Below are 57,671 nucleotides of genomic sequence, written 5' to 3' on the forward strand. Positions count from 1 at the left end.
AGGCGGCCGTTGCCGTCGTAGGTGTAGCTGGTGTTGCCCTGGCTTTGCAGCTGGTCACCCAGGTTGTAGCTGGCGGAAACACCCGAGACGCCTCGCTCGGTGCTGGTGGCCAGGGTGCGGTTGCCGTTAGCGTCGTACTGGTACTGCTCCACCAGTTGGCTGTTCTTGGTCACCTTGGTCAGGCGGTAACGGTTATCGTACTCATAGCCGTACTGGTTGACGGTGCCATCCGGCAGGGTTTCGGTCTTGCCAACGATCTGGCCAACGCTGTTGTAGGTCAGGTCGTAGTCGAAGGCTGCGGTTTGATTCAGCTCAGTGCCGACGTCGGTGACTTCCCCATGGCCGTTATAGCCAAATGTTTTGGTCAGGGTGCCGTCGTCCAGGCTTACCGGCAGGCCATTCCCCGCATGGCGGCCGATGGTGAAGCCGTGGATGCCGGTTAAGAGGCCGTCCCGGTCATAGGTCAGGTTGGTGCTGTCACCGGCATAGGTGATCTGGCTGACCTGGAAGTTGGTGTTGTGCTCGTACTGGATACCTTCGTTGAGCTCACCCTGGTACCAGGTTTCCTTCAGCAGGCTGCCATCCCAGGTGTAGGAGAGGGTTTCACTGCCTTCACTGACCTGGCTGAGCTGGTCGCCATGGTGGTAGTCGTAGAGGATCGGCCCTTCCGGCGTGTCGGTCCGGGTCAGACGGTTCTGTGTGTAAGTGTGTTCCAGACGTTCGCCGGATGGCAGTTCAACGGCGGTCAGGCGACGATCACGGTCGTACTCGTATTGGGTCGACTCACCCAGCGGGGTGGTTTCCGAGGTAACCCGGTTGATGCCGTTATACGTGTTGTCGTGATCGGTCGGTGTTGGCACAACGAGTGTGGTTCGGTTGCCATTCTCATCGTACTCACTAAGCGTGGCATGGCCATCCGGATAGGTGACCTTGGTTACACGGCCAAGCAGGTCGTACTCGTAAAGCGTTTGCTTACCATCAGCGGCCGTGATCGCCGTTACCTGGCCGCGGCCTTCGCTCGCGTAGCTGTAGGCCGTGCTCCGGTCGCCCACCGCCTGTTCAACAAGGCGGCCACGCTGATCGTATTCAAACACGGTGTCCAGCATTCCGGCCACGGAGATGCCCTGGGTGAGCAGGGTGTCCGGGTCCACCACTTCGGCAACCACCCGGCCTTCGGCCGAGGTCTGGGTCAGGGTGCCGGCACGGGCATCCACCTCTGTGGTGCTGACATCACCGTTTACATCCGTGGTGATGGTATAGCGGGTGGTATCGGCACCGTTCTGCCCATACATCTTCGTCATGGTGGTGGTGCTGGAAAGACCACTGGGCTGGGTTATGGTGATAACGTTGGGTATTTCCTGCAACGTCTTGGAATCCAACACCTTGTCCACAACCGTGGTTACGCCGCCGTACGATGTCGTCTGCTGAAGTTGATCCGCCCGCAGAATATCCACCAGCGTGGAGCCATTCTTGTAGGTGATTTCCTTGCGAACATCCCCGTTTTCCAGCACTCGGCGCACCGTCTGGTACTGATTACCCTCGGCCGTGGTGTAGCCGTATTCATTGTGCCCGATACCCACCCTGGTATCGAAGAAATCCCACTGGCCGCCTTCCGGATCCCGCGTCTGATAGACGCGGCCATGTTCATCGAATTCATGGGGGTAGCTGTAGCCGTTGGGGTCAACCTTCTCGGTCAGCAGGCCGCCAGCCTGATAGAAGAACTGGTAGTCGCTACCGTCTTCGTAGGCCAGGGCACTGAGGTTATTCTGCTCATTGACAGTCAGTTCGGTCACCTGGCCATCCGGTGCCACAATCCGCTGCGGCTTGCCTTCGGCATTTCGCTCAATGGATATGACGTTGCCGAAACGATCGGTAATTTCGTTGAGCTTTCCGTTTTCATTGTAGGCGAACTCAACTAGGGTTTTACCGCTATCCAGGTCTATGGTGGCAATGTGCTTACCGTCGCTGTCGAAGCGATAGGGCATGCGGGATGCGTTCGCTGCGTCCCGAACGCAGCGAACGCTGTATTCATCGGTTTTGCTGAACCGCTCGCTGTTGAAGCTCGCGCTTTCGATTGCCCAGGCCTGGTCGTCATCCTGGAAGTTGGTTGTGGAGCTCCAGTAGGGCTTGCGAAAGCTTGCGCCGGGACTCCAATACTCTCCATCCGGGATGACCATGTCGGTCTGATGCGCAAAGATGTCATTTGGCAGAACATAGAGCAGTTCATTGATGTTCGGCAGGCGCCAGTCCTCGAATCCTGCGAAGCTGGAGGCCTCACAATGCTGGATGCTGGCCTCCCAACCCAACTTGAGGCTGGTATTTTCCGGCGCGTCCTGCCACATCAACCCATTTTCCTGGTCAACCACCACATTCTGACTGGCATCGCGTTGTAACCCCTGGACATAACGCTCATCGATTGGCTCACCACGCACGCACATAACCGGCTTCAGATATTCATCCGGATTGGCCGAATTCTGGTGCCAGAGGTTGGTGGCGCGGTTCAGGCTGTAGATAGCTGGCCCGACGTTAGCGCCGGACTTTTCGATGTTGTAGCCAACTTCCTTAGCCGTGGGCAGACGCCAGCCCGACCCCGGCCCCACTTCCACTTCCACTTCGCAGTACGCTTGAGCGTCTGCTTTGGTGCGGGTTTCATACGGCTGGTCAACAAATTCCCATTCCAGTCCCGTTACCTTGTCCACCAGAATGCCCTGGTCATTGACGGTGTAATCAATGCTACTGCCACCGCTCTGGTAATAGCCGTCATCGCCGTCGACCAGACTGTAGGTGAGTCCCGTCTTGAGGATCAGGGACTGGGTTTCAACATCAACCACGCCACCATTGCCAAGGTAGACTTGCCCGGCCGGGTCGAATTCGTGAACGTTGGAGAGCGACCAGCCATTGGCCAGTTGCCGATCAAAACTGTTCTTGAATGACACACCCCGGGTTTGCCAACTGGTGTAGTTCTGCCTGCCCGGTACCTGGGTCACGCTGTCGCCCGTGGTGGCCCATGCCACCGGGAACTCGGAGAGTTCACGGTCTTCTTCCGCCGCATTGCCGGAGCTCAGGTACAGCGCAGGGTATTCGTACCCGATGGAAACACGGCCACTGACCATGCCCTCCGGGCGCACACCATCAATCCGCGTGCCGTCCCAGATAAATTCCACCTCGGTATTTTCCGCCGGTGCCAACTCGCGCTCAAATACATGGCCGGCCACTTCGAGCTTCACGAACATTCGTTCCAGGGTGGAGGGAATGCTATCGCCACTGACCTTGATGCGGGCTTTGTGTTTATAGCCTTCCGTTCTCTGGCTGGAGTAGTGCAGGGTCAGGTTAGTGCCCGCAATGGAGATGTCCTCATGGAAAGTTTGCTGATAAGGCTTAACATAGGAACCGGTGCATTCGGTCTCTTCATTCTGCTCATCTTCTTGCTCCAGGTCCGTATCCAACTCAGTAGGCGCTTCGTCTTCGCTGGAGCCCCAGTTGTAGTCTTTGGTAGAGAAGTGGTTAAAGCTACCCCACCAAAACGTCTCACCCGGCTCATAGCCGCCCAGCCCCAGTGCGTCGTCTTCTGTATTTCCGTTACCATTGAGATCATCCGCAACACCATCTCCGGTGTAGTCCACGCCGTCGATGCTTCCATCACCGCTCTGATCCAGTGCCTGAACCACAACGCCGTTCGATGAGGCTACCCACTCGTTTCCAAGCCGGTCGAAGGAACCGATCGGTACGATCTCACCCACCTGGAAACCAAGGAAGTTGTCGACGAACATCACAACGTCGTTGTCGAATACAACGCTGTCGCTGTAGTGAACGCCAGCCACGTGCAAATCCGTGGCATAGGTGAAGGCTGTTTCTCTGGGCAGCTCACCCGACATGGAGGCCGGGGTTTCAAATTCGGTGGCGCTCAGCAGGAAGTCTTCCAACTCCCGGGTGCTTCCATCCGCGGAATGAACCGTCGCGGAAGTAATATCGTTGAAGACCACCGTGGCCCGGCGCTCACCGAACTCATCGCTGATGATTGTGGATTGATGTACCTGGGGTTCAGCGGAGGCAATATCGATCAATGTTTGCTTGCTGTCGCGCTGCAGTAGCATTACGCCTTCAAGGTTTGACCACCCACCTGACGCTCCAATCGTTGTGCGCTGAACCACCAGGTATCCAGGCTTTTCGTACACTACGGTCTGCTCGCCGGCAGGCCCAGCAATAATAAATCGACCGTCGTTGCCGGTTGTTGTCGTCCCGAGCTCTGGCCGATTCAGGAACGAAGCCTGTACGCCCTCGACCGGCTGGCCCTCCCGATCCCGAACCAAACCGGTGTAAACCGCCATGGCCATCGGGTCATACCCAGCTACCGATGCGTTCTCCGGTACATATTCAGAGATGGCCTCAGCGTCGGTACCCTCAAGATTGCTTGTATCCGTTGCTTCTCCCACCCGCACGAAGAGACGATTGGATTCCAAACCATTGATGCGCGCAAAAACCTGCGCCTGGCCGGATTGTTCGGCCGTAATCGAACCGCCGTTCACCGAGATGATGGAGCGGCTATCCGCAATAAAGCTGGAATACGGCGTGAAATCGCTTTGATTACCATTGTCATAGACACCTGTAACCTGAAGCGAACGGGACTCTCCTGGCACCATCATTAGCGTACTGGGTTCTACCCTGATCTCGCTCAGACCGTTTGTCTCTATCAGGGACTCGTCGATGTCCAGAATATGGGCGGTATTACAACCCTGGGCTGCCGAAATGTCCGTGGTAGTCGTGGCTCCCAGATCCCACTGGTCGTTCTGATCCACAGTGTGGAAAACGGTCACGTAACCATGGGTTTCGGGGGATGGTTGGCCCGGCCCATAGTTGCCCCGGGCGATTCCGAACCCGATCAGACCTTCTTCAGTCTGCAGCCCACTGTTTTCGTTAAGGCGAGTCTGTAGGACATGATCCCGGTGACCCCAGGCCGGACCTGTTGCCCAGTCAAAGTCTTCAAACCAGTCCTTGTCCTGATACACCCACCCGAAGATGGCAAGCACCAAGGCTTGATCTACCGTGTACGCCTCAGTACTTTCAGCCCCTGAGGCCACGGACTCGTTCCTCACATGACTATCGCGATGGCCGGCAATATAGGCGTTCACGTCCAATCGGTCACTGGGACTTAACCCATCATTGTAGTGACCAATAATCTCGTTACGGCTCTGGATATAATCTGCGTAACCTTGGGCTACAGAGGCAACTTCATCGGCCACACCTTCATACGGTTTGATGCCACGAGCTGTCCGCTCAGCATTGATCAGGTAAAGCCCCTTTTCCTGAACCGTCATACCGTCCCAGGTTTCCTGAGCCGGCATGATCAGGTATTGGAAGACCGAAGGGTCTTGAGAGCGGGCGAAGTTAAAAGCGCGCTGGATGTCCTCAACCGTTGCGGCATCATTGCCCAACCAGTCCAGGTCACTCGCGGGATACAACTTATCGTAACCACGATCATCAGTAACCGTCTGTAGAGGGCACTGAGCCAGCTCGCGTGTTTCCAGGACTTCAATAGTCACCGTTGTGGAATCAGTAATCCCCAAATCGGTGGTAACAACCAATTCAGCCGTGTAAGTGCCTGGCTCAAGGGAGTCAACAGGAGCATATGCCGTTTCCGAAACCAGCTCACCATCGATGTACCACTGATAGCTCAATGTCCCTGACGCAACAGAACTGCCGCTGCCATCAAGGTGAATCCGGGTATCGGTATAACCGGAAACCGTCTCCGGCGCTGCAGCAACCGGCTGATGCCCGACGTTCACTGAAACAAGCTTATGCCCCAACAGACCAGAATCGTCCTCAACTTCAAGCCGGTATACCCAAGCACCGACAGCAAGATCGCTAAGCTGGAGACTTGGATCCTCCCCCAGCAACTGGCCACTGTCATTGTCGAACCACCGGTACGCCACTATCTGGCCGTCGGCATCGGAACTCCCTGAACCGTCGAGCGTAACCGTGCCTCCCTCGACAACCGTATGGCTATCCTCGGCCACGGCGACAGGAGGAACCTCATTGATGGTGACCTCCACAGGTGTCGTCATCACCTGGCCATTGGCGTCGGTCACCTCCAGGGTGTACATCCAGGTTCCTGTGCTCAAGCCACTCAGAACAAGAATTTCCTCGGTTCCGATCACATCACCGGTTGTCTGGTCGATCCACTTGTAGGATGTGATGCCGCCATTGGCAATGCTCTCGCTTGCGTCAAGAATCACGTCCTGACCGAGCCGCACCGTCGATTCGCCGTTGATAATGATTTCCGGTGGAGGATTAACCGTGATGATGATTGGCTCCGGATAATCCTGTGACAAGCCGTTGTTGTCTGTCACTGTCAAACGAAGTTCAAGCTGGCCCGGGTCCAGACTATCCAGTTCCAACACAGGAGTGTTGCCAAGCTCAATGCCGTCCGCCCGGTTATGCCACTGGAAGGAAACGATAGAGCCGTCCGCGTCGAAACTGCCCGTCGCATCCAGTGTAAGCACTTCGCCGAAATTGACTGAATCAGGGATGTTTTCAACCCTGGCTACGGGTTCAGCATAACTGCGCACACATCGAAAGGGGGAGCTGCTTTGCTGATTGTAGTCTTCTTGGTGCACATGATTGACCACCAGACCAGACGCAATTTCGCTTTGGTACTCGAAGCGCCAGAACCTCGTCAGATCCTCCAGAAGATACGGATAACGCCCCCATACCGTTGGCGTAGATGAGCTCCAATAACGAACATCGGGCACATTCAGGAAAACATCGGAAGGATTGTCTTCCGTGACAAAATGATCAAACTCCTGCATCACTGTCTGAGATTCATTGAAGTTCGGCAAACGCCAGTCCGAATGCCCGCCCAACTGAAGCGCCTCACAACTCTCTAACGCTGCTGTCCAGGTTGCACTATTCACCAGAACCTGGGCATCATCTTGCCACATCAACCCATTGGCACGGTCGACAGTGATGTCATGCCCCGAAGGTTTGAAAAAGTCGGTCTCAAAGCGCTGGTCTCCACTCACACAGCGAACACTGGCCCCCATGGTCCCTTCCGCCCAAAGCTCGCCCGTATCGAAGTTAACTGTGCTGTTGTAGTGGGTTAAGCGACCATAACTATTTCCGTCGTCGGCAAAAAATTCATAGCCCGTATGTTGGAAAGCCGGGTTGATAAGATTGGTGCCATAGCCGGAGCGATGGTGTTCCAGCAAAAACACCAGCTCGAGTCGGTTCGGTAAACGCCAGTTATCAATACCTCCATGCACAAGATTGCGGCAGTACCCCGCAGCCGTCCCCAGGCGATCAATATCTACGTCAACATGATCCGTATCTTCCCAAACGAGCCCGTTCACCCGATCCAGGACGATGTTTTGCGAATCGTCTCTCTCGAAAACCCTCGGAGTTCCTGCTTGAATTGTCGCATCGTCCAGAGGGTGCACCGGAATACGATAGCCGGTCATCGGCAACCGAGACATTCCTTCAGGCAGGCTTTCTACATCGGTAAAAGGCAAAACGGTTAACTGAAACGATTGCGTAACGCCTGCTCCATAGATATCAGATGCTTTAATCACCACATCGTGAGTGCCTACTTTATCGGCCCCTGGGGTCCACACTACGGCACCATCGTTGGCAGACATTTCCGGTGGTCCGTCTACTATTTCCAGTGTTAGATCTCCGCCATCAGGGTCGGACACCAACACCTCATAACGATATGCCAACCCTTCAAATGCTCGTTTGAGCGGCGCACCCAGAAACACGGGTGGCCGGTTCGGATCCTTTACTTCTATATCGAACGTCTGTGAGACAAGTGCACCTCGCTCATCTGAGACAGTCACTTCAACCTGGTGAACGCCCAGATGAGAACGACTGGGGTTCCACCAAAGAAAGCCCACGGAAACATCTATTGTCATTCCTTCCGGCGCTTCAGTGAGGCCGAAACACAGCTCATCGTTATTCGCATCTACAACGCGAACAGGGTACTCATAGCTTTGAAGAGCCCAAGCCTCTACTACTGGACTTGAAGTGATAACCGGGATCTGATTGGTCTCATTCATTTGACTCGCAGTCAGTCCATACCCTTCTGCACCGTCCATCTTCGGATTTGGCGAGCAGCTATCGAAGGAAGCACCCGCAACGACCATATTAAACGGATCGTCTGGCGTAACAGGTTCTGGGGAATCGTGCGGAACAGGCGGCTCAGCATTAAACATCTCGAACAGTTGGTAGTAGCCAATCTCCCCGCCGTCTGCGAACTGAATGGAATCGATCGTATTCTGTCTGATGAAAAACTGGTAGACACGGACTTCACTGTCGTTCTGGCTATTACCGAGGATCAGGTCATCAGCAATCCGCGAAAACGTTACATCGGAGGAAGCTATTCCTTCCGAGTAGTACAGTGTATTTTCGCCTTCGTAGGCGATAATGAATTTTTTGCCTGAGTCGGGCCCAATCTCGAAAGTGACGCCTTCAACCGCGTGTTCCCCGGTGAAGCCCGTACCGCTGTACCCGTACCCTATCCGACCTATTAAGTAGTCATCCCCGCTCAGTCCCTGAAGCACCTGAGTGCCCATCCTTGGTATCAGAATATCTGCATCTGCGGTGCCCACCAAAGGGCCACCATCTGCTTTTCCGGCTGCCAGGTTAAGGGACTGGGCTATAGTCGTTGGAGACGCGACACCAAATGCCTGGAACAACTGAGCACTGGTGAGTTGGCTGCCACTCTGAAACTCAAGTACCGAAACGGTATTCTTGACGGTAAAAAAGCGTTTAATGGTCAGGGCTTGGCCGTTTGAACCAATATTCAGAACGAGATCATCTCCCGCCTTCATCAAACCGCTGGCAACGTCTGAGTACGAGATACCATCAAGGAATTCAACGACGTTTTGGCCTTCCACATCATGGATTACATCGCGTCCTTCATCTACATCAATCCAATAACGGTCACTTGCTGGCCCACCAATCAGGAAGTCGTCGCCCGCACCTCCAGTAATTAATGTGGCTTCGGCGCTTGCAACGAGCACATCCGCATAGTCCGTACCGGTCAGCTGAATGAGCTCTGGCCACTCGCTACCTGGATCCCCTCCGTCGCCTGTACCACCACCGCCTGTTCCATCACAGTTTTCAGTCGCTGGATCGCACTCACCATCCGGTGGTGGAGTATCACCGCTACCATCATCACAGTTATCGGGGTCAGCATCTGGTTCGGAACAGAGAGGCAAGTCTCCCTCACCCCCGCCATCTCCCGGCTCGCTCCCATCGCCACCCAGGTGCGTTCCGTCAACAATCATCTGAAAAGGTGGCGCCTGTGCTGGTTCAGGCACACCAAAAAGATTAATGACCTGATCAGCGGTTATCTCCCCACCATTTTCGAAACGGATAGCTGATACCGTATTTTGACGTGCGAAGAATTTATAGATTCGAACTTTGTTGCCTTCCTCACCGTTGCTGAGGATTAAATCGTCCCCGGCTTTCGTCAGGTTTGAAGCAACGTCGTTAAAGGAGATTCCATCAACAAACAAGACAACGTTCTGGCCTTCATAAGCGATAATAAAGTCTTCACCGTTGTTACTACCGATTTCAAAGGTGACACCATTTGCACGACCTATCAGAAAGTCGTCACCCTCTTGCCCCTGTAGTGTTTCAGTGTCCTCAATGGGTACCAGGATGTCTCCAACCAAAGACCCCGTTAATAAAGGAACACCCTCTTCTCCCATGTAGGGCACTTTGGACGGCTCTGTCTCTGTCGGTGCACTTAGTCCGAATACCTGGAACAACAAGGAACCGGGAATCGTTTCACCGGTTGAGAACTGAAATTCGTTGATCGTTCCCGCAATGGAGAAGAAACTTTTTACCGTCAGGCTCTGGCCGTTCTGACCTATGTTCATGATCAGGTCATTGCCAGACTTCGTTAGGCCACTGGAAACATCTCCGTAGGCGATTGAGCTGGCGAACTCAACATCATTTGTGCCTTCCACGGCGTATAACGTGTCCTGACCGTCCCCGGCTGAAATCACGTACTGATTATTGCCAGGACCTCCCACCAAAAAGTCGTCTCCGGTGCCAGGTACAACTCTTGAGTCCGAACCGCCAACAATTATGAAATCGTCGCCCGCAGTTCCCTCAATGACATTGTTTGAATCAGCAGTAACGAAAGCACTGAACCAAATAGCTGGAGTAATGACGAGAAGCGCAGGAATGGCAAATCGGAGCAGAAGTTTCATGACGGGAATCTCTGACTACAGTGACTGGGAACATAAAAACGCAATGCTGATTCACTTCATGTAGTCAAAGAGATGTTCTCTCCGAAACAGGAAGTAGCGGCATCTAGCCTGACGAAAGGGTCAGGCTTTCCCGAAAAGTCGGGACGACAAACATTGCCGAGAACTGAAATTTCCCCGATGCTTGCGGTTCAGGTAGTTCAGGAATGGGAGAGGTACATTTGCTGTGAGGCAGCACGAAGACACTTCGAAGAGGCATAAAACTAGCTCCAAATCCTTCTGGCGTATTTCCCTGGACATTAACGAATGTCCATATCCAACTTAGAACACGAACTCCTATCCCGCAATGATTTTACAAAGACCTTTTATTGAGGCGCCCGGAAACGTGAACCGCGTCACAAATTCAGAGCCCGCGCCATACAAACCGGGCCACCCTCACCTCCACCGTTACCGTCAGCGTGATCAGGGCTTCAGCTTTGCTCCGGCCTTCCGCCGACGCCCGATAAAGATGCGGCGTCATCGCCAGCAGGTCGGCAATGGCGCCCTGGTTGTCCAGGGTCAGTGAGTAGCGAACCGTTTCCGTATCCACTATCGAAAAGCCATCCGGAGCCTCTGCCGCCACTGGCTTCTCCGGCTTGAGTGACGGATAGATAATCTCCCGCAGTTCCCGCAGGTGATTAGGGCCCGGGTCTGCCTGGATCAATACGCCGCCGGGTTTCAGCACGCGGGCAAACTCAGGGTACACGGGAAAGCCGAACAGGCAGAGCACGCGATCCAGGGTGCCGGGTAACACCGGCAGGTTGGCGTTACTGCCCACTACCCAGCGCGGGCGTTTGTCCTGTTTCGCGGCCGCCAGGGTTGCCCATTTGGAGATATCCAACCCTATCAGCGAGAGTGGCGTGTCCGTGTTTGCAGCCGCCAGTTCCCGCAGGTAATAGCCTTCACCGCAGCCCGCATCGAGGCAGGCCAATGTTGTGGTTTCAGCGGTCGCACCTTGCAGGACAGCGGTGCTCACGGCCTGCGCGATGGGCTGGTAGTAACCGGCATTCAGGAAGCGTTGACGAGCGGCCACCATCGCCTTGCTGTCGCCGGGGTCGAGCGAGCGCTTCTTCTGTACCGGTAGCAAATGCAGGTAGCCCTGGCGAGCCACATCAAAACTGTGGCCGGCCGGGCAACGCCAGCAGGTTCCGGTTTGGGTCAGAGTGTCGCCATCCAGCGGGCAGGCGAGGGCGTCGAACGCTTCGGTGCTCATGGGCTGGTGATCTCCGGCGTCATTGTCCGGCTTGAGAACCAGCGGGCAAATGCCCAGAATAGCGACGCAACGATCATACGAGGAAGGCCATCGTGAAGGGCGAGATTATCCATTATACCCGGGACGCACTCGGTGGCATTCTGGTGGTCGACTATCGCAAACATCGGGTGATGACCTTTGATTCGGTGTTCGAACAGAGCAAGATAGACCGTCGCAGACCCCATCTTCCCGTCCATGAATACAGCCGCGCGATGCTGTTACCCGTAGCCTTTACGCAGCCAACCCACGTCACCGTCCTGGGCCTGGGTGGCGGCGTAATGGCCAGCGCGCTGCTGCACCTGCTACCCGACTGCCAGGTTCATGCCGTGGAACTGCGCCCCAGGGTGCTGGAAGTGGCCCGTGAATATTTCAGCCTGCCGCACTCGACCAACCTGACGGTGACCATCGGTGATGCCCGGGATGCCCTCGGCAAGGCGGCGAACGAGAGCACTGACCTGATCTTTGCCGACATGTACAACTCCGATCGCATGAGCCCCACGCAGGCCCAGCGGGAGTTTATCAGACAATGCAGCCGGGTTCTCAGCAGCGCCGGCTGGCTTGCCATCAACTATCACCGCACGCCGGACATCAATGGGCCGCTGTTTCGCCAGCTCCGTGGTGAGTTTGCGGCACTGCTGCTGTTCAAGAGCAAAACCAATAATACGGTGATCTTCGCCAGCAAACGCCCCTTCGAGGCCCTGCATACCAAAGACCCTGCACTGGCGGTTCTGGAGAACACCCTGCCCATTGACTGGCGCCGCCTGATGGCGAGGGTAATCCGCCTGACCTGAAGGCGCATCGGCCATTCCCTTATCCCTGTCTACTCACAAAGTACCACTTCCCCGGCCCTCAGGTAGCATTGTGCCCGGCCCGTAAATCCCTAGCATTGAGGTGACAAACAACAAGAAAACTCTGGAGAAACACCATGCCCGGGCGGCTGTTGCTGCTGTTGTTGATTGTCTGCTTCTTACCCGCCGCCCATGGCGCGCTGGACGACGACAAGCGGGCGTTGATCCAGGAGCTTTTCCCCAAGGCCACGGACATCCGTGACAAGGTACCGGGTTATCCTGTGTACCCGGTTTACCAGCTGCAGGAGTTGATCGGCTACGCCTACGAGTCCGTGGACCTAAGCCCACTGCAGGGTTTTGCCGGGAAGCCCGTCAGCATGCTGATCGGGCTCGACACTCGCGGCCGCTTCACCGGCGTTCGTATCCTCAATCATCACGAACCGGTTTTTCTCCACGGGCTGGGCGAGGAACCGCTGCTCAGTTTCATCGATCAGTATGAGGGCCGTTCACTCACCGAGCAGATAATTATCAACACCTCCAATTCCCGCACGGGCAAAGACACGGACGGCAATGTGGTGCGCTTTGATGGTGTCAGTAAGGCCACGGTATCGGTACTGATCATCAACGACACCATCCTCTCGTCGGCTCTCAAGGTGGCCCGGGAAAAACTCGACGGGTTTACCCAGGCGCCCCCCACCCGGGCCAGAACCGACTTGTATCAACCCCTTTCCTGGCAGCAACTGCTTGACCGTGGCTACATCGGCCACTGGCAAATCAGCCCGGAGGCCATTGAGGAAAAGCTGGGCAGCCCGCTGGCGGACTATCCCGATGCACCCAAGCCGGAGCCGGGCGAACCTTTCACCGAGCTTTACTTCGGTTACATCAATGCGCCGATGGTGGGCCGCAACCTGCTGGGCGATGAAGGTTTCAACCGGCTGCAGGAAAAGACAGGGCCAGAGGCCCAGGTACTGGCGGTGATGTCCCGCGGCCTATACCCACACCTCTCCGATGATTTTACGCCGGGAAGCTCTCCCGAGCGGCTGGGGCTGCAGCAAAACAACCTGTCATTGGACATGCGGGACCTCAACATGTTCGACCAGACCATCCGCATCAATGCCGATGGCATACCGGATATGGCCACCGCGACCCTGTTCCGGGTTGGTGGCAACGCCGGCTTCAATCCCGGCGCGGACGCCACTCTGAAGTTGGGCGTCACACTGCGCAAGAATCATCTGGTGGCAGACAGTACCAATCTCGACATTCCAGTGGCCTTTGCAGGCGAGCTGTTCGAGACCGTGGAGGTCGCTCCCCGGCCGGAAGACAACCGCCAGCCGGTATGGATCGGGCTCTGGAAAGAACGCTGGCTGACGATTTCCATACTGGTCCTCAGCCTCACAATTCTCACGGTGTTTTTTGCCCGTCAACGTACCCTGAGCCGATACCCGAAACTGGTGCACCGTTTCCGCTGGGGCTTTCTGTTCTTTACCCTGTTCTTTATCGGCTTCTATGCCCAGGGACAGTTGTCGGTGGTGAATATCTACACCCTGTTGCTGGCCATCTGGGATGGCTTTTCCCTGAATGTGTTTCTGCTGGACCCGGTGTTATTCATTCTCTGGACCTACACCTTCGTAAGTCTGTTTGTCTGGGGCCGTGGTCTTTTCTGTGGCTGGCTGTGTCCCTTTGGCGCGCTTCAGGAAATGGCGGCCTGGCTGGGTGAAAAGCTGAAGTTCCGGCAATTGAAGGTGCCGGAGAACTGGCACCGCCGGCTGATTCTGCTGAAATACCCGATTCTCCTGGTGCTGCTGGGTACCGCGTTTTATTCACTGGCCCTGGCGGAAAAACTGGTGGAGGTGGAACCCTTCAAAACCGGCATCACACTCTTCTTCGTGCGCTATTGGCCCTTCGTGGTCTACGCCGTTGGCCTGCTGGTGATTGGCATGTTCATCCACAAATTCTACTGTCGCTACCTATGCCCGCTGGGGGCCGGGCTGGCGGTGCTGGGCAAGCTGCGACTGTTCAGCTGGCTGGACCGGGTGGAACTGTGCGGCAAGCCCTGCCAGCACTGTAAGAACAGTTGCGGCATCAATGCCATCCATAAGGACGGGCGGATCGATTACGATGAATGCATCCAGTGTCTCGAGTGTGTGGTGATACTGGCGGACGAAAACCAGTGTGTGGACAAACGGCTGGCAACAAAACGCCGGCGGCAGGCAGACATACTGGCCACGGATGCGGGCTGACTCGCATCTTTGTATTGAAGGGCGTTCGGCCGCCATCCCAAGGCCATACCCCCACCTGTTTCTGAGCATTCAATCAAGTTATGATTGCGGTGTTCTCAACCATCAGATGTTGGTACCGCCAATGGCCAGAAGCGCTCGCTACGATCGACAAACCGCCCTGGAAAGGGCGATGAACCTGTTTTGGGAGCGGGGTTACGGCGGCGCCTCCATGAAGCAGATCGAACAGGCCCTGGACATGCGACCGGGCAGTATCTATGCAACGTTCGGGAGCAAGGACGGGCTGTTCACTGAGGCCCTGGCCACCTACGCACAATCGGCCGGCGCAGAGTTCCGCGAACACCTTGCCGCGTATTCCTCGATACTGGATGGATTGCAGGATTACCTGCGTCGCCTCGCCCGCCAGCCAGGCACGGAAGAAGCATCACCGGCACGGGCCTGCATGATTGTGAAAACCCTGCTGGAAGCAAGCAACACCAACCCGGCCATGGCGAACCAGGCAAACATGCTCCTGAGCGCTATTGAACAGTCTCTTACGGAGTTGCTGGAGCAGGCAAAAACCCAGGGCGAACTGAACCCGGATACCGACTGCGCCAGGCTGGCACGGCTGCTCCAGGCCCAGCTTATCGGCCTCCGGTCCTTCGCACAGCGAAACGTTCAACCGGAACATGTCACCGGGCTCGCGGACGACATGGCAGCCATCCTGGACCAGTTTCGCGCCCGCCACTGAGTCTTATCTTTATTTCAGGAACCCCTTGCTATGGAAAACCTGCATCACATCGTCGTCGTAGGCGGCGGCGCGGGCGGCCTTGAACTGGTCACCCGCCTTGGCAACAAACTCGGAAAAAAACACAAGGCCCGCATTACCCTCGTAGACGCCGGTCTGACGCATGTCTGGAAACCCCTGCTGCACGAAGTGGCCTCCGGCTCTCTGGATGCCAGCGCCAACGAAATCAACTACCGTGCCCACGCGCGCAAGCATCACTATGAGTTCCAGCTTGGGCGGATGAGCGGCCTCGACCGCGGCGCCAGGGAAGTTGTCATTGCCCCGTTCCTTGACGAAGACGGCGACGAAGTCGTGCCGGAGCGACGCATTGGCTACGACACCCTGGTCATTGCCGTGGGCAGTACCGCCAACGATTTCGGAACGCCCGGCGCCCAGGAGCACTGCCTGTTCCTGGACAGCCTGAACCAGGCCCGGCGCTTCCATAACCTGCTGCTCAATGCGTTTTTGCGCAAGAACCACGAAGCCCAGTCCGGGAATGGCCATGAACTGCCCATTACCATCATAGGGGCCGGTGCCACCGGCGTTGAATTGGCTGCGGAACTGCGGTTAGCCTCCCGGGAACTGCCAATCTATGGCATGAACCACCTGCGGCCGGACGATGTTTCCATCACTGTCATCGAAGCGGCGGACCGTATCCTGCCGGCACTCCCGCCAAGGCTGTCCGACGCGGCAACCCGGGAACTGGCGCACCAGAACGTCAAGGTAATGACCGGGCAACCGGTCAGCGATATCCGCGATGGCGTGGTGGTGATGAAAGACGGCACCGAAATCGACTCCGAAATGACCATCTGGGCCGCTGGCATCAAGGCGCCGGCCTTCCTGTCAAAGCTGGAGGGGCTGGACACCAATCGTGGAAACCAGATCAAGGTAAAGCAAACCCTGGAGGCCACAACCGACCCCGATATTTATGCCTTTGGCGACTGCGCCGAATGCCCACAGCCCGACTCTGAACGACCGGTGCCGCCGCGTGCGCAATCCGCCCATCAGCAGGCAGACGTGTTATTCAAGACCCTGTGCAACCGGCTTGAAGGCCGTGAGGCCGTGCCCTTTGTCTACAATGACCATGGCTCGCTGATCAATTTCAGCCGCTACACCACGGTTGGCAACCTCATGGGCAACCTGTCCGGCCGTACCATGTACATAGAGGGCAAGGTGGCACGATTGTTCTATCTTTCCCTTTACCGTATGCATCAGGTGGCCCTGCACGGCGTTCTCCGGACAGGCGTTATCTGGCTGATGGACCGGATAAGCCGTGCAATGCATCCGCGTCTGAAACTGCACTGACCCTGACGTTACCCTGTTATTATCGAAGCATATTCCCAATCCGGAGCAGGAATGGATCCGATTATTACCCTGATTGGCGCTTTGATGCTGGTCATCAGCATCATGCTCAGCCCGCTGTCCAGCAGGCTGGGCATGCCGGTGCTACTGATTTTCCTCGTGGTCGGCATGATGATGGGCGAGGACGGCCCCGGCGGTATCCTGTTCAACGACTTTAAACTGGCGTTCCTGATCGCCAATCTGGCGCTCGGCGTAATCCTGCTCGATGGCGGCATGCGTACCCGCGCCGAAACCTTTCGCGTGGGATTGCGCCCGGCGCTGATCCTGGCCTCCTTAGGGGTGGCCCTGACGGCGGCCGGCTCCGCCCTGGTGGCCTGGTGGGTGTTTGACCTGCATTGGCTAACCGCTTTGCTGATTGGCGCCATTATTTCCTCCACCGATGCGGCAGCGGTTTTTTCCCTGCTTCAGGGCCGCGGGCTGCACCTGAATGAACGGGTCAGTGCAACCCTGGAAATCGAATCGGGCAGCAACGACCCGATGGCGATTTTCCTTACCCTGATGCTGGTTACCATGATTGAGGCCGGCGGCACCTCGGAAGGCTGGGTGGCCCTGCTGATGCTGGTAAAACAATTCGGCATTGGCGGTGCTGTTGGTGTCGCCGGTGGTTTCATCGTGGTGGAACTGGCCAATCGCGTCCGGCTTACGCCGTCGCTGTATCCGTTACTGGTTGTGGCGGCCGGTATCACCGTGTTCTCCGGCACCAATGCCCTTGGCGGCAGCGGTTTCCTGGCGATCTACCTGACTGGTGTGGTCATCGGCAATCGGCCGGTACGGATGATGCCGATGATCCTGCAGGTCCATGATGGCCTGGCGTGGCTGGCCCAACTGTGCCTGTTCCTGATGCTGGGGCTGTTGGTCACGCCTTCAGAGCTACTGCCCCTCGCTGGCGGTGGGTTGATCCTGGCTTTTGCACTGATTTTCCTGATCCGGCCGCTAACGGTTATGGCAACACTCTGGCCTTTCGGCTTCAATCGCCGGGAACTGGGCTTTATCAGTTGGGTTGGTTTGAGAGGAGCGGTGCCCATTGTGCTGGCGCTTTTCCCAATCATTGCCGGGTTGCCGGAATCCCAGCTGATCTTCCATGTAGCCTTCTTTATCGTGCTTGTATCGCTTGTGGTACAGGGCACTACCATGGCGCCCCTGGCCAGGAAGTTGCGGCTTGAAGTGCCGGCCGGTGAGGATCCTTACCGGCGGTTGCCACTGGATGTCCCGGCCGCCGGGGATCACGAACTGATGCTGTTTCCGCTACGAGGCGATGCCTGGGAAGCCCCCAGACCCCTGGGCCAGCTTCGATTGCCGGAGAACACGGCAATAGCCGGCGTTTTCCGCAAACGCACCTGTCATCAGCCAAGTCCCGACATGGAGGTGTCCACCGGCGACGTATTGGCTATGTTTGCAACCCCAGCGATGCTGCCCGAGCTGGGCAAGGCCCTCAGTGGCCGTCACGCACCCAAATATCTCGCGGAACGTGCGTTTTTCGGCGATTTCGTGCTCAATGGCGATGCATTGCTTGGGGATGTGGAACAGGTCTACGGTATCGAGTTCGACCAGTTACCCCCGGAGCTGTCCCTTGCCGAGTGTTTTGCCCGCCGCACCAAAGGGCATCCGGTGGTGGGTGACAAGGTGGTTCTGGGCCCTGTCACCCTTGTTGCCAGAGCAACCGAAGCCGACAGGGTGATAAAGGTTGGCCTGAAAATGGACAACCAATAAAAATCCTTAACAAAAACACCTCAAAACCTTGGTTCGATTAACAAAATACCTGTGCTATAAAGTGTACAAAGATTAATGATCGATTCGTTATGCTATTGAAGATACTATTTTTACAGTCCGGTATTACTCGGGCACCCATGGTTGTTGCCAGCTTCCTGGCCATTATTTTTTCGCTGTTTTTCGGAACAGCGCAGCCGCTGGTGGCCTCGGAACTACCGATGGGCGCAATGGATGAAACACCAGAAGTCAGCGAAGTGCTCGTTCGCAAGGAGGAGCGCAGGCTTTACCTGTTGTCTGGTGACCAGGTGGTGCGAAGCTACCGTATAGGCCTTGGCGACAATCCGTCCGGGCACAAGCTTTATGAGGGCGACGAGCGCACACCGGAAGGTGAATACATACTGGACTGGCGCAACCCCAATAGCGATTTCTACAAGTCCATCCACATCTCCTACCCGAACAACCAGGATCGCGAACTGGCCTCCGCCTGGGGTCTCGATCCTGGTGGAAGCATTATGATCCACGGCCTGCCGACCGGCGTCGGTGATATGGCCTTCGCTTACCTCGGGCTGGACTGGACCGACGGCTGCATCGCGGTCAGCAATGAGGAAATGGATGAGATCTGGCAGTTGGTGGCAGACGGCACCCCCATCCGGATTGTTCCCTGATACTGGATCCACCTGCTCCTTTATGCGTAAATTCTTTCTGCAGTATTAAGTTGTTGTCATAAGCTAGGAACTTTTACGTATCCTTAGTTAACATTTCTGTCTAGACTGTTTTACACTGTTTAACGACGTCGTTAGCCAAACGCTAACGACCCCGTTTTGACAGAATGTCTGCACCAACGACTTCTGGAACGCAGGAAATAAAACGACCAATAAGGGGATTTACAATGCGTAAACTGACAATCGCAGGGTTTGCACTGGCCACCGCACTGACCGCAGGTTGTGCGACTACTGACCAGGGCGCAATCGACGATGCAAATGCAACTGCATCTTCCGCCGAGCAAACCGCTGAAAATGCACTGAACACCGCTAACAGCGCTTCCAGCGCAGCTCGTTCTGCCCAGGCCACTGCTGATGAAGCTCTGGCCGCAGCCCGCGCTGCCCAGCGTTCCGCTGAAGAAGCCAATGAGCGTGCCAAGCGTATGCTCGAGCGTGCCAGCCAGAAGTAAGGCTGTTGCGTAAAGGAAAAGGCCGGGTATCATCCCGGCCTTTTTTATGCGCATGAAAGCAGCTCGTCAGGATTCGTCGTTGTCGCTCTTCGGCTTCTGCGATGAGGGTTTGTTGTTCATAAAGGCAGACATCATTTCCATCGGCAGCGGGAACACAATCGTGGAACTGTTGTTGGTGCTCATATCCGCCAGGGTCTGCATGTAACGCAACTGCATTGCCCCGGAGTTGGCGGACATGACTTCAGCAGCCTCCACCAGCTTTTTGGATGCCTGCAGTTCACCTTCCGCATGAATCACTTTCGCGCGCCGCTCGCGTTCCGCCTCGGCCTGGCGGGCAATGGCGCGAATCATGGACTCGTTGAGGTCCACATGCTTGATCTCGACATTCGCCACCTTGATGCCCCACTCCTCGGTCTGGGCGTCGATAATTCCCTGAATGTCTGAATTCAACTTATCACGCTCGGACAACATTTCATCCAGATCGTGCTTGCCCAGTACCGAGCGCAGTGTGGTCTGGGCCAACTGACTGGTGGCCGAGCCGAAATCCTCCACACGGATAATGGCCCGCTCGGGGTCGACCACCCGGAAATACAGCACAGCATTGACCCGCACCGTGACGTTGTCCTTGGAAATGACGTCCTGACTCGGTATATCCAGGGCAATCACACGCAAATCCACGCGGGTCATCTGTTGGATACCGGGAATGATGATAATCAGGCCGGGGCCTTTGACACCCTGAAAACGTCCAAGGAAGAAAACAACACCACGCTCGTATTCCGGCAGAATCTTGATGGCCGACCCTAGGATCAGCAGGAGCACCACCGTGGGTGCGATATAGGGAATCAGGTCAGTTATGTTCATAAGGCCTCCTTGGTTGGCTGGATCGCCGTATACCCTGTAAACACGTTCTAGCCGGGGTCAGTTCTCCGTCCTTTGCGCTTCCACGTAAACCGTCAACCCCTCAATCGCCGTCACTCGTAATCTGTCTCCCGTTTGGACAGGCCTCGGGCTGATGGCGTTCCAGCGCTCGCCACTCATTTGCACATGGCCCCTGAAATCGCCGTCCTGCTCCTCGAATTCATCCAGTGCCGTGACGGTTTCATGGAGAATCTGTTCACTGCCACTCACCGGGTGCTTCCGGCGCAGGCCGATAAAGCGTATCACCGTCCAGAGTGTGAAGCCGGCAACAACCAGCGCCGTACCCCCTATGGTGGGCAGGGATACCTCCTGGTGACTGCCGTCCATCAGGATAATGGAGCCGGTTACGAACGCCACAATGCCCCCTATACCGAGTATGCCGAAGCTTGGCATGAAGGCCTCCCCCACAATGAAGGCAAGCCCCAGCAGAATCAGCGCCAGGCCGGCGTAATTGACAGATAGAACCTGGAAGGCGAACAGCGCCAGAATCAGGCAGATGGCACCAATCACACCCGGAAATACAGCACCGGGATTGGAAAGTTCAAAGATGATGCCATAGAAGCCGATGATCATCAGGAAATAGGCAACGTTAGGGTTCGTGATCACCGACAGCAGGCGGGTGCGCCAGTCCGGGTCCGCCCTTGTCAGTTCAATGTTCGCCGTGGCCAGCGTTCTCTCACCATCCGCCATTTTCACGGTACGTCCGTCCAGCTGTTCCATCAGGCTGGTCATGTTATTGGCAACCACATCCACAACATTCTGCTCCAGGGCGTCTTCGGCGCCCAGGTTGACCGCCTCACGCACCGCTTTCTCGGCCCAGTCGGCATTACGGCCATGGCGCTCTGCCAGGCCGCGGATATAGCTGACTGCATCTTCCAGAACCTTGCGCTCCATGGCAGAGTCCCCACGGCGTTTTTCGGGCTCGGATTCATTGCCCTGCGCTGCTTCTTCGCCCTCGGCAGTTGCATTCTCATCCGGACCGGAGTCTTCAGTTTCCTGCTCTGGTTTCTGCTCTGACTCCCCGGAGCCCGGCAGGCCGCCCATCTGGACTGGCGTGGCTGAGCCAAGGTTGGTTGCCGGTGCCATCGCCGCCACATGGCTGCCGTAAAGGATATAGGTGCCGGCACTGGCAGCGCGGGCACCTGCTGGAGACACCCAGGTAACTACCGGTACCGAAGAAGAAAGGATTTCCTTGATAATGCCGCGCATGGATTCCATCAGGCCACCGGGCGTGTCCATCTGAATGACCAGCACGTCGGCACCCTCAGCCTCGGCGCGACGGATACCCCGCACCACGTAGTCCATAGTGGCAGGGCCAATGGCGCCTTCCACGGTCAATACGAGACCGGTCGGTGAATCATCCTGCTGTGCAATAACCGTATGGGACAGTGATCCCAGCGCAAGCACCAGGCCAAGCAGAAAGATGGCCGGCCCCCAGGGCAGGCGGCCGGAGGAAAATGATCGGTTGGGTCGGTTCGCGTTCATCACTCCTCCCCTTATCCGTTCGGCGGATCAGAACCAGAGACGTGGCTTCTCACCTTCTTCGCCATCAGGGGTACTCCGTACCGCCCCGGCACCCTCGTGCGCAACCCGGGTCAGGCGTTCACCAACCATGCGCGGAATCCCGTCTGCCTGGTCAACAGCCAGCTCAATCGCCATACGCTTGACTTCCACGCCGGGCATTTTCTGGCGAAACTCTTCTACCGTTCTCTGCACTTCCTTCCACAACTGTTCCCGATCCTGCTGGCTGTATTCCTCTTCAGGGCGATGTACCTCAAGCCAGACTTCATTGCCTTTAAGGCCAATTTTCACCGGCTGGCGGATAACCTGTACCGGTGTGCCCTTGCTGACTTCGTAGACAAACCGGGATATGTCCTCGTTGTACATACGGAAACAGCCATGGCTGACCTGCATCCCCACTCCGAACTGCTTGTTGGTGCCATGAATGAGATAGCCTTTCTCGCTTAGCATCAACGCGTGGGATCCCAGAGGGTTACCCGGCCCAGGGGGAATCATCCTGGGCAGGTAATCGCCCGAAGCCTCGTATTCGGCACGAATACTCGCCGGTGGATACCAGGCCGGTGACTCCAGCGGCATGGTCACTTCGGCATTGGTCAGTGGTGAAGGATTTTCATCGGTACCCACTCCCACCGGATAAACCTGCACCTTCCCTTCAGTAAAGTAGTACAAACGGTATTCCGCCAGATTGATAACAATACCCTCGCGCTTCACGTCCGGTAGCACGTAGTGTCGGGGTACCGTAATCCGCGTGCCTTCACCAGGAAGCCAGGGGTCGACGCCGGGGTTTGCTTTTACCAGTTCCAGGTAACCAAGGCTGGCGCGATTGCCAATTCCCGCAAAGGTGTCTTCATAGCGGGTAGTCATTATCGACAGTTCCCCGGCCAGATCACCCTTGATGGAAAACCTCGGAACACGGGGCTTTTCCGGGACACCCTGTTCCGGTTCAGAAGCGCTCAGTGCCTTGCCCGCTGCCTGTGGCGCAGATTCTGCGAACAGCGGACCGGCCGGCACCAAGGCCAGCAAGAACAACAAAAAGCCTGTTACATGTTTTCGATACATAGCGTCCAAATCCGGCATCCGGTCTGTTGCGACAGTTAACAAAGTGCCTTAGGCCGACATCAGGGTTGCCCACAAGGTAGCAATTGCCAGAATCACGAAAAGTATGCTTGCGCCGATTCTGGCCGTGGCCAGTGGCAACCTGTCCATCAACCATTTACCAGCCATGATAACCGGTATATTAGCCAGCAGCATACCAACGGTGGTACCCATAATCACCCAGAAGGTTTCCGTATACCGTGCCGCCAGTACCACGGTCGCTATCTGGGTCTTGTCGCCGATTTCCGCCAGGAAAAACATCACCGTCGTGGCCATGAAGGCTCCCATCCCCAGAAACGCCGAATCGCCACTGTCATCCTTGTCCGGAATAAGCAGCCACAGCGCAATGGCCACAAAGCTGAAGGCCAGTATCCAGGGCAGCCAGGCCTCCGGAATCCATTCGGCAATCCAGGCACCCAAAAGGGCCGAGAGCGCATGATTCAGAAGGGTGGCGACAACGATACCGAGAATAATGGGATAACGTTTGGCGTAACGGGCAACCAGGAAGAGGGAAAGCAGTTGGGTCTTGTCACCGATCTCAGCGATAGCGACGGCAAACGTTGAAGCGAGAAAAGCGTCCATGAAAAACTCCGGGGCGGACATTCAGACATGAGACAGCCCACCTTCCGCCCTGGGAGGTGAAACTGCCTCAGGTCTTGCCAGTTTCACCATTTTGCCGGTGAAACATGATAGCCACGGAGATTGAGCCCCAAGTATGTTGACTACCATCCGCCCCTGGAAACGGGTTCCGTTGCGGAGGCTACTCCCCTGAAGAGTGCGGGAATCTTAGTCAATTGCGAGCCCAATGGCAACTAGGCGCGCATCTTCCATACCGGAATGGCAGCCACCGCCACGAACGCAGCCACCAGCCACCACGCCGAATGGAAGGCCCCGATGGTCGGGATGCCACCACTGTGATCGCCAAACTCAATGGTCAGGGCAACAATATTGACACCGAAGGCACCCCCCAACTGGCGGGTGAAGTTGATGGTGCTTGAGCCGGCGCCCAATTGTTCCGGAGCCAGCGGATTCAGTGCACCCGTGGACAGAGCCGGCAGCATAAAGCCGATGCCGATTCGTCCCAGCACCGTCCACAACGCCAGCCAGCCGAAGGCGAGCTCAAGATCCGATACCGCGAACAACATCGCCGACGCGGCGAACAGGATGATTCCGAAAATAACCAGCTTTCGGGCACTCATACGGTCCGCCAGCCGCCCCGCCAGGGGGAAAGTCATACCCAGCACAATACCCGCCGGCAGCATGAGCAATCCCGCTTCGGTGGCAGTGAATCCCAGGGATGTCTGAACGAACAATGGCACCAGGTACGTGGAGCCGAACAGGGCAAGCCCCAGTGCCATGGCGCCCAGGTTGGCATACACGAAGGCCGGGTTACGCAACAGAGCGAGATTAACCAGCGGGTGGCGGGCACGTCGCTCGCGAACCACAAACAGCAGCAGGACCACGATCGCAACGATACCTTCGAGCAGTATTCGCCCCTCCTGCCCGGTAAGCTCTTGCAACCGGTTGAGTGTGTCCAGGGAGAGCCCGATGGCAACGCCCAGCAGCACCAGCCCGAGAAGGTCAAATCGGTAGGGTGCGGGGCGGGAAACCGGCAACGGCAGGAAGCGCCAGGCCATCAACACACCGGTCAGCGTAACGGGCACTGGCGCAAACATGACATAACGCCAGTCCAGCTGGTCCACCAGGAAGCCACCGAGCACGGGGCCAAGAGCCGGGGCCAGAATAACCCCCATGCCATAGATCCCCATGGCCTGGCCACGACGGTTACGGGGGAAAATCCGGAACACAAGATACATGCCCATGGGCTGCATCAGCCCCGCCATGGCGCCCTGACCGATACGAGCGGCAATCAGCTGTTCCGGCGAGGTGGCAAAACCACCCAACAGGGAGATAACGGTAAAAAGAAACATGGCCGTGGCCAGGGTCTTACGCACCCCGAAATGATCCAGGAGCCATGAGGAGGCAAGCATGGTGGTGGTCATGGCAGCAATGAACCCGGTCGCCAACCAGTGAACCTGGCCCTGGCGAATACCAAATTCCAGCATGATGTCGTGGAGGGCAACGTTTACCACAGTCGCGCTGAGCACGGTTGCCATGGTGCCCAGCATCACCGTGGCCACCGCCAGCCAGCGCCAGCGTTCACCGTAACGGGCTCTCAGCCCTTCGACCGTATTATCACTCAGACCGACAACCCTCCAACCGGATGCACCGCCCGAACGTCGTTACTTCTGGCGCTCGGCATTCTCCATGATTCTGTGGAAGACCTTGACAGCACTTTCGATGTCCTCGTCGCTGATGCCGTCCAGCATTTCCTCACGCAGGCGTGCGGCACGCTCGGTCAGCACGTTCATGAACTCGGTCCCGTCCGGGGTAAGGTGAAGGCGGCGGGCACGACGGTCATTGGGGCAGGGACGACGTTCAATCAGGCCCTGCTGCTCCAGGCTGTCCAGCAACCGCACCAGGGTCGGATTCTCAATGGCCATCAGGCGGGCCAGCTCACGCTGGGTCAGCCCTTCACCACCTTGCTGCAGATAGACCATGGTGGTCCAGCGAGCCTGGGTGACGCCCAGATCCTTAAGGCGCTCATCCAGCAATTTGCGCCAGCGACGGGTCACCCGGGCGACGGCAAAGGGAAACTGATCTCTCATGATCTGGAACTCCGGTAATGGGTATCGACTGCTTTACTACCTGTAACGAATACCACTGCCGAAACGGTGCAGTGACAATGAAAGTTACCAATAGTAAGCTAACAATTAAGATAAAAACAGATATGCAAGGCAAAACAAAATCGGGGAAAACCGAGAGGCGCTGCGCGCACGCAGCAGGAGACAGGCCTTGTCAGCCGGTCTTTCGCAGGTCCTCTTCGTGCATTTCCGAGGCCTCCGGCGACTCGTGGAATTCCTCGTTCCGCGGGTCCATTTCCGTCAGTACCGGTGAGGTTTCCGGCATAGCCGGTATAAAGTGCTCCTGATCCGCCACTGGCACGTCGTCGGTGTGGCTGATGCGATAACTGGTAATCACCGCCAGCACCACCAGGAATCCGGCATTGCCAAAGAACAGGCCCCTCGGGCCCAGTATGCTCACCAGCTCGGCCATGACCACAGGGCCGATCACACTGCCGACACCGTAGCTAAGCAACAGCGTTGCGCTGGCGGCAACGATACGGTTGCTTTCCATGCGGTCATTGGTGATCGCGACTGCAATCGGGTACAGGGTGGCTGACAGACCGGTAAACAGCCCCACCAGCAAGGTCAGCAACCACATCCGCTCAGCACCGAACACACCTACCAACACTGCTGACGTGCCCGCCATGACCGCTACCCAGAACATCACGCGACGACGGTCAAAACGATCACATATAAGCCCAAGCGGCCAGGCCAGAATCATGGCGGCAACAATGGCGCTGGCCATGAAGGTGGACACCCGGCTGACCTCCAGGCCCACCATGGTGGCGTAGACCGGCCCGAGGGCGTAGAAGGAACCGATCATCACACCGCATATCAGGGCGCCGGACACGCCGGTGAACGACTCCCGTGCCAGAGTGAAGAAGGACAAACGCTGGGACTGCTCTATGACCGGCGCGTCCATTTTTGTCAGCGACAGCGGAACCAGCGCCAGGGCCAGCAGAATCGCCGCCAGAGAGAAGGGGATGAACGATGATGGCTCACCCACATTGATCAGCAACTGGCCACCGGCGGCGGACAGGTAAAATACGATCTGGTAAACCGCAAACAGGGCGCCACGGTTGGCATTGCTGGCACGGCTGCTGAACCAGCTTTCAATCACCACCAACACACCGGCCACGCTGAAGCCGGACAGCGCACGCAGGATTGCCCAGAACACCTCGGACACCGCCATCGGGTACAACAGCGCGCACACTGCAGCCATGGCTGCGAACACTGCAAAAGCACGGATATGTCCGACACGACCGATGATGTGATGTACATAGAGTGTGCCAAGCACAAAGCCAATGGAATAGCACACCAGTATCCAGCCGATAATGTCTGGCGAGACTGCCTCAATACTCAGGCGGACACCCAACAGGGTCATCAGGAAGGCGTTGCCACTGACCAGCAGGACGATACTGAGGATCAGGGCTGAAAGCGAAGTGACCATTCGGGTCATCTGACTGGCTCCGGCGTACTTGAGAAAAGAGTTGATACGAGGATGTAATGAAAGTAGCAGCAACGCCGGAACATTGCCGAGCGTGAATTAGAACAGGGCACAATCCACAAAACCACTACGCAGTTCCCGAGATCCCGAATACTGCTTGCAGCGCCGTGATGACTGGATTTAACATCGTTTTACATTAAGGTGACGTAACACACGCTGGCGGCCTGAGGGGTTAACATGTGGGAAGTTTTATCGCTGCCCATTTCAACCCACGAGAGTCTCTCAACTCATGCAATCCACGCTAACCATGAGCGCCTGGTTATGAAAAAAACGGACTGGCCCATTCGGTGGGATCTGTTGCTTCGCTACCGGCTGATTGAAATCATCGCCCTCTGGGAAGGACGGCTCACCACCAATCATATCTGCCACAGTTTCGGCATAGGGCGACAACAGGCTTCCAAGGATATAAACACCTACCTGCGGGAACTGGCGCCGGACAACCTGGTTTACGATCGCCACCTGAAAGGCTATGTGCCGTCGCCCGGCTTCCGACCAGTGGTCACCAAGGGACATGCCAGCGAATATCAGGATCTTCTGGCCCGTCAGGACAGCCTCAGTAACACCTTCGAATCCCTCAATATCAGCCTGCCGGACAACACCATCGTTCGCGGCCCGGAACGGGTTGTGAAGCCGGAAGTCATGCGGGCCGTCGTCGCGGCCGCCCGTCACGGCAGGGTGATGAAGGCAGACTACGCCTCCCTCAGCCCGGCCGGCGTGTCCCAGCGAACACTGGAACCCCACACGCTGGTATGCGTGGGCCAGAACTGGCACCTGCGGGCCTGGTGTGACTCCAACCGTGAGTTCCGCGACTTTGCCCTCAGCCGTTTCCGGGGTAAGCCGGAGACCATTCGGCAACGCAGCCGCCACACCATCCATAACGATGACGACTGGAACCGCCAGATTTCCCTGGTGATGATGCCCGACAGCCGGCTAAACAAGGCACAACAGGACATCGTTGCAACCGATTACGGCATGACGGATAACCGGCTTGAGCTCAACATCCGCGCGGCCCTGGCGCCCTATGTGTTGTCCCGGCTCGGCCTGGGCGCGGACAGCCAGCATCCGGACCCGATGGTGCAGCAGTTGGAGCTGGCCAACGAGGAACAACTGGGCATTGCCGAGTCGGCCCGTGAGAGAGCTATTAAAGCGGTGGCCGGGCTTTGCTAGACTGAGCGGGTGACGACAACCAATACCTCCGCTCCCTGGCCCTATGTACTCGCCCTGGCACTGTGGCTGCCCGCCACTGCGGCCGGCAGTTGCGGTGCCGAAGCTGTTCCGGTTTCCCGAATTCAGGGTACGGGGGACTCCTCCACGCTCGTCAACCAGACTGTAACCGTTGAAGGCATCATTACCATGGACGCCCGCCACAAGGGCGGATTCCGTGGCTTTTACCTGCAGCAGGCTGATAACGAGACGGATAACAACCCGGCAACCTCCGAAGCACTTTTCGTTTACACCAATCGCTCACGCGGTCTTCCTGGTGAAAGGGTTCGTGTATCGGGGCGGGTAAAAGAGTTCCACGGCCTGACTGAACTCACCGATGTTTCCGTTATAGTCTCATGTGGTCACGCCCAACTGCCGGACCCCGTCCCTGTCACATTGCCCTGGCAAGACGAACAGCGACCGGAACACCTGGAGAATATGCGGGTTGTAGTGAACGGTGAGTTGACGGTTATCGACCACTACAACCTGGCCCGTTACGGCGAGCTGACACTGGCAGCCAGCACTCAGACCATCGCTACGGAAATCCTGGAGCCCGGGCCGGCAGCAGAGGCACTGCACCGGGAGCAAGAACACAACCGGCTGGTTCTTGATGATGGCAAAGGGGCTCGCAATCCCCAGCCTGTCCCCTGGCCGGGGCCGGAATTATCTGCAGACAACCCGGTTCGTGCTGGCGACCGGGTCAGCGGGTTGGCAGGCGTACTGGATTTCCGGTTTGACGCCTGGCGCCTGCAACCGCAATCAACACCGGAGTTCACCTCAGCCAACCGCCGCCCGGAACCGCCGATGCGTTCCGAACGGGCCACGCTCAGGGTGGTTACCCTCAACCTTGGCAACTTCTTCAACGGTGATGGCGGTGGCAAAGGTTTCCCCGCATTGCGTGGTGCGCGATCCCAAAGTCAGTTCGCGGAACAGAAGGCGAGGCTGGTTGCCGCGATGAAAGCGCCCGACCCCGACATTATCGCCGTGACGGAAGTTGAGAATGACGGCTACCACGACAACAGCGCCATCGCAGAGCTGGCGAAGGCTCTCGGAGAACGCTGGCGTTACGTGGAAACACATGGCAACACCGGCAGTGATGCGATTCGCACCGACCTGCTCTACCGAAGCGATCGGGTGGCCACCGAAGGTCCTGCCAGCCGTCTGACATCGTCCCCTTTTAACCGCCACGGCAGACCACCTGTTGCTCAGGTATTCCGCCATAACAACAGTGACCAGACCCTGCGGATCATCGTCCCCCACCTGAAATCCAAGTCATGCCGCGGAGCGAAGGGACCAAACCGGGACCAGAACGACGGCCAGGGCTGCTACAGCCACAGTCGCGAACAGGCTACCGGCGCCATAATCCGCTGGGCCGATTCCCTTCCAGACACTGGCAACCTGGCCGGCACGCTGATCACCGGCGACATGAACAGCTACGCCCGGGAAACAGCCCTACAGTTGATGGCCAGTGCGGGTTATACCAATGCCGTTCGCCAATTCCATGACTGCAATCCAAGCAATTGCAGCCAGACCAGTTATCGCTTCCATGGCCGTAGCGGCACCCTGGACTACAGCCTGGTGTCGGAAGGGCTCGCCGCTCGGCTCGTCGGCGCCGCAACCTGGTCGATAAACGCTGACGAGCCCCGGGCGCTGGGCTACAAGGGGCCGATTCCGGTGCCTGGAAACCAGCCCTGGCGTTCATCAGACCACGACCCGGTCGTTACCGACTTCGCCCTCTGAACCAACCTTGCCCCGCTGCCGCTGCGTCAGGGCGGACAGGCCAAAGCCCGGCACCGGATAACAGGTACACTGGGCCTATCCAATCAGAGCGGAAGCATGCTGTGAAAATACCCACTCCGAATTTATGGCCAGCCGCCCGCACCGGGCAGCGCTGGCTGGTTCAGGCAAAGCGGCGGGAAACCGGCATCGACGGGCACCGTATGGTGTACCTTGAAAAAGGATCACCTGCCGCCGACCGGCCTACCGTGTTGCTGCTTCACGGTTTTGCGGCAATGAAAGAGAACTGGGCCTTCTGGCTGCAACGCCTGCCGAGCCACTGGCACATACTGGTCCCGGACCTGCCAGGGTTCGGAGAAAGCGACTATCATCCCGGCGCCAGCTACCGCTACGAGGAGCAGGCATTACGCCTGAAGGCGTGGATTGCCACCCTTGCGACGAACAACATTCACATTGTAGGCAGTTCCATGGGTGGCGCCATTGCCGCCGTCCTCGCCCACAAGATGACACCCGGGCCAGCCTCGCTGACTGTGCTGAACAGTGCCGGCATCCCCGAACACCCGGACGTGGATCTCGACGCCCCCTTCGAAACCGACCGCGACGCCATCCTGATTCCCCGTGACTGGGCCGGCGTTTACCGGATGTTCAACAGCGTTGGCAATGGCAGGCCCACCGCCATGGGTGTGGCCATGGCGGGGCTGCTGGGGCCGGACCTGTTACAGCGAACCGGAGCCCTGCGCCACATTTTCAATGACATGCTCGCCGACGCGCTGGCACCGGCGCGCTACCTGGGCCCGGAAACCCCGCCGCTGCAGGTGCAGTGGGGTGACCGCGATGTGATTACCCCCACCCGCTGTGTCGACTGGTTTCGCAAGGTTACCCCGGGCGCGGATATCCATGTGTTTAGCGGGGTTGGTCACCTCCCCATGCTGGAGAATCCGGGCCGTTCAGCCAGGGCCATGGCCGAATTCGTGGAACGCCATTCCGTGAGCGTTCAAACCGTTTAATTGGCCTGCATATCCTGTTGACCCGTCAGCGAAGTCATGGGGTGGAAGCACAACTCAGTTCATAATCGTGGAAGAAGTTTCATCCCTGACATAACAACAACAGGAAACATGAGGAAACCCCATGCGCGCCTCAGTATCTACAACTCAGGATCTGGGCATGCCGGCCATTTACCTGCATTTGCTGGCGGAGTTGCTGCAATCCATCGGCGTCGATGAGAAGGCGCTGCTCAAGCGCGTCGGTCTCGACCCCGTGCGCCTGAAATCGACGGATTTGCGGGTCAGCCAGTCCCAGGCCAGCGAATTCGTGACTCGTGCGATTATCGAAAGCGGCGAACCCGGGCTTGGCATCATGCTGGCGCGGGAGCTGCGATTGCCGCTGCACGGTGCCCTGGGTACGGCGGTAATGAGCAGCCGCACCCTGGAGGATGCCCTGGACCTGATGACGCGGTACCTGACCCTACGGGCCCCGCACCTGCAGGTGAGCCGCCGGCAGAACAACGGTCAGGTTATCTACGCCATTTCCTGCGGCATCGACCTGGGGCCACTGCAAGGTTTTATCATGGATGCCATGCTGTTCGGCTGCGCCTCCATGGGTGCCCAACTGACCGGTGCGCCGGTGGCCGGCTCGTCCATTCACCGTCGCGGCGCGGAACCAACCTACTTCTATCGCTTCCGCCAGCAGATACCGGTGCCAGTGGTGTACGGTGCCGCCGAAGACGCCATTGTGATTCCTGATTCGCAACTGGCGCTGCCCATCCGCTTTACCGACGACCAGCTCGCCGCCTCATCAAAAGCACAGTGCGAGGAAGCCCTGCGTCTGCTGACGGAAGACGCCGGCTTTGCCTGCCGGGTAAGGCGGGTGATTGAAACCAGCCACCCGTTTCCGCCAAAATTGGCCCGGGTGGCCACCACCCTGTTTGTCTCGGAGCGTACCCTGAAGCGTCGTTTACAGGCTGAGGAGGCCAGTTTTCAACACCTGGTAGACCAGGTGCGGCTGGAACGGGCAGGGGAGTTGCTACAAAATACCACCATGAACCTGAGCCAGATCGCCGACGCCCTGGGTTATGCCGACGCTGCCAACTTTACCCGGGCCTTCAAGCGCTGGACCGGCCAGAGCCCCAGTCAGTATCGAAACCGGGAACCTTTACCGCAAACAGCTGCGACGGGCCGGACACCGGCCAATGCAATGGCCTGAAGTGCTCAGTCGATGCCGATAATCTTGTGCATCTGCAGGGTCAGCCGCCATTGCGGGTGGGCCAGGCAGTAATCCGTAGCCTTGCGGGTATTGCTTTGTTTGACCGGATCGGGCTCGCCTTCGGACAAGGTCGGTGACGCCATTGGCGAAAGAAAATAGTGGCTGGCCCGGATGTCTGCGAAATGCTCGGGCATGGCCAGGGGCTGGGGATAGACCACTTTCAGCTCATCGCACTGACGCAGCACCACCGGTGCATCCGCCTTGGGGCTGACACACAGCCAGTCAATACCGGCTGGCGCCGGAAGCGTACCATTGGTTTCCACCCCCACTTCAAAGCCGGCCTGATGGAAAGCTTCGATCAATTTCTCGTCCAGTTGCAGCAGAGGTTCCCCCCCGGTACACACCACGTAGGGCCGGCCGGGTGCTTGCGGCCAAAGGCTGCGTATATGGGCCGCCAGTGCCTCCGCGGTTTCGAACCGGCCGCCGTTCTGGCCGTCGGTTCCCACAAAATCCGTATCGCAGAAATTGCACACGGCACTGGCCCGGTCCTTTTCGCGGCCGGTCCAGAGATTGCATTTGCTGAAGCGACAGAACACCGCCGCCCGGCCTGCCTGGGCACCTTCACCCTGAAGGGTGTAGAACGCTTCCTTGACCCGGTACATCAGCTTGCCACCTCGTAGGACAGGGGGTCTGTCAGCCCATTGCTGGCAAAGGCCTCAAGGCGCTCCACACAGGAGCCGCAGCGGCCACAGGCCTTGTCGCGGCCGTTATAGCAGGTCCAGGTTTTGCTGTAGTCGAGACCCAGCTTTAATCCTTCGGCAAGGATGGCCCCCTTGTCAGAGCCCATGAATGGCGCCTCGATTCCGACCGATTGGTAGTTGGCCACCCGGCAGACGGCATCCATTTTCTGAACAAACTCCGGACGGCAATCCGGATAAATAGCGTGGTCCCCACCATGGGCACCGTACCAGACTGCAATAGCGCCAGCTGTGACCGCATAGCCGGTGGCCAGTGACAGCAGGATCATATTGCGGTTGGGCACCACGGTGGCTTTCATGCTGTCTTCCTCGTAGTGTCCCTCGGGCACCGCCACGTCGTCGGTCAGTGCCGAGCCGGCCATTACTTCACTCAGTGCGCGGATATCGATCACCTTGTGCGGCACCGACAACTCATCGCATACCTGGCGGGCGCATTCCAGTTCACGCACATGACGCTGGCCATAATCAAACGACAGAGCATGAACCTTGTACCCTCGGGCACGGGCAAGGTGAAGCAGGGTGAACGAATCCATTCCCCCGGAATAGATCACAACTACGGTATTGGTCATCAGGTCATCCCGGTTGTACGCGTGGACACATTGTAACAGTGGAATGCGATGATGGGTTCGCGTCTGCAGGAGTGGGCGGGTAAACTCTGATAACGGCACATCAACAGATAATCAGGCGGAATGAGAACCAGAACCAGCCCAGCCTTCATTGACTTTGAGGCCTCCAGCCTCGACCTGATCGCCAGCTATCCGATCGAGGTTGGCATTTGCCTGCCCGACGGCACCCTGCACAGTTGGCTGATCCGGCCCCATGTACTCTGGCAGGACTGGTCCGAGAGCGCTGAAAAAGTTCACGGTATCACCCGGGAAACCCTGGAACAGGACGGCACACCAGTATCGGAAGTTGCTGAAAGCCTCAACCGGCTTCTCTCGGGGCAGGTATTCTGCGATGCCTGGACTTTCGACAGCTTCTGGCTCCACCGCCTGTTTCGCGCCGCCAACACCCGCGCCGATTTCCAGCTCGAATCCATTTCCATGTTGCTGGACGCCCCTCAGGTGAGGCTATGGTCATCCACGCGGCAGGCAGTTATCAACCGCCTGGGATTACCCGTACACAGGGCGGCAAACGATGCCCTTATCCTCCACCGGACCTGGGAAGAGATCCAGCTGTCTTCCACTGCGGTATTCAGTGCCGGGAACGACGCACCCTGAGAGCGATAACCTCGAGGCCATCACGCAGCGTGTTCAGTGTCCAATAGGTGACCAGTGCCATCAGGACTGCGCCGATCACCGTGAAGGAAAAATCGTCTCCCACCATCTCGCTGCGTGCAACCAACATATAGGCGGCCAGCGCCACCACCAGCAACATTTCAATAATAACGTGCGACTGGAACCGGTTTCTTGCAGATCCATTTTCTTCGGACATTTTACTGGGTTTCAACCTCTGATTTCTGACAAAATTTGCATTGATTAGTATACGAATTATCGCCAATCAGGGCCGGAACGTCTGTACGAACTAGTGGCTACGAGGTTTCCACGATACGGCGAGCCGCTTTTTGAGGAGGCAAAAAAAACGCAGCCCCGAGGGCTGCGTATAAAGGAGAGATCCATGCAGTGCGCCACAGATAAAAGGTGGGCACTGGAGGATTGCACAACGTAAAACACGTGACAGGGCGAATTATGACCAATCCGCCCAACCGCGTCTGTAGGGGTTTGCCGAAGCACTGTGCCCCTTGCAAAGCATCGGGTAAGCGATACACTGATACCAGTACCGAAACCGAAATGTCCGGCTAAACCTGCCGGTAAAGAGCCAGTTGATATGCGTCAGAATCAGCAACATCCGATGATTGATACGATTGCGTACCGCAACAGCGGGACGTGTGCGTACGCTATGGTGAAAGACATCTAACGGCTTTCGGTCAGTCCCGGGAGCCTTTGGAGCGACCGGGCCAGCTTCTCCGCAAGACCCCGGTTGCCCAGAGCACCGGGGTTTTGTTTTTGCAGCCGCAAAACGACAAGGAGAAGATCATGAAGAGACATTCGACAAAAGCAGCGAACCAGCCGGCGAGCAGCCGCACGGGGCCCATTCGGCGCCCGGAAAAGCTGCCGCTGCTGGATGCCATCTGCAAGAAGCTGAACCAGCGCGTCAACCTGGACGACGAACAGCGGGTGCTGGGACTGTATGAGCGGGGCTGGATATTCAAGGGCGTGCTGGGCAACCTGAATGACGCCGAAGCGCGGTACGTCCGCGCCCTGGCCACCCGTTACAATTCCTGGATTGCCCGCCAGGTTGCGTAACGGACATCATACGGGCCGAACCGTCAGTGCTGGCGGTTCAGGCCCTGTATCATGGTGGCATCTGCGCCGTGCACCATGGCATAGTTGTTCACCACATCGTGGATTTTTTCCTGAGAGTAAGGCTTGACCACATAGCCATTGGCCCCGGCGCTGATTGCCTTCTGGATACTGTCGATCGAATCGTCCGCCGTCACCAGGACAATGTGCTGGTTTTTCCTCTTCGCCTTGAACTCCTCCATCAACTGGTGCCCGTTGCCATCCGGCAAACCCAGGTCCAGCAGTATGATCTGGAACACTTCAGCTTCAAAGGCCGCCCTGGCGCCGGCAATGTCCGGGCATTCGGCGACACTGGTTGCGCCCGCGTTGTAAAGCATCTCCACCAGCCTTTCCCTCATGACCGGCTCGTCTTCCACCACCAGTATTCTGAGTTCACTCATACCCTGCCTCCTGATTGTGCTTCATATCCGGCCCCGCGTGGCATTTCAAAGGGGGTCACTCCCGGTTCGCCGGGGGATCGCCAGGGGTTCATGTTCTGTCCTGGCCGGTGTGGGCTCCTGATCTCCACCACGTCGCAAGCCCGTTTCGCTGGCATCGCCGGTATCTGCAGCACCGGGCCGGGTAAGGATATTACTGATACTGACCGCGGTCGTGTAGAGGGAAATGGCAATGATCAGCAGAATCGGCTGAACAAACGCCACAAAGCCGGGCACTTCCCGGTTACCGGCAATACTGAGCATCAGGATGATGGCTGGCCCCAGCACAACGAAAAGCGTCAGTGCGATAAAGAACACGATTCGTTCCTTGTAGCGGCCCAGGTCGCGATTGCTGACCAGGCCCAACACGAACTTGCCGATGGCCAGCCCCGCCAGTATCGCTGCGGCAATGCTCAGGTCGGGCCTTAGCAGTGTCTCGTAGAGCTGGCCGTCCCATAACCGCTGCATGCTGATAACCAGGAAAGGGAAGAGAACAAACAGGATGTCGGCATAAGTGCCGTACATCATGCTCAACGAGTGCTGTTCACTTTGCTGTGGGTTTTCGCTCATCACTCAGGATTCCTGTTGTTAACGGTGGCCCGGATACCGGTGTTCACAGGCGTGCTTCCCGGCCCAGCAATGCCCTGTCGATCATGTCATCCAGTGATTGCAGTTCGCTGTGAACACGGTCCCAGTCCGGGTCCTCGATTTTCACGCAGGCTTCCAGTTTTCCTGCCTGCCTTGTCATTTCAGGGTAGCCCATGGCGCCGGCCGTGCCCTTGATCTGGTGGGCCTCGGTTTTCAGCCGCTCACGATCCTGGCTCACAACCGCAGTTTCCATTGCCGATTTCCGGGCTGCAAGCCCGTCAAGGAAACGCTCGGCCAGGTGGGCGATGCCTTCATCGTCCGTCGCTTCAGCGGTTTCACGCTCGGTATCCATGAAAAACCGGTTCAGGGTGGCCAGCAAGTGCTCTCTGTCGATGGGCTTGTTCAGAACCCCGTCGCACCCGGCTGCCATTAGCGCGTCGTTCTCCGACTGATCACCGGCAGTGAAGGCAATAACGGGCCGCCGGAATCCGGTCTGGCGCAGCAAACGTGTTGCTTCTACGCCATCCAGACCTGGCATGTGACGATCCATCAGCACCATCTGCACAGATTCAGACAGCGCCGTACGCACGGCGTCACCACCACTGGCAACGGTGATAACATCCAACCCCTCTGCGCGCAGCATACGCTCCACAAGACGGCTGTTGTCTTCGTTATCCTCAGCCACCAGCACCGTGCCGGTGTGGCGCTGGCGCGCCTCGCGCTCACTTTCCGGCTGCACCACCAGGTATCTGGCCATCACTTCATAGAAACGCTGTTTGTCGATGGGTTTGGCCAGATGGTCGTTACAGCCCGCCAGGCGGTAGTCAGCAATGTCCTCCGACATTACGTTGGCGGTCAGTGCGATTACCGGTGTATTGAGACCGGCCTCGCGGAGAGCGGCGGTTGCATCCCGGCCGTTCATCACCGGCATCTGGATATCCATCAGGATCAGGTCAAAAGACTCACGCAGCGCCAGATCCAGTGCCTCGGCGCCGTTGCCGGCATGTACAAGCTCGGCCCCGGTGCGACTGACCAGCAGCGAAACCAGGCGACGGTTTACGTCGTTGTCTTCGGCCAGCAGGATACGCCCGGAAAGCCGCGGCGCCACCACCATGGGGATACTACGCCGGCGCTGGGACAATTCCGAAGCATCGCGCAGGAAATCGGTGCCCTCCAGCGGGCCCGTAGCAATGGAGACCTCAAACTCGCTGCCCTCGCCGTAGGTACTGGTGACCGAGATATTGCCACCCAGCAATTCCGCCAGCCGTCGCGAGATACTCAGTCCCAGACCAGTTCCCCCATACTGCCGTGCAATGGCGGCGCTACCCTGGGCAAACGGGTCAAACAGCCGGCCCAGTTGCTCGGGCTTCATTCCGATGCCGGTGTCGACCACCCTTGCAATCAGTGTCCGATGTTGACGATCACATCGTATATTCAGTGAAATTGAACCCTTTTCCGTGAATTTAAGCGCATTTCCGCACAAATTAATGATGATCTGACGAAAACGGGTAGGGTCCGTGGCAATCATCTCGGGTAACGGAAATTCGCAGATAATATGAAATTTCAGGCCCTTTTCCCGGGCCCTGGGCTCGAAGAAGGCCCGGATTTCGTCCAGAAGTTCCGGCAGGTTAACCGACACGATATCCACATCCAGTTTGTTGGCATCGATCTTGGAGTGATCCAGGATATCGTTGATCAGGTCGAGCAGGTGGCGGCCGCTGCGAACCACCGTCTCCGCACTGGTGTGCTTTTCGGTTTCTGTCAGGTCCGGGTCGAGCAACGTTTCACCGTAACCGATGATGGCTGCCAGTGGCGTGCGGATCTCGTGGCTCATGTTAGCCAGGAACTGACTTTTGGCCTCGGCGGAATTGCGGGCCAACTCCTTCTCCAGCCGCTCCTGTTCCCGCTCCCGCTCAATACGCTGGCGTTGGTGACGTTCGGTGGCGTCAATACAGGTGCCTTCAAGATGGGCCGGATCGCCGTCGGGGGTGTAGACAGTATGCAAAGAGATGGTGGCCCAGCGCTCTTCGCCAAAACGGGCGTAGTACCGCGCCTCAATGCCCTTGACGGTGCCCCTGGATTCCAACTGGCCGATGACCCAACGGCGCACACGCTCATCCGCAAAACAGGTTTCCAGAGCATCCGGGTTGTGATCGAGGAGCTCCCGGCTGCTGCTGTATCCCATCAGCCTCGCCATTGCAGGGTTGGCCGTCACGAAATGTCGGTCAAGCGACATCTGGAACACGCCTTCGATCGCGTTATCAAACAGCGACTGGTAACGCCGCAGGTTGGCCAGTGCCCGCTGGCTCCAGCCCAGGGCCTCACCCTGGACCTGCTTGATTCGGTCGGCGAGGGCAAAGGAGAACAGGATAATCTGCGCGGTCAGGCCAAACTGCGGCGCGTAGGAGGTAAACATGTTCAGCGGCAGGTAACCCATTACCGTCAGGCCATAGATACCGAATCCCAGCAGGGCGAGCGTCCAGGCGAAGAAGTAGGAGCGGGCCGCCGGGTTGTAATAGCGCCAGGACAGGTAACTGACCACGATCAGGATTATGCTGAGTACGATCGACGCCAGCACGATCCACTCCATCGCTGTGTGGTACGGCAGGAATAGAGACAGTACAAAGGTAGCAACAATGGAATACAGGCAAAGCTGGATCACCTTATCCAGCTCCGCCGACCGTTCCCTGGTTTCCAGCAGCGAGCGGGCCATCAACAGGCCCCAGAACCAGGTCATAATGATCTGGTAGTGCAGGTACTCCTTGTTCAACAGGGCCGGGCGATCCTCCAGCAACTGGATACCGTGCACCTGTTCGGTGGCGATGAACACGGTTGCCGACACCAGGTACAGCACATAATAGATGTTGCTGCGCTCCCGCACGGCGACCGCAACAAACAGGTTATAGGCGAGAATCGCCAGGATGCTGCCCAGCAGGATGCCCCGCACCGCCTCGTCCACGGACACCTTTTCGATATAGGCATCGGGATGCCAGAGGGTAATTGGCAGCCGGAACGTATTGGTGTTGGTGATCCGCAGGTAGATACGGGTGGTGGTTCCCGGTTCCAGCGACAGCCGGAATGTGGGGTTGGGCACCGCAAGGTCACGCCCGGACCAGTCCCCCTCGTAGCCGGCCCGACGCTGCTCCACCAACTCTCCGTCCCGCACCAGGTAAAGCACCACTTCATCCACCAGTGGCAGGGCCAGCTCCAGTATCCAGTCGGTCAGCGCCGCGCCAGCGCCCACCTGGACATCAAACCGGGCCCAGTAGGCGGATTCGGTATACCCGAAGTTCAGCACACCTCCCTCATGACGGGTAAAGGGCGCGGTATCGCCAGTCAGGATATCGCTGAAACCGAGCGTGTGGTCCGGGTCCTCCAGGTACCACACACAACTACCCAGGTCACGCACACTGCTGGTGGCGCTGTTCAATACAATTTCGCCGTCCTGGCAACGCTCCTGGGCCAGGGCCGAGGCCGGGATAGCAACAGCCAGAACCGCAAGGACCAGAAGCCGGAACCATCGTGCGTGGCATTCCCATTGCTGCAAAATGTGATCTCCGCGAGGGCAGGTGCCTTTTTTATGGTTTATTGTCAGCAGTCACACGGGTGCCGGACGATGTCAGCGGCCCCACGGCTAAACACTTTAGCGTTTTACTTCCGATTACGCATCTCAGGGCCACATGAAATGAGACATTCCTGCATTTTCGCCGCCGTTCCCCTGCTTGTCCTGTCGCTGACCGGCTGTGGGCCGGACACGTCGTCCGGCAGCAACTACATCAACCCGGCAACAAGTGTGTCGTTGTCCTTCGAGAGTTTTGCGGTCACGGATGTGGAAGGTCTGCCACCGGTGCTACCCCACACCATTTTCTACGATGTGTACCGGGGCATTGAACCCGCGGACGGCGAGGACGACGAAGGCGTGGTTGCCCAACTCCGCGATCGCCTTGAACTGCTGATGGGGTTGGTGCCAGGTGATGATGGAACAACTTACACCAGCGCGCGAAATCCGCTGGACTTCCTTCACCACCTAATCAGCACCAATCAGGTCAATACCTTCAACGACGGCCGACGACTGATGCGCGACAGCATCACCAGGGGCGAGGCTTCCCGTTACAACACCCCGGCTAACAATGCCCTGATCCGCTTTACCGAGACCGGCGGTAATAACGGCGAACCGCCGGAGCCGGATCAGACCTGGGTGTACGTCATGCTCGACTGGACCAGCAATCCGCAGCTCAACAAGATCTTCCGGGCGGCACAGTTTGTCGCCAGGCCACCCGCCGATGACAACACTTCTCCGCCCGAGGTTCGCAGCGCTGTCTGGAGTGGCCGTTTCCACGGCCCGGATTTTTCGGTCAGCGGTTACAATCAACCAGAGTATGCAACCATCAGCCTGACGGGGCGTGAGTTCGGCAATGCGGAAATGCGGCAGGAGTTTATCGGCAACAAGCGCGACACCCTGTCACTGACACAAACCTCGGGAATAACCATTGGTGGTGAAGAGCCCGATTGTATCCGGGTAGACGTGAACTACGAGGAGGCGAGAGTACGTGTGTTCACATCCTTAGAGGAGCCGCCCAGTAATACCGATAGCACGCCCAATCCTGCCCACTGTGGCAACCAGCAGAATGGTGACGAGGCTGTGTCTTATCAGTCCGTGGTGATCAGTGAGCGTCAGTAAATGGCCCTGTCCTGCATTCCCCAGTTTTTGAGGAAGCCCTTCTTGCGGTCGATCATGCGCTCATAGGTAGAGATCATGATGGCGGCATGGGGGGCTTTGGTCAGGCGAAGGGTTTCAATACGGCGCTCAAGGCGCTCCACTTCTGTACTGACCTGCTGAAAGACGTGGGAGCGAACACTGTCGTGATGGTCCAGCTTGACTGGGCGCGGCTGTTCCGGCCCTGGCTGCGGTTGCGTATGTTTATCCATGATCGTCCTCTTCCACTGAGCATTTAATGATCAATACGCCGAAACTGCTCATTCCGCCCACTTTTAAGATGGCTTCTTCTGGCCGGGCCGGAACGTCCTTTTATCCTTTTGTTTCGTCGGGCTTTTTAAAGCCCCGATACATACTGTAGCAGGCTTTCGCCATTTTGTATGATCTGTCGCGATTTTGCACAACTGTCGGACAAAACTCAATAAAATGAATAGAGTTTCATATATCTTCCGGGGACTACGACGCTATCTCCTGAAACAGACGAACAATCCCCTGCTATAGTTCCCTCAGGTTGCAACATTGTGCACAGGTTGCCATTCAGACCCTATACCGCCCGGGCCAGGAATACCGCTTATGAGCCAGACATCCGTTGCCGATACACTGAGGGAATACCTTTCCCTGCTGGAACTACTGGACGACGCCTACTGGGAGGCAAGCTCCATCCATCACAAGGACATGCTGTACGACATTATCAGCATCTTCAGCCAGGAGGTCGCCGAGATAAACAAGCTCAGTATCATGGACCACCACTATCCTTACGAAGTGATCACCGAAGGCATCCGGCGGGTGGTTCCCAAGCTGGAAAGGCTGGATGAAAGCCGGGAAGATGTGATCCAGAGAACCCAGACACTGACGGACTTCCGCGACATTCTGTCGTCAGTGCTGGGGATACTGGAGGAACAGTTGGCCACCCTGTAACGGTTAAGCCGCGGCAAGAGGCCGTCGGTTCTCCGGCATCAGCGGGAAACGATCACAAACGGTGTAGACGAACCGCACCAGCGCCGGCAGATGGTGGCCGACAATAGGAATGCCGGTGTTAAGCAGGCTGACGGATATATCCCTGGCCGCATCGGCCCAACAAAGCTTGTTGATCAAACCGATATGACCAAAGGCGTGGCGGCTGTGCTGCCCCCATAAGCCCACGGGATTGCCCCCAAGCATCATGCCGGCACTGAAGCGCATGGGGATCATCATGGTGCGGTCAATCTGCAGTGAGCCAAATTGCTGGATGGAGCGCCTGACCGTCATCTCGCTGCAAATGCGCTTACCGTTCCAGATGCCGCCGTTGAGCATCATCTGGAAGAACCGGCCCATTTCCTCCGCTGTGCCACACAGGTTGCCGGCAGGGATGACCGCCTCTTGGAATCGTGGATCATTGGAGACCCGCTCTACGGTTCGGATATCACCGCCCAGCGCGCGATTAACGATCCATGACACCGGAAAACGCGGTGTCGGGCCGGTGGCGTAGTTACAGGCCAGTTCATCAACGTTTTCAGGGGCGATGCCGTAGGTAAACCATCGCATCCCCATCGGCTTGCGGAGATACCGGTCAATGTAGGCCTCAATGCTGTCACCGGTCACCTTTTCCAGCACCCGCTGCAGCACAAAACCACCAGTGATGGCATGGTACGCCACTTTGGCACCATCCACTTCCACCGGCTTTGCCTCGCACAGCAGTCGCCAGACTTCGTCCCTGTCCCAAAGCACGTCGATGGGCGTTTCCCGGGGAATCGCCGGAATGCCGCCACGGTGGGACAGAATCTGGTGAACGGTGATGGTGCGCTTGCCACCACCGGCGAATTCCGGACAGTAGTAAGACACCGGGTCCATCAGGTTAACCAGCCCCTGCTCCGCCAGGATATGCATCAACAGGGCGGTGACGGCCTTGGAGGCTGAAAAATAGCAGATAGGCGTCTCGGTGGTCATGGGCACCTTGACCGCATCGGCTGCATCATGGGGCCCGTTGCCGCAGGCATGGCCGATGGCACGATGGAGAATCTGCTCGCCACGGTGCCTGACCGATAGCTGTATTCCCGGGTGCACCCCGGTGCGATAGAGCCGCTCGACACTTTGCCAGATAGCTTCGACCGCCTCGGGATTCACCCCTGCCAGTTCCGGCTTCTCGCCAGCCTTATCGTGGTAGGTAACCGAAGCCAGATCATCAGGAACGGCGCAGGTATGAAGGGCACGGCGGGCAATTCGATTCATCGCTTGACCTTTGATTCCAGAGACTGTTTTCAGTCTATCCTGACGATGGAGCGTGCCGGACACATTGGCCGCGTGGCGGCGCAGAAAGCGTCAGCACATCCAGCAATATCTTCTTCAGGGATTATGGGCCTCCTCGGCTAGCGCTGCCAGAACCACCTGATTACGGCCATTGGCCTTGGCCTGGTACATGGCACGGTCAGCCGCGGCACACAGTGCGTATGGGTCATTGCCATGATCGGGAAAGACTGAGACGCCGATACTGATGGTCAGGCAAACCGTTTTTCCACCACCCAGAGGGTGCGGGGTTTCACTCACCAGCCTGCGCAACCGTTCAGCTGTTTCCCAGGCTTCGGGACGGTCCATTTCGGGCAGCAGGATGACAAATTCCTCGCCACCAAAACGACCAATCACATCCACACTCCGGACACTGTCCGCCAACAGGGCGCTGGCGGCTTTCAGTACCGAATCTCCGGCGGCGTGCCCGTGCTCATCATTGATGGCCTTGAAATGATCGAAGTCAATCCACAACAGGGCCAGTTCACGGTCGTAGCGCTTGGCGCGGGCGATCTCTTCTTCCAGTAACCGTGTCATTTCCCGGCGGTTCAGCAATCCCGTCAGCGGGTCGCGCGTTGCCAACTCCGATAGCTCATCCTCCAGTGCCTTGCGATCGGAAATGTCGAGGACAATTCCCTCCAGGGCCAGTTCGCCATCACCGTCGACGCCCCGTCCGCGCTCCCAGACCCAAATTCGCTTCCCGTCCTTGCGGACAAGGGGGTATTCAATCGAAAACGCCTCAGCATTGCCAATCGCCAATTCAACCGTTTGCAGGATGTGTTCATTGCTACCGTCTTCAATGAGCTCCGCAAAGCTCACCAGGTTGTTATGAACCAGCTCATCCGGTTCGTATCCGGTCAACTCGCGGCAACCGTTGGATACAAACAACATGGTCCAATGCTCATCGTATCGGCAGCGATAGGCCATCCCGGGCAGGTTGTCCATCAGGGTGGACAACTGGCGCTCACGTTGGCGAATGGTATTCTCCGCCATGCGAATGTCGGTGATATCCTGGCCGATGGCAATGGAGCCTACAATCTCACCCTCTTCGTCGTGGAGACTGCGGGAATTCCAGGATAGCTGTCGCTCGCGCCCTTCACGGGTGGTAATCCAGGTTTCGTAGCCGACTACTTCCCCTTCATCGCGCAGGATTTCATCCGCACGGGCACGAATTCTGGCCCTCTCCTCTTCGTCCGGATACAACCGTTGCCAAATGGCGTCCGAGCCCATCACTTCTTCCCTGGGATAGCCGCTGATGTCTTCCGCCGCCTTGTTCCACAACACTACCCTGCCTTGGGGATCGAGCACATTGATCCAGATGTCGGCCCTTTCAATCACGCTTTCCCGAAACTGATTCAGTTGCCGGATCTGCTCTCGCTGGTGGTGATGCAACGACAACAATGTCCGATCCTTGCTGAACTGTCTAATGAGCGACAGGAACAGCACCAATGCTGTTACCAGAACAAACAGTGCGCCTTTATAGGTCTGAGCTCGGCTTAACAGTTCCGGATCGGGAAACCACTGCTGCACGAGATAATCGGAAAAGGTAATCCACAACCACCCCGCCAGCAGATATATGCCGACGATCCACAAGGATCGCTGCAGCGGCGTATAGCGGCCTTCAAGTTTGTCCATTAACGTTATCCCCAGGTTCCGGCCTTCCCTGTCGGTGCGAACACCTCGGGCCCAAAATGAAGGTGGTACCCCTGAAAATAGCCACTGAAAGAACCCTCGTCGAGCAGCTTTTGCAATTGATTACGTTCACCCAACAAGACTGGAGACAGTGGGGATGCTATTTCTCGTTATCTGACCTAGTGTATGGGGAGCAGGACATCCCGGCAGTTTCAGACGACAGCAACCCGAGAGGTAAGCCGTGCCAGACTCGTATTCGCACGAATACAATGAACAACACTATCGTTCGCTGTTTACCTACAACCCTGATGCGGTTTTTACCCTGAATCCCGCAGGGGAGTTCGTGCAAATCAATCAGGCGGGTTGTGACCTCGTTGGCGCCCCGGAAGAGGACATCATCGGCCAGCATTACGAAATGCTCGTCGTGGCAGACGACAGGGAACGTACACGTCGTCATTTCGAGGCAGCCCTGGCCGGAAACCATCAGCGCTATGAAATCCGGATTGAAAATACGCGGGGTAACATCCTGCAGATGGACATTCTCAACATTCCCATCATCGTGAATGGTCAGATTACCGGTGTACACGGGCAGGCCAGGGACCGAACCCGTGAACGCCAGACAGAGGCCCGCCTGCGCATACTGGAAAGGAGCGTGGAAGCGTCTTCAAGCGGGGTAACCATTGCCGATGCCGAGGTACCCGGGTTCCCGCTTATTTATGTGAACCCGGCCTTCGAACGGATGACGGGCTACCGTGCCGACGACATGATTGGCGCGAATTGCCGTATTCTCCAGGGCCCTGGCACCAGTAAATCCGCCATCGCCAGCATTCGCTCAGGACTTGCGGCTATGCGCGAGGTCCATACTTCGCTGTTAAACTACCGCAAAGACGGCAGCTCCTTCTGGAACGACCTTTACATTGCGCCGGTTCGAAACGCCAACGACGAGGTGACGCACTTCATCGGCATCCAGACCGACATCAGCAATCGTGTCCAACAGGAGGAGGTTCTGACCTTCCAGGCCAGTCACGATTCGCTGACAGGGCTTCCCAACCGCATTTACCTGGAATCCCATCTACACGGAATCTGTCGCCAGGCCCAGGCCCGGCAACTGGCTATTTATGCCCTGTTCATCGACCTGGATGGTTTTAAACCCATCAATGACAGCCTTGGTCACGCCTTTGGCGATGAAATACTGGCTCAGACAGCGCGGCGACTCGAAACGGCTCTCCCGGAGGATGCAACCCTGGTAAGGTTTGGCGGCGATGAATTTGTGGTTCTTGTGCCCAGCGCAATGGAACCTCAGGCCATTAACCACATTGCTGACCTGATCCTTGACCAATTCTCCCAGCCTTTCCTGAACGAGGATGTGGAAATCACCCTGTCTGCAGCCGTTGGCATTGCTGCCGGCACAGACGCGCCAGATAACTCCATGCTCCTGATCCAACACGCCGACATGGCGATGTATGAGGCCAAGAAGCTCGGCGGTAACAACTGGCAATGGTTCAACCAGACCCTGGACCGTCGCGTTCAGCACGAGGTAGCGTTGCGCCAGCAGCTTCAGCAGGCGCTGGCGATGAACCAGTTCGAACTCTTCTATCAACCCATGTTCAATAACGACCTTGCCATTGTCGGCGTCGAAGCGCTGATTCGCTGGAACCACCCCGATCGAGGCTATATCTCGCCGGCGGAGTACATCCCGCTGTCCGAACGCACGGGCCAGATCCTGCCAATCAGCGAGTGGGTAATGCAGGAGGCCTTTACCAGGGCAGCGGAACTGGCAGACCTCGGCGTGAGTAGCATCTCGATCAACCTCTCACCATTGCAGTTTCATCGCCACAACCTGGTTGAGCGGCTGGCTGACTTGAGTCGCGAACACCAGCTTGCCCCTGGCCAGCTCTGTGTGGAAATTACCGAGAACGTGTTTCTCAGCGACCCGAAAGACGTCATCAGACAACTGCGGGAAATCCGGAACATGGGTATCGAAGTGGCCATTGACGACTTCGGCACCGGCTTCTCAAGCCTCAGCTATATGCGTGATATGCCGGTCGACAAGATCAAGATCGATCGTACCTTTGTTAACGGCATCACCTCCAATGAGCGTGATGCCGCAATCACCCGGGGAACCCTCTCCATGGCCAGGGAACTGGGTATGAGTGTGGTGGCGGAAGGCGTGGAAACCGAAGAACAGTTCAGGCTACTGCAACAATTTGGTTGCACAAGTTACCAGGGCTTCTGGTACTCGCGGGCACTGTCTCTGGCCGACCTTCGAACCTTTACCGGTGCTCTGGAAGCGGGGTCGATGGCTTAAGCCGAAGCCCAAAAAAACCGGAGAACCCTCTCGGGCTGTCCGGTTCTTTCTCAGACAGCCGGGCCAAACGCCCGGCTGAACTGATTCCAGGTTACTTCACAGAGGCCCGGGCATCCGCCAGGATCTTGTTGAAGGTTTCGCTCGGCTGCATGATCTTGCAGACCTTTTCCGCCGGCGGATGGTAATAACCACCGATGTCTGCTGGATGGCCCTGGATCACACTCATTTCTTCCAGGATCTTGTCCTTGTTGTCCTCGAGTTGCTTTGACAGCTTCTCGAAGAAGGCTTTCAGATCCTTGTCGTCGTCCTGCTTCGACAGTTCCTCCGCCCAGTAACGGGCCAGATGGAAGTGGCTGCCGCGGTTGTCCAGCTCACCCGTATTACGTGATGGCGACTGGTTATTTTCCAGCAGGCGCTCGGTGGCTTTATCCAGGGTCAGGCCCAGCAGACGGGCGCGCTCGTTGTTCTGCTTCTCACCCAGCTCTTCCAGGGACACCGCCGTGGCCAGGAATTCACCCAGTGAATCCCAGCGCAGGTGGTTTTCCTGCAGCAGCTGCTGCACGTGCTTGGGCGCGGAACCGCCAGCGCCGGTTTCGTACAGGCCGCCGCCGTTGAGCAGCGGTACGATGGACAGCATCTTGGCGCTGGTGCCCAGCTCCAGGATCGGGAACAGGTCGGTGAGGTAATCGCGCAGTACGTTGCCCGTAACGGAGATGGTATCCAGGCCGCGGATCAGACGCTCCATGGTCCAGCGGATAGCGCGTACCGGAGACTTGATCAGGATTTCCAGGCCTTCGGTGTCGTGCTCCTTCAGGTACATCTGGACTTTCTTGATGAGCTCGGCATCGTGGGGGCGCTCATCATCAAGCCAGAACAGGGCGGGCATGCCAGTAGCCCGGGCACGGTTCACGGCAAGCTTCACCCAGTCGCGGATCGGCAGGTCCTTGGTCTGGCAGGCGCGCCAGATATCGCCCTTCTCGACCTTGTGCTCGGTCAGCACGGTGCCATCTTCGGCAACGATGCGGACGATACCGTCTTCCTTGATTTCGTACGTCTTGTCGTGGGAGCCGTATTCCTCAGCCTTCTGGGCCATCAGGCCAACGTTCGGTACGGTGCCCATGGTGGTGGGGTCAAAGGCGCCATGGGTCTTACAGAAGTTGATCACTTCCTGGTAGATGGTGGCGTAGGTGCTTTCCGGCATCACCGCCTTGGTGTCCTTGAGCTTGTTGTCCCGCGCCCACATCTTACCGGAGTTACGGATCATCGCCGGCATGGAGGCATCCACGATCACGTCGCTGGGCACGTGCAGGTTGGTAATCCCCTTCACCGAGTCCACCATGGCAATTTCGGGACGGTGCTCGTAGCAGGCGTGCAGGTCTTCGAGGATCTGTTCCTGCTTGGATTCCGGCAGTTGCTTGATCTTTTCGGTAACGCTGGACAGGCCATTGTTGGGGTTAACGCCCAGCTCGTCAAACAGCTCGCCGTACTTGTCGAACAGTTCCTTGTAGAAGATTTTCACCGCGTGGCCGAAAACGATCGGGTGGGAGATCTTCATCATGGTGGCCTTGACGTGCAGGGAGAACATCACGCCCGTCTTTTCGCAGTCTTCAATGCAGTCTTCAAAGAACTTGCGCAGGGCCTTGCAGCTCATGAACATGCCGTCGAGCACTTCACCTTCCTGCAGCGGCAGGTCGCTCTTGAGCACGGTCTGCTCGCCCTTGGCATTTTCGAACACGATGCGGGCGTTGGTGGCCTTGTCCAGGGTCAGCGACTGCTCGTTGGAATAGAAATCGCCACCGCGCATGTGAGCCACGTGGGTGCGCGACGCCGGGCTCCACTCGCCCATGGTGTGGGGATGCTTACGGGCAAAGGCTTTTACCGCCGTCGGGGCGCGACGGTCTGAGTTGCCTTCGCGCAGTACCGGGTTCACGGCGCTGCCCAGTACCTTGGAGTAACGGGCGTGGATTTCTTTCTCTTCGTCGGTCTGGGGATGTTCCTTGTACTCGGGAACCTTGTAGCCCTGTTCGTTGAGTTCCTTGATGGCTGCCCGCAACTGGGGAATGGAGGCGCTGATGTTGGGAAGCTTGATGATGTTGGCTTCCGGGTCCTTGGTGTAATCACCCAGTTCCTTCAGGTCGTCGGGTACGCGCTGGTTTTCTTCCAGGTAATCGGGAAACAACGCCAGGATACGGGCCGCCAGGGAAATATCGCTGGTTCCGAATTCGATGCCTGCGGGCTTGGCGTAGGTTTCAAGTATGGGAAGAAGTGACCGGGTAGCGAGGGCGGGGGCCTCGTCGGTCAGTGTGTAGATAATCTTGGCTTTGGATGATGTCATTTTCGTCCTCAGGCTAATGGATGAGTTCAGGACGGTCATGGCAGGGTCAGGTGTCTTGTGAACGCCCGACCTGAGCAATGACTGATTCGGGAACTTTTGATAGACCTACTAAGATAGCATTTTTTTGACAATTCTGGTTACGATCTTAGTATAAGAACCGACTAAAAGTTCGCTAAAAGCCGTTACAGGACGATGAAAAGGCGGAAATTTACGAAACTTTCGAACATTTGGCATTCGGGCGATTGGGAGTGTCGCGTTGGAGGTGGGGGGCAACTTCCGTGCGTGGCCCCCGTCGCATTTCGCTCCGCTCTATACGACCTACGAAACGCCAACATGCTTTACACATACCCGCGTAGGTCGGATTAGGCGAAGCCGTAATCCGACAACCAGTCCAACGGCGAATTCACCCCTCCGGCAACAGCCCCGCCTCTTCAAGGCAATCCCGAATCCGGTCCAATGCCTCCGGATTGCCCAGGGCATCCCGGTTGTCGGCTTTGGATGAGCCGTTGATCAAACGGGCGACGGCCAGCTCCACTTTCTTGCCACTGCGGGTGTAGGGGATGTCCGGCACCTGGATAATGTGCTTGGGCACGTGGCGGGGGCTGGCGCCCTGGCGGATGCGGGTTTTGAGGGTTTTCTGCAGATCGTCGGTGAGAGCTTTGTCCTCCGCCGGGACCACCAGCAGGACCACTTCCACGTCGCCGTCGATCTGGCGGCCTACAACGAGGCTATCTTTGATCTCGGCCACGGTTTCCACCTGGCGGTATATTTCCGCGGTGCCGATTCTCACGCCGCCGGGGTTGAGGGTGGCGTCGGAGCGGCCGTAGATAACGGCGCCGCCGTGTTCGGTGAATTCGATGAAGTCGCCGTGGGCCCAGACACCCGGGAAGGTGTTGAAGTAGGCGTCCTTGTAGCGTTCGTCGCCGGGGTCATCCCAGAAGCTGACCGGCATGGACGGCAGTGGCTGGCGGCAGACGAGTTCGCCACGGCCGCCGCTTACCGGCTGGCCGTCGTCGCCATAGGCCACGGCGTCGACACCGAGGAAACGGCACTGGATTTCGCCACGGCGCACGGGCAGCAACGGGGTGGAACCGACGAAGCAGCCACAGATGTCGGTGCCGCCGGCGATGGAGCCGAGCAGTACATCCGGCGCGCCGTCGCTGTAGACCCAGTCGTAGTCTTCCGGCAACAGCGGTGAGCCGGTGGAGAAGACGACACGCAGGGCGCTCAGGTCCAGGGTTTTCGCCGGGGCCAGTTCGGCCTTGCGGCAGCCGGCGATGAAGCGGGCACTGGTACCGTAGTGAGTAACTTTCTCATCGGCCACTACCTGCCAGAGGTAGTTCAGGTCCGGGTAGCCGGGGGAGCCGTCAACGGTGATCACGGCGGCGCCGGTGAGCAGGGCGGAGGCCTGCCAGTTCCACATCATCCAGCCGCAGGTGGTGAAGTAGAGGAAACGGTCGTCGGGGCCAACATCGCCGTGGAGCATCAGTTCCTTGGCGTGGTTGACCAGCAGGCCAGCATTACCATGGACAATGCACTTGGGCTGGCCGGTGGTACCGGAGGAATAGAGGATATACACCGGATGCTCCGGCGGCAGCGGGGTGAAGGAGGCTGCCTGGTCCTGGCCCTCGGCAAGGGCGTCATCCCAGTGGGTCACCTTATCGCCGGCGATGGCGGGTTCACCCGGCAGTTGTTCAATGCTGACCACACATCGCAGGGTGGGCAGGCCGTCAATCAGCCCCGCGAAATCGTCCTGGCGATTGAAAACCTTGCCGCCGTAACCGTAGCCATTGACCACGATTAGCGCCGCCGGCTCGATCTGGCCGAAGCGGTCGAGAATGGCACCCACGCCGAAATCCGGCGACGCTGAACTCCAGATGGCCCCCAGGCTTGTAGCGGCCAGCATGCCTACCAGGGCCTCATAGCCGTTGGTGACAACACCGGCAACCCGGTCCCCCTGCTTGATGCCCTTGTTACGCAGGAACGCTTCCAGGGCACCGGTATCGGCCTTCAATTGCGCATAGGTGCGGCGCAGTACCGGGCGGGTTTCACAGTAGGCCACCACGGCTTCGCGGTCCGCATGCTCACCGTCCGCCAGCCGCAACAGGTTGGCGGCAAAGTTCAGTTTCATGCCCGGAAACCATTCCGCCCCCGGCATATCACGCTTGCCCATTACTTGGTCGGCCGGCGTTTCACACACCAGGCCACAGTAGTCCCAGACCTTCTGCCAGAAGGTTTCAAGGTGATCAATCGACCACTGGTGCAGGGCATGGTAATCGGCAAACGGGCCGTAGCCCTGTTGTTCCAGCCAGCCCTGGAACTGGCCCATCTGGCAGTTCTTCAGTGTGTCTTCCGAGGGAGACCAGACCACCGGTGATTGTTCTGTGTTGCTCATCCGTCTCTCCTGTTGCTTACTGCATGTGCCAGCCGTGGCTGACTACAATGGATTGGCCGGTCAGTGCCGCCGAGGGGAAGGCTGCCAGGTGAACCGCCAGTTCGGCAACGTCTTCCAGGGTAGTGAATTTGCCATCGACGGTGTTCTTCAGCATCACCTTGCTGATTACCTCCTCCTCGGAAATACCCAGTTCCTTAGACTGTTCGGGAATCTGCTTGTCCACCAATGGCGTACGCACAAATCCAGGGCAGATGATGTTGCTGCGAACACCGTGCTCCGCCCCTTCTTTCGCCACGGCCCGACACAGACCCAGCATGCCATGCTTGGCTGCGACATAGGGCGCCTTCAACGGAGATGCCTCCAGGGAGTGGACCGACCCCATGTAAAGCATGGTGCCACCGCCCCCGGCGTACATCTGCTTCAGCGCGGCACGGGTGACCAGAAACGCGCCATCCAGATGGACACTCATCACCTTGCTCCAATCGGCAAAAGCCAGTTTGTGCACCGGGTCGATATGCTGGATACCGGCGTTGGCCAGGGCGATATCAAGGCCTCCCCACTTTTCCACGATGGCGGCAACCCCCCGGTCAACGGCGTTCTCGTCAGTAACGTCCATGGCAAGGGCCATGGCGGTGCCGCCCGCCTGTTCGATAGCATCGACAGCCTCCTGGGCACTCTCCAGAGTGAGGTCTGCCACGGCAACCCGGGCGCCCTCACGGCCGTACTGTTCGGCAACGGCCCGGCCGATTCCGCGCCCTGCCCCGGTGATCAGGGCTATCCGGTTTTCTAGACGCATTATTGTTCTCTCCTTAGTCGTAAGCCGCGCTGGGCAGCCAGGTCGCGATTTCGGGCACCAGGAACACGATCGACAGTGCTACCAGCTGAATGATGATGAAGGGTATGACACCCCTGTAGATGTCGATCACCGTGATTTCCGGTGGCGCAACGCCCTTGATGTAGAACAGGGCAAAGCCCACCGGCGGCGTCAGGAACGATGTCTGCAGACACATGGCGAAGAGAATGGTGAACCACACCAGATCGAAGCCCAGTTGCTGAACCACCGGTGCGACCAGCGGCAGAATGATGAGGGTAATCTCAACCCAGTCCAGGAAGAAGCCCAGCAGGAACACCGCGAACAGAATGGTCAGAACCACGCCATAAGGACCAAATGGCAGCCCCAGTAACGCATCTTCGATCACCCTGTCGCCACCGAGCCCACGCAGTACTACCGAGAACGCCGTAGCACCCAGGAAAATTGCAAAGATGAAGGCAGCCGTGCGGGTGGTCTGGTGCAGCGAAGTGCTGAGCACATTCAGGTTCAGACGCCTTGCCATCACCGCCAGCAAAAGAGCTCCCAGGGCACCAACGCCGGAGGCCTCGGTGGGTGTTGCTATCCCGGCAAAGATGGAACCCAGCACACCCAGGATCAGTGCAGCTGTGGGCACTACTGCTTTGACCACTTCCCAGACAATGCTCCAGGAGACTTTCTCGGTGCCCGGCGGCACCGGCGCAATGTGCGGCTGAAACAGGGGGCGGATCATCACATAGGCGACATACATGGCGCCAAGAAGCAGCCCGGGCAGGAACGCCCCCATGAACAGATCACCCACGGATGCCTCTGGAACCGCCAGCCGGTCTGCCATCAGCACCAGCATGATGGACGGAGGAATCAGGATCCCCAGGGTGCCGGTGGCACAGGCAGTACCCACGGCAAAACCTTTGTCGTACTTGTTCTCCATCATCACCGGCAGGGAAAGCATACCCAGCAGAACCACAGACGCACCGATGATACCGGTAGTGGCTGCCAGCAACACGCCAATGACAACCACCGTTACCGCATATCCACCGCGGACTGCACCAAACAGCTTTACCATACTGTTCATTAACCGCTCGGCAACACCGGACTGATCCAGCATGATACCCATGAATATGAACATGGGCAGAGCTACCAGGGTCTCGCTGTTGACGATGCTCCATATCCGCTCGGGGACAAGTCCCATTGAAGACTGGTAATCGAACCAGAGGTTAGCGCCGAAGTTTTCGACTGCAACTACGCCAATCAGTGTCCAGATAACGGCGGTACCACCCAGCACCCAGGCAACAGGGAAGCCAGTCATCAGCAGCGCCCCGAAGGTCAGGAACATGCCGATTACAAACAGGGTTTCAAGCTCCATCAGGACGCATCCTCTTTCTTGTTATTCCCGGAATCGGTCCGGATTGGCCTGGGAAAGCCAAAGAGTAAAGCTGTTACCTTGAACAGTCGTGATATAGCTGCCAGGGCAAGCAAAGTGAACGAAATGGCTACAATGCCTTTCAGAACCCAGCGATACGGGAGTCCTGCCGGTGCCTGGCTGGTTTCACCCTGTTGCCAGGAGCTATAGGCGTAAGGGAACATTTCCCAGATCGCCAGCCCGAGAAACGGCAACAGCAGAAATAACAGGCCAAACAATTCAACCCAGCCCTGACCTCTCAGGGAAAGGCGTTCATGCAGTACATCTACTCTCACATGACCATCAACCACCAGCGTATAGGCCAGTCCCAACAACCAGCCAACACCAGCCAGGTGCCACTGGACTTCTTCCAACGTCACAGAACCAGAGCCAAACGCATAGCGACCAACCACCGCGTAGATAATCACTCCGGTTATCACAACCCAGAGCCAGGAAGCGCTCTTGCCGATTGCGGAAATCACACGGTCCATCCCCTGACTGACCCAGGTTGTAGGCAACTCGGTGTGATGATGAAGAATTTCGTCGGTGTCGGACACCGATGGCCGCCCACTCTGCGGTGAGCCTTTACCAGACACCGTCATACAACAGTTCCTCGCTCAGAATGCCGATTGTGAAACAAGGATGGCCCCGAAGGGCCATCCAGACTTTGTCAGAGAGTACCAGGCCTAAGCCCGGTATCTCAGGGTCGGCCCGGGACCCTTACAGGTCCGACGGAACGTAGGCACGCTCGTCCCAAATCTTATAGGTTTCCATGAACTCGTTCTGGCTTTCATAGACGCGCTTGAAGTCAGCATCCTTGGAGGCTTCTTCCTTCAGCACTTCCTCGGTGACCGACTGCAACTCTTTCAGAACCTCTCGAGGGATCTGGTCGGCCTGGACGCCCTTTTCCTGGAAACCGGCCAGGACCTTGCCATTCTTGTACTCACCCTCGGCCAGGCCAAGCGTTGTTGCAGCAGTACAGGAAGCCTCAACCAGCGCTTTCTGGGCTTCGGTGGCTTTGTCCCACTCGCCCTGGTTGATCAACATGTACTGGGCAGTGAACTGCTGGTGCCAGCCAGGGAACAGGTTGTACTTGACCACCTGATCGAAACCGAGGATCTGGTCGATGGCGGGCATGGAGAATTCGGTCGCGTCGATGGTGCCCTTTTCCAGTGCCTGGTAGAGCTCACCACCGGGCATCATGGTGACGGAGGCTCCCAGTTTTTCCAGGACCTTGCCACCCAAACCCGCGAAGCGAATCTTCAGGCCTTCATAATCTTCCAGTGTTTCGATTGGTTGCGAATACCAGCCCGCTGTCTCGGGGCCAATAATGCCGCACAGTTGGGCATGCACGTCAAAGCCCTTGTTGGCATAGACTTCCTGCAGCATTTCGTGGCCGCCACCGTAGTAGTACCAGGCAGTGTAAGCCCAAGGCTTCATGCCAAAAGGTACAGCCGCGAACAGAGGAATTGCAGGCACCTTGCCCTGATCGTAGCCGATCCAGGTGTAACCGGCGGATACCTTGCCATCGGAAACCGACTGCAAGATATCGAACACAGGTACCAGCTTGCCGGGTTCGTAGACGCGAACCTGGATGCTGCCATCGGAAGCGGTGTTGAGATTATCGGCAACCCAGGCGGCAGGCGAGCCGAGGCCGGGCAGGTTGGTGGCGAAGGCGACCGGCATTTTCCAGCGCAGGTCATCCGCGACAGCCGATCCCGTAGTCAGGGCGATCGCACCGGCGATACCGGTAAGGGCCTTGAAGAGTTTCATTGGCAAGTCTCCTAGCATTGTTGTTGTATTCGGCCAACAGGAGTGTTCCCGACAGGCCTTATCTGAGTGTAGTCAGACATCGCAGGAAACGAGACGGACAAAATTAATTTTGGGTCCAACGAAAGCGCCAGTCTTGTTTTCCGCGTTGTTCTGACGTCCTGCGAACGGGATGTAGCAGACACTGTGCCAATCAGTATTTTCTTTTATTTATCAGTGGTATAAAAATCGAAAGGAAAGCCGGTCATTGCAAGCAGTCCGGAATTTCGGACGGATCTAGCCATCAGTCGTAGAGATTTGTACGGATGACAGGACACATGTCCTGGATTCAGGACATTTTTGCCAGTTTTTCATACAGTACTGAGCGTGAGATGCCCAATAGCTTGGCTGCGCGGGTGCGGTTGCCCCGACTTGCGACCAGCGCTTCCTCAATGGCCTGTGCCTCCGCGTCGGCCAGGGTTTTCGCAAGGGGACGCACCGGTTGCGGCACCAACGAAGAAGCCGGCCGGTTACCGTTGCGGGGCAACACCTTGAAAATGGCATCCGCGTCCAGCAACCCGCCATCCTCACCCATGGTCAGGGCCCGTTCCAGCACATTGCGCAGCTCGCGGATATTACCGGGCCAGTCATAGCCGCCCAGAGCTGCCACGCCGGCGTCGGTTATTTCACCCCGCATTTCCAGGCCCTCGCAGATCTCACCCAGCAGGGCTTCACACAGTACGCCCAGGTCCGCCAGGCGGTCCCGCAGGGGCGGAATGGGAATTTCCAGCACATTCAGCCGGTAGTACAGATCCGACCGGAATTCACCCTCGGCAATCATTGCCTCCAGGTTACGGCTGGTGGCGGCAATGACACGCACATCCACCGAGGCAACCTTGTTCGAACCGAGTGGTTCGATTTCACCTTCCTGTAGCGCACGCAGCAGTTTGGCCTGCAACGGCAACGGCATATCCCCGACTTCATCCAGGAACAGGGTGCCGCCATTGGCCAACTGGAATTTACCCTCGCGGGTACGGCGATCAGCCCCGGTATAGGCCCCTGGCGCCACACCGAAAAACTCGGCTTCCAGCAGGTTGTCGGGTATGGCGGCAACGTTCACGCCCACAAACGGCTTTTCCGCACGTGTGGAGACGGAGTGAATCGCCTGCGCCAGCACTTCCTTGCCAGTGCCGGTCTCACCCAAAAGCAACACCGGCATGTCGCGGCCAGCCGCGAGCCGGGCCCGGCGCTTTACTTCCAGTGCCGCCGGGCTGGCGCCAACAAAGTCGGCAAGATTGTAGCGGGTTCCACGCGTTTTTTTAGCCAGTGCCTTGCGGGCCGCGGCCAAGTCCTGGTGCAGGCGACGATATTTGGCCACCAGCGGTGTAAGGGGTTGCAAGTCATCATAGAGAACAAACGCGACAGCCCCCATGATCCGGCCTTCCTCGTCGTAAAAAGGCAGGCGCGTCACCACCAGTTGTTGCTTGTTGTGCTCCATGATATCGAGCAGCAGGGGTTTGCCCGTCTCCACC

Annotated in this window: 41 protein-coding genes (1 of these 41 running past the window's edge); 16 read left to right on the forward strand and 25 right to left on the reverse strand. The window is 57.6% G+C overall.

Going from position 1 to position 57,671, the window contains the following annotated elements:
• Both NLU14_RS14080 and NLU14_RS14085 read right to left on the reverse strand, forming a co-directional pair.
• Positions 1-9,968, reverse strand: a 9,968-nt coding sequence (locus NLU14_RS14080) for an Lcl domain-containing protein (protein WP_275707557.1), incomplete at its 3' end; no start/stop codon positions are given.
• A 646-nt stretch (positions 9,969-10,614) separates the two neighbouring features.
• The gene (locus NLU14_RS14085; protein ID WP_275707559.1) at positions 10,615-11,463 is read right to left on the reverse strand and encodes a putative RNA methyltransferase; all 849 of its coding nucleotides are present in this window, start codon (positions 11,461-11,463) and stop codon (positions 10,615-10,617) included.
• A gap of 92 nt (positions 11,464-11,555) precedes the next feature.
• Between NLU14_RS14085 and NLU14_RS14090 the strand changes: the two genes are divergently transcribed.
• From NLU14_RS14090 to NLU14_RS14120, 7 genes are all read left to right on the forward strand, one after another.
• Entirely contained in the window at positions 11,556-12,293 is a 738-nt protein-coding gene (locus NLU14_RS14090) for a spermidine synthase (protein WP_275707561.1), read from the forward strand.
• Positions 12,294-12,427: 134 nt separating this feature from the next.
• Complete coding sequence (locus NLU14_RS14095; RefSeq protein ID WP_275707563.1) at positions 12,428-14,530, forward strand: NosR/NirI family protein; 2,103 nt, start codon at positions 12,428-12,430, stop codon at positions 14,528-14,530.
• 121 nt (positions 14,531-14,651) lie between these two features.
• Positions 14,652-15,257, forward strand: a complete 606-nt coding sequence (locus tag NLU14_RS14100) for a TetR/AcrR family transcriptional regulator (protein WP_275707564.1) — start codon at positions 14,652-14,654, stop codon at positions 15,255-15,257.
• A gap of 30 nt (positions 15,258-15,287) precedes the next feature.
• A complete protein-coding gene (locus NLU14_RS14105; protein WP_275707566.1) occupies positions 15,288-16,598 on the forward strand; it encodes an NAD(P)/FAD-dependent oxidoreductase in 1,311 nt (436 codons plus the stop codon).
• Positions 16,599-16,649: 51 nt separating this feature from the next.
• Positions 16,650-18,365 carry a potassium/proton antiporter gene (locus tag NLU14_RS14110; protein WP_275707568.1) on the forward strand — a complete coding sequence of 572 codons (1,716 nt, stop codon included), beginning with the start codon at positions 16,650-16,652 and terminating at the stop codon, positions 18,363-18,365.
• Between the two features lie 89 nt (positions 18,366-18,454).
• Positions 18,455-19,030: a L,D-transpeptidase family protein gene (locus tag NLU14_RS14115; RefSeq protein ID WP_275707569.1), complete on the forward strand. Its 576-nt coding sequence runs from the start codon at positions 18,455-18,457 to the stop codon at positions 19,028-19,030.
• A gap of 224 nt (positions 19,031-19,254) precedes the next feature.
• The gene (locus tag NLU14_RS14120) at positions 19,255-19,536 is read left to right on the forward strand and encodes an Lpp/OprI family alanine-zipper lipoprotein (protein ID WP_275707571.1); all 282 of its coding nucleotides are present in this window, start codon (positions 19,255-19,257) and stop codon (positions 19,534-19,536) included.
• 66 nt (positions 19,537-19,602) lie between these two features.
• Here NLU14_RS14120 and NLU14_RS14125 read toward each other — a convergent pair whose 3' ends face one another.
• From NLU14_RS14125 to NLU14_RS14155, 7 genes are all read right to left on the reverse strand, one after another.
• Positions 19,603-20,397: a slipin family protein gene (locus NLU14_RS14125; protein ID WP_275707573.1), complete on the reverse strand. Its 795-nt coding sequence runs from the start codon at positions 20,395-20,397 to the stop codon at positions 19,603-19,605.
• A gap of 57 nt (positions 20,398-20,454) precedes the next feature.
• Positions 20,455-21,939, reverse strand: coding sequence for an NfeD family protein (locus tag NLU14_RS14130; protein WP_275707575.1), 1,485 nt, complete (start codon positions 21,937-21,939; stop codon positions 20,455-20,457).
• Between the two features lie 27 nt (positions 21,940-21,966).
• A complete protein-coding gene (locus tag NLU14_RS14135; RefSeq protein WP_275707577.1) occupies positions 21,967-23,034 on the reverse strand; it encodes a L,D-transpeptidase family protein in 1,068 nt (355 codons plus the stop codon).
• A 48-nt stretch (positions 23,035-23,082) separates the two neighbouring features.
• Positions 23,083-23,652, reverse strand: a complete 570-nt coding sequence (locus NLU14_RS14140) for a TMEM165/GDT1 family protein (RefSeq protein ID WP_275707579.1) — start codon at positions 23,650-23,652, stop codon at positions 23,083-23,085.
• A 230-nt stretch (positions 23,653-23,882) separates the two neighbouring features.
• Positions 23,883-25,274 carry an MDR family MFS transporter gene (locus NLU14_RS14145; RefSeq protein ID WP_275707832.1) on the reverse strand — a complete coding sequence of 464 codons (1,392 nt, stop codon included), beginning with the start codon at positions 25,272-25,274 and terminating at the stop codon, positions 23,883-23,885.
• 39 nt (positions 25,275-25,313) lie between these two features.
• Positions 25,314-25,739, reverse strand: a complete 426-nt coding sequence (locus tag NLU14_RS14150; protein WP_275707580.1) for a MarR family transcriptional regulator — start codon at positions 25,737-25,739, stop codon at positions 25,314-25,316.
• Positions 25,740-25,929: 190 nt separating this feature from the next.
• Complete coding sequence (locus NLU14_RS14155) at positions 25,930-27,216, reverse strand: MFS transporter (protein ID WP_275707582.1); 1,287 nt, start codon at positions 27,214-27,216, stop codon at positions 25,930-25,932.
• Between the two features lie 309 nt (positions 27,217-27,525).
• Here NLU14_RS14155 and NLU14_RS14160 point away from each other — a divergent pair, with 309 nt between their 5' ends.
• The 4 genes from NLU14_RS14160 (at position 27,526) to NLU14_RS14175 (ending at position 32,406) form a co-directional block, all read left to right on the forward strand.
• Positions 27,526-28,431, forward strand: coding sequence for a helix-turn-helix transcriptional regulator (locus NLU14_RS14160; RefSeq protein WP_275707584.1), 906 nt, complete (start codon positions 27,526-27,528; stop codon positions 28,429-28,431).
• A gap of 9 nt (positions 28,432-28,440) precedes the next feature.
• Positions 28,441-30,207, forward strand: coding sequence for an ExeM/NucH family extracellular endonuclease (locus NLU14_RS14165; protein WP_275707586.1), 1,767 nt, complete (start codon positions 28,441-28,443; stop codon positions 30,205-30,207).
• 101 nt (positions 30,208-30,308) lie between these two features.
• Positions 30,309-31,211 carry an alpha/beta fold hydrolase gene (locus tag NLU14_RS14170; RefSeq protein WP_275707588.1) on the forward strand — a complete coding sequence of 301 codons (903 nt, stop codon included), beginning with the start codon at positions 30,309-30,311 and terminating at the stop codon, positions 31,209-31,211.
• A gap of 121 nt (positions 31,212-31,332) precedes the next feature.
• Positions 31,333-32,406 (forward strand): AraC family transcriptional regulator, encoded by a 1,074-nt coding sequence (locus NLU14_RS14175; protein ID WP_275707590.1) that lies wholly within the window; start codon positions 31,333-31,335, stop codon positions 32,404-32,406.
• A 5-nt stretch (positions 32,407-32,411) separates the two neighbouring features.
• On the opposite strand, the gene queE is transcribed toward NLU14_RS14175, so the two are convergent.
• Complete coding sequence (queE, locus tag NLU14_RS14180) at positions 32,412-33,068, reverse strand: 7-carboxy-7-deazaguanine synthase (RefSeq protein WP_275707592.1); 657 nt, start codon at positions 33,066-33,068, stop codon at positions 32,412-32,414.
• Positions 33,068-33,733, reverse strand: coding sequence for a 7-cyano-7-deazaguanine synthase QueC (queC, locus tag NLU14_RS14185; protein ID WP_275707594.1), 666 nt, complete (start codon positions 33,731-33,733; stop codon positions 33,068-33,070). The genes queE and queC overlap by 1 nt, the downstream gene beginning before the upstream one ends.
• A 120-nt stretch (positions 33,734-33,853) precedes the next feature.
• Here queC and NLU14_RS14190 point away from each other — a divergent pair, with 120 nt between their 5' ends.
• On the forward strand, positions 33,854-34,384 hold the full coding sequence (locus NLU14_RS14190) for a 3'-5' exonuclease (protein WP_275707596.1): 531 nt from the start codon (positions 33,854-33,856) through the stop codon (positions 34,382-34,384).
• Here the strand turns inward: NLU14_RS14190 and NLU14_RS14195 are convergent.
• Positions 34,359-34,598, reverse strand: coding sequence for a hypothetical protein (locus NLU14_RS14195; RefSeq protein WP_275707597.1), 240 nt, complete (start codon positions 34,596-34,598; stop codon positions 34,359-34,361). The genes NLU14_RS14190 and NLU14_RS14195 overlap by 26 nt on opposite strands.
• A gap of 602 nt (positions 34,599-35,200) precedes the next feature.
• Here NLU14_RS14195 and NLU14_RS14200 point away from each other — a divergent pair.
• Entirely contained in the window at positions 35,201-35,470 is a 270-nt protein-coding gene (locus NLU14_RS14200) for a hypothetical protein (protein ID WP_275707599.1), read from the forward strand.
• Positions 35,471-35,493: 23 nt separating this feature from the next.
• On the opposite strand, the gene NLU14_RS14205 is transcribed toward NLU14_RS14200, so the two are convergent.
• Genes NLU14_RS14205 through NLU14_RS14215 form a run of 3 tightly spaced genes read right to left on the reverse strand, consistent with a single transcriptional unit; the run spans position 35,494 to position 40,078 of the window.
• Positions 35,494-35,907: a response regulator gene (locus tag NLU14_RS14205; RefSeq protein ID WP_275707601.1), complete on the reverse strand. Its 414-nt coding sequence runs from the start codon at positions 35,905-35,907 to the stop codon at positions 35,494-35,496.
• 45 nt (positions 35,908-35,952) lie between these two features.
• Complete coding sequence (locus NLU14_RS14210) at positions 35,953-36,513, reverse strand: hypothetical protein (protein ID WP_275707602.1); 561 nt, start codon at positions 36,511-36,513, stop codon at positions 35,953-35,955.
• Positions 36,514-36,556: 43 nt separating this feature from the next.
• Positions 36,557-40,078: a response regulator gene (locus NLU14_RS14215; RefSeq protein ID WP_275707604.1), complete on the reverse strand. Its 3,522-nt coding sequence runs from the start codon at positions 40,076-40,078 to the stop codon at positions 36,557-36,559.
• A 138-nt stretch (positions 40,079-40,216) separates the two neighbouring features.
• On the opposite strand from NLU14_RS14215, the gene NLU14_RS14220 reads away from it, so the two are divergent.
• Positions 40,217-41,212 carry a hypothetical protein gene (locus tag NLU14_RS14220; RefSeq protein WP_275707606.1) on the forward strand — a complete coding sequence of 332 codons (996 nt, stop codon included), beginning with the start codon at positions 40,217-40,219 and terminating at the stop codon, positions 41,210-41,212.
• Here the strand turns inward: NLU14_RS14220 and NLU14_RS14225 are convergent.
• On the reverse strand, positions 41,206-41,460 hold the full coding sequence (locus NLU14_RS14225; protein WP_275707608.1) for a hypothetical protein: 255 nt from the start codon (positions 41,458-41,460) through the stop codon (positions 41,206-41,208). The genes NLU14_RS14220 and NLU14_RS14225 overlap by 7 nt on opposite strands.
• A 361-nt stretch (positions 41,461-41,821) precedes the next feature.
• Here NLU14_RS14225 and NLU14_RS14230 point away from each other — a divergent pair, with 361 nt between their 5' ends.
• A complete protein-coding gene (locus NLU14_RS14230) occupies positions 41,822-42,166 on the forward strand; it encodes a hypothetical protein (protein WP_275707610.1) in 345 nt (114 codons plus the stop codon).
• A 3-nt stretch (positions 42,167-42,169) separates the two neighbouring features.
• On the opposite strand, the gene NLU14_RS14235 is transcribed toward NLU14_RS14230, so the two are convergent.
• Positions 42,170-43,456 carry a serine hydrolase domain-containing protein gene (locus tag NLU14_RS14235; protein ID WP_275707612.1) on the reverse strand — a complete coding sequence of 429 codons (1,287 nt, stop codon included), beginning with the start codon at positions 43,454-43,456 and terminating at the stop codon, positions 42,170-42,172.
• Between the two features lie 114 nt (positions 43,457-43,570).
• Complete coding sequence (locus NLU14_RS14240) at positions 43,571-45,145, reverse strand: sensor domain-containing diguanylate cyclase (RefSeq protein WP_275707614.1); 1,575 nt, start codon at positions 45,143-45,145, stop codon at positions 43,571-43,573.
• A gap of 238 nt (positions 45,146-45,383) precedes the next feature.
• On the opposite strand from NLU14_RS14240, the gene NLU14_RS14245 reads away from it, so the two are divergent.
• Complete coding sequence (locus tag NLU14_RS14245; RefSeq protein ID WP_275707616.1) at positions 45,384-47,450, forward strand: putative bifunctional diguanylate cyclase/phosphodiesterase; 2,067 nt, start codon at positions 45,384-45,386, stop codon at positions 47,448-47,450.
• A gap of 91 nt (positions 47,451-47,541) precedes the next feature.
• Here NLU14_RS14245 and NLU14_RS14250 read toward each other — a convergent pair whose 3' ends face one another.
• From NLU14_RS14250 to NLU14_RS14280, 7 genes are all read right to left on the reverse strand, one after another.
• Positions 47,542-49,785 (reverse strand): NADP-dependent isocitrate dehydrogenase, encoded by a 2,244-nt coding sequence (locus NLU14_RS14250; protein WP_275707618.1) that lies wholly within the window; start codon positions 49,783-49,785, stop codon positions 47,542-47,544.
• 403 nt (positions 49,786-50,188) lie between these two features.
• Entirely contained in the window at positions 50,189-52,180 is a 1,992-nt protein-coding gene (locus NLU14_RS14255; protein ID WP_275707620.1) for an acetoacetate--CoA ligase, read from the reverse strand.
• Positions 52,181-52,196: 16 nt separating this feature from the next.
• Positions 52,197-52,976, reverse strand: coding sequence for a 3-hydroxybutyrate dehydrogenase (locus tag NLU14_RS14260; protein ID WP_275707622.1), 780 nt, complete (start codon positions 52,974-52,976; stop codon positions 52,197-52,199).
• Between the two features lie 13 nt (positions 52,977-52,989).
• Positions 52,990-54,354: a TRAP transporter large permease gene (locus NLU14_RS14265; RefSeq protein WP_275707624.1), complete on the reverse strand. Its 1,365-nt coding sequence runs from the start codon at positions 54,352-54,354 to the stop codon at positions 52,990-52,992.
• Positions 54,354-54,992 carry a TRAP transporter small permease subunit gene (locus NLU14_RS14270; protein WP_275707626.1) on the reverse strand — a complete coding sequence of 213 codons (639 nt, stop codon included), beginning with the start codon at positions 54,990-54,992 and terminating at the stop codon, positions 54,354-54,356. The genes NLU14_RS14265 and NLU14_RS14270 overlap by 1 nt, the downstream gene beginning before the upstream one ends.
• A 118-nt stretch (positions 54,993-55,110) precedes the next feature.
• On the reverse strand, positions 55,111-56,163 hold the full coding sequence (locus NLU14_RS14275; protein ID WP_275707628.1) for a TRAP transporter substrate-binding protein: 1,053 nt from the start codon (positions 56,161-56,163) through the stop codon (positions 55,111-55,113).
• Positions 56,164-56,488: 325 nt separating this feature from the next.
• Positions 56,489-57,671 carry the 3' portion of a sigma-54 interaction domain-containing protein gene (locus NLU14_RS14280; protein WP_275707630.1) on the reverse strand. 263 nt of this gene lie beyond the right edge of the window, so 1,183 of the gene's 1,446 nt are visible here — the last part of the coding sequence; the start codon falls outside the window, past its right edge — the gene reads right to left on this strand; it ends in the stop codon at positions 56,489-56,491.

This window comes from Marinobacter iranensis, assembly GCF_029207565.1.
In the GTDB taxonomy this organism is placed as follows: Bacteria; Pseudomonadota; Gammaproteobacteria; order Pseudomonadales; family Oleiphilaceae; genus Marinobacter; species Marinobacter iranensis.

Coding starts and splice junctions, on each gene's coding strand:
- NLU14_RS14085 (WP_275707559.1), bottom strand. CDS start 11,463: ATGAGCACCGAAGCGTTCGACGCCCTCGCCTGCCCGCTGGATGGCGAC.
- NLU14_RS14095 (WP_275707563.1), top strand. CDS start 12,428: ATGCCCGGGCGGCTGTTGCTGCTGTTGTTGATTGTCTGCTTCTTACCC.
- NLU14_RS14100 (WP_275707564.1), top strand. CDS start 14,652: ATGGCCAGAAGCGCTCGCTACGATCGACAAACCGCCCTGGAAAGGGCG.
- NLU14_RS14105 (WP_275707566.1), top strand. CDS start 15,288: ATGGAAAACCTGCATCACATCGTCGTCGTAGGCGGCGGCGCGGGCGGC.
- NLU14_RS14110 (WP_275707568.1), top strand. CDS start 16,650: ATGGATCCGATTATTACCCTGATTGGCGCTTTGATGCTGGTCATCAGC.
- NLU14_RS14115 (WP_275707569.1), top strand. CDS start 18,455: ATGCTATTGAAGATACTATTTTTACAGTCCGGTATTACTCGGGCACCC.
- NLU14_RS14120 (WP_275707571.1), top strand. CDS start 19,255: ATGCGTAAACTGACAATCGCAGGGTTTGCACTGGCCACCGCACTGACC.
- NLU14_RS14125 (WP_275707573.1), bottom strand. CDS start 20,397: ATGAACATAACTGACCTGATTCCCTATATCGCACCCACGGTGGTGCTC.
- NLU14_RS14130 (WP_275707575.1), bottom strand. CDS start 21,939: ATGAACGCGAACCGACCCAACCGATCATTTTCCTCCGGCCGCCTGCCC.
- NLU14_RS14135 (WP_275707577.1), bottom strand. CDS start 23,034: ATGTATCGAAAACATGTAACAGGCTTTTTGTTGTTCTTGCTGGCCTTG.
- NLU14_RS14140 (WP_275707579.1), bottom strand. CDS start 23,652: ATGGACGCTTTTCTCGCTTCAACGTTTGCCGTCGCTATCGCTGAGATC.
- NLU14_RS14150 (WP_275707580.1), bottom strand. CDS start 25,739: ATGAGAGATCAGTTTCCCTTTGCCGTCGCCCGGGTGACCCGTCGCTGG.
- NLU14_RS14155 (WP_275707582.1), bottom strand. CDS start 27,216: ATGACCCGAATGGTCACTTCGCTTTCAGCCCTGATCCTCAGTATCGTC.
- NLU14_RS14160 (WP_275707584.1), top strand. CDS start 27,526: ATGAAAAAAACGGACTGGCCCATTCGGTGGGATCTGTTGCTTCGCTAC.
- NLU14_RS14175 (WP_275707590.1), top strand. CDS start 31,333: ATGCGCGCCTCAGTATCTACAACTCAGGATCTGGGCATGCCGGCCATT.
- queE (WP_275707592.1), bottom strand. CDS start 33,068: ATGTACCGGGTCAAGGAAGCGTTCTACACCCTTCAGGGTGAAGGTGCC.
- queC (WP_275707594.1), bottom strand. CDS start 33,733: ATGACCAATACCGTAGTTGTGATCTATTCCGGGGGAATGGATTCGTTC.
- NLU14_RS14190 (WP_275707596.1), top strand. CDS start 33,854: ATGAGAACCAGAACCAGCCCAGCCTTCATTGACTTTGAGGCCTCCAGC.
- NLU14_RS14195 (WP_275707597.1), bottom strand. CDS start 34,598: ATGTCCGAAGAAAATGGATCTGCAAGAAACCGGTTCCAGTCGCACGTT.
- NLU14_RS14200 (WP_275707599.1), top strand. CDS start 35,201: ATGAAGAGACATTCGACAAAAGCAGCGAACCAGCCGGCGAGCAGCCGC.
- NLU14_RS14205 (WP_275707601.1), bottom strand. CDS start 35,907: ATGAGTGAACTCAGAATACTGGTGGTGGAAGACGAGCCGGTCATGAGG.
- NLU14_RS14210 (WP_275707602.1), bottom strand. CDS start 36,513: ATGAGCGAAAACCCACAGCAAAGTGAACAGCACTCGTTGAGCATGATG.
- NLU14_RS14220 (WP_275707606.1), top strand. CDS start 40,217: ATGAGACATTCCTGCATTTTCGCCGCCGTTCCCCTGCTTGTCCTGTCG.
- NLU14_RS14225 (WP_275707608.1), bottom strand. CDS start 41,460: ATGGATAAACATACGCAACCGCAGCCAGGGCCGGAACAGCCGCGCCCA.
- NLU14_RS14230 (WP_275707610.1), top strand. CDS start 41,822: ATGAGCCAGACATCCGTTGCCGATACACTGAGGGAATACCTTTCCCTG.
- NLU14_RS14235 (WP_275707612.1), bottom strand. CDS start 43,456: ATGAATCGAATTGCCCGCCGTGCCCTTCATACCTGCGCCGTTCCTGAT.
- NLU14_RS14240 (WP_275707614.1), bottom strand. CDS start 45,145: ATGGACAAACTTGAAGGCCGCTATACGCCGCTGCAGCGATCCTTGTGG.
- NLU14_RS14250 (WP_275707618.1), bottom strand. CDS start 49,785: ATGACATCATCCAAAGCCAAGATTATCTACACACTGACCGACGAGGCC.
- NLU14_RS14255 (WP_275707620.1), bottom strand. CDS start 52,180: ATGAGCAACACAGAACAATCACCGGTGGTCTGGTCTCCCTCGGAAGAC.
- NLU14_RS14260 (WP_275707622.1), bottom strand. CDS start 52,976: ATGCGTCTAGAAAACCGGATAGCCCTGATCACCGGGGCAGGGCGCGGA.
- NLU14_RS14265 (WP_275707624.1), bottom strand. CDS start 54,354: ATGGAGCTTGAAACCCTGTTTGTAATCGGCATGTTCCTGACCTTCGGG.
- NLU14_RS14270 (WP_275707626.1), bottom strand. CDS start 54,992: ATGACGGTGTCTGGTAAAGGCTCACCGCAGAGTGGGCGGCCATCGGTG.
- NLU14_RS14275 (WP_275707628.1), bottom strand. CDS start 56,163: ATGAAACTCTTCAAGGCCCTTACCGGTATCGCCGGTGCGATCGCCCTG.